The sequence below is a fragment of the Mycobacterium scrofulaceum genome, from assembly GCF_001667885.1.
GTDB lineage: Bacteria > Actinomycetota > Actinomycetes > Mycobacteriales > Mycobacteriaceae > Mycobacterium > Mycobacterium scrofulaceum_C.
Genome location: NZ_LZJW01000129.1, coordinates 1 through 57,044 on the forward strand (window position 1 = coordinate 1; position 57,044 = coordinate 57,044).

Annotated in this window: 52 protein-coding genes, 1 tRNA gene and 1 other RNA gene (1 of these 54 running past the window's edge); 24 read left to right on the plus strand and 30 right to left on the minus strand. The window is 67.8% G+C overall.

The features are described 5' to 3' along the window. Positions 1–187: 187 nt before the first annotated feature. Complete coding sequence (locus tag A5681_RS18515; RefSeq protein WP_067278175.1) at positions 188–1,069, minus strand: PfkB family carbohydrate kinase; 882 nt, start codon at positions 1,067–1,069, stop codon at positions 188–190. A gap of 133 nt (positions 1,070–1,202) precedes the next feature. Here A5681_RS18515 and A5681_RS18520 point away from each other — a divergent pair, with 133 nt between their 5' ends. The 3 genes from A5681_RS18520 (at position 1,203) to A5681_RS18530 (ending at position 3,466) form a co-directional block, all read left to right on the plus strand. After that, a complete protein-coding gene (locus A5681_RS18520) occupies positions 1,203–2,123 on the plus strand; it encodes a quinone oxidoreductase family protein (protein WP_067278178.1) in 921 nt (306 codons plus the stop codon). Between the two features lie 26 nt (positions 2,124–2,149). Continuing rightward, positions 2,150–2,380, plus strand: coding sequence for an aldehyde dehydrogenase family protein (locus tag A5681_RS18525; protein WP_067278181.1), 231 nt, complete (start codon positions 2,150–2,152; stop codon positions 2,378–2,380). Positions 2,381–2,479: 99 nt separating this feature from the next. After that, positions 2,480–3,466 carry a D-2-hydroxyacid dehydrogenase family protein gene (locus A5681_RS18530; RefSeq protein WP_067278185.1) on the plus strand — a complete coding sequence of 329 codons (987 nt, stop codon included), beginning with the start codon at positions 2,480–2,482 and terminating at the stop codon, positions 3,464–3,466. Here A5681_RS18530 and A5681_RS18535 read toward each other — a convergent pair whose 3' ends face one another. The 4 genes from A5681_RS18535 to A5681_RS18550 are packed head-to-tail and all read right to left on the minus strand — an operon-like array spanning position 3,467 to position 6,412. Beyond that, entirely contained in the window at positions 3,467–4,069 is a 603-nt protein-coding gene (locus tag A5681_RS18535) for a TetR/AcrR family transcriptional regulator (protein WP_067278188.1), read from the minus strand. Next, entirely contained in the window at positions 4,066–4,839 is a 774-nt protein-coding gene (locus A5681_RS18540; RefSeq protein WP_067278191.1) for an SDR family NAD(P)-dependent oxidoreductase, read from the minus strand. The genes A5681_RS18535 and A5681_RS18540 overlap by 4 nt, the downstream gene beginning before the upstream one ends. Then, a complete protein-coding gene (locus A5681_RS18545; protein ID WP_067278196.1) occupies positions 4,836–5,336 on the minus strand; it encodes a VOC family protein in 501 nt (166 codons plus the stop codon). Before A5681_RS18545 ends, A5681_RS18540 begins: the two co-directional genes overlap by 4 nt. Then, complete coding sequence (locus A5681_RS18550) at positions 5,333–6,412, minus strand: dihydrodipicolinate reductase (RefSeq protein WP_067278199.1); 1,080 nt, start codon at positions 6,410–6,412, stop codon at positions 5,333–5,335. The genes A5681_RS18545 and A5681_RS18550 overlap by 4 nt, the downstream gene beginning before the upstream one ends. Before the next feature lie 99 nt (positions 6,413–6,511). Between A5681_RS18550 and A5681_RS18555 the strand changes: the two genes are divergently transcribed. The 6 genes from A5681_RS18555 (at position 6,512) to A5681_RS18580 (ending at position 12,119) form a co-directional block, all read left to right on the plus strand. Continuing rightward, positions 6,512–7,369: an SDR family NAD(P)-dependent oxidoreductase gene (locus A5681_RS18555; RefSeq protein WP_067278203.1), complete on the plus strand. Its 858-nt coding sequence runs from the start codon at positions 6,512–6,514 to the stop codon at positions 7,367–7,369. 8 nt (positions 7,370–7,377) lie between these two features. Beyond that, positions 7,378–7,764, plus strand: a complete 387-nt coding sequence (locus A5681_RS18560; RefSeq protein ID WP_067278206.1) for a DUF1330 domain-containing protein — start codon at positions 7,378–7,380, stop codon at positions 7,762–7,764. Between the two features lie 43 nt (positions 7,765–7,807). Continuing rightward, the gene (locus tag A5681_RS18565; protein WP_067278210.1) at positions 7,808–9,157 is read left to right on the plus strand and encodes a WS/DGAT/MGAT family O-acyltransferase; all 1,350 of its coding nucleotides are present in this window, start codon (positions 7,808–7,810) and stop codon (positions 9,155–9,157) included. A 7-nt stretch (positions 9,158–9,164) separates the two neighbouring features. Continuing rightward, entirely contained in the window at positions 9,165–9,650 is a 486-nt protein-coding gene (locus tag A5681_RS18570) for an NUDIX domain-containing protein (RefSeq protein ID WP_067278214.1), read from the plus strand. A gap of 46 nt (positions 9,651–9,696) precedes the next feature. Beyond that, positions 9,697–10,932 (plus strand): cytochrome P450, encoded by a 1,236-nt coding sequence (locus A5681_RS18575; protein WP_067278218.1) that lies wholly within the window; start codon positions 9,697–9,699, stop codon positions 10,930–10,932. A 134-nt stretch (positions 10,933–11,066) separates the two neighbouring features. Further along, positions 11,067–12,119: a hypothetical protein gene (locus tag A5681_RS18580; RefSeq protein WP_067278222.1), complete on the plus strand. Its 1,053-nt coding sequence runs from the start codon at positions 11,067–11,069 to the stop codon at positions 12,117–12,119. A 121-nt stretch (positions 12,120–12,240) separates the two neighbouring features. Here the strand turns inward: A5681_RS18580 and A5681_RS18585 are convergent, their stop codons facing one another. Continuing rightward, entirely contained in the window at positions 12,241–12,609 is a 369-nt protein-coding gene (locus A5681_RS18585; RefSeq protein ID WP_067278226.1) for a hypothetical protein, read from the minus strand. Positions 12,610–12,753: 144 nt separating this feature from the next. Between A5681_RS18585 and A5681_RS18590 the strand changes: the two genes are divergently transcribed. Further along, on the plus strand, positions 12,754–13,044 hold the full coding sequence (locus A5681_RS18590) for a CDGP domain-containing protein (RefSeq protein WP_067278229.1): 291 nt from the start codon (positions 12,754–12,756) through the stop codon (positions 13,042–13,044). Between the two features lie 61 nt (positions 13,045–13,105). Here A5681_RS18590 and A5681_RS18595 read toward each other — a convergent pair whose 3' ends face one another. Next, a complete protein-coding gene (locus tag A5681_RS18595) occupies positions 13,106–14,185 on the minus strand; it encodes an ATP-dependent DNA ligase (protein WP_067278232.1) in 1,080 nt (359 codons plus the stop codon). 26 nt (positions 14,186–14,211) lie between these two features. Here A5681_RS18595 and ligD point away from each other — a divergent pair, with 26 nt between their 5' ends. Then, positions 14,212–15,249, plus strand: a complete 1,038-nt coding sequence (gene ligD / locus A5681_RS18600) for a non-homologous end-joining DNA ligase (RefSeq protein WP_067278236.1) — start codon at positions 14,212–14,214, stop codon at positions 15,247–15,249. 217 nt (positions 15,250–15,466) lie between these two features. Here ligD and A5681_RS27985 read toward each other — a convergent pair whose 3' ends face one another. After that, on the minus strand, positions 15,467–15,595 hold the full coding sequence (locus A5681_RS27985; protein WP_269454966.1) for a hypothetical protein: 129 nt from the start codon (positions 15,593–15,595) through the stop codon (positions 15,467–15,469). A gap of 1,181 nt (positions 15,596–16,776) precedes the next feature. Here A5681_RS27985 and A5681_RS18605 point away from each other — a divergent pair. Then, positions 16,777–18,798: a glycoside hydrolase family 172 protein gene (locus A5681_RS18605; RefSeq protein WP_082968426.1), complete on the plus strand. Its 2,022-nt coding sequence runs from the start codon at positions 16,777–16,779 to the stop codon at positions 18,796–18,798. Positions 18,799–18,801: 3 nt separating this feature from the next. Here the strand turns inward: A5681_RS18605 and A5681_RS18610 are convergent, their stop codons facing one another. The 4 genes from A5681_RS18610 to A5681_RS18625 form a co-directional block, all read right to left on the minus strand. Then, on the minus strand, positions 18,802–19,560 hold the full coding sequence (locus A5681_RS18610) for a rhomboid-like protein (RefSeq protein ID WP_067278240.1): 759 nt from the start codon (positions 19,558–19,560) through the stop codon (positions 18,802–18,804). Then, entirely contained in the window at positions 19,557–20,873 is a 1,317-nt protein-coding gene (locus A5681_RS18615) for a diaminopimelate decarboxylase family protein (RefSeq protein ID WP_067278243.1), read from the minus strand. Before A5681_RS18615 ends, A5681_RS18610 begins: the two co-directional genes overlap by 4 nt. 146 nt (positions 20,874–21,019) lie before the next feature. Further along, complete coding sequence (locus tag A5681_RS18620; protein ID WP_067278246.1) at positions 21,020–21,784, minus strand: SDR family oxidoreductase; 765 nt, start codon at positions 21,782–21,784, stop codon at positions 21,020–21,022. A gap of 61 nt (positions 21,785–21,845) precedes the next feature. Next, positions 21,846–22,385 carry a PaaI family thioesterase gene (locus A5681_RS18625; RefSeq protein WP_067278248.1) on the minus strand — a complete coding sequence of 180 codons (540 nt, stop codon included), beginning with the start codon at positions 22,383–22,385 and terminating at the stop codon, positions 21,846–21,848. A gap of 88 nt (positions 22,386–22,473) precedes the next feature. Here A5681_RS18625 and A5681_RS18630 point away from each other — a divergent pair, with 88 nt between their 5' ends. Both A5681_RS18630 and A5681_RS18635 read left to right on the plus strand, forming a co-directional pair. Next, positions 22,474–23,055, plus strand: a complete 582-nt coding sequence (locus tag A5681_RS18630) for a TetR/AcrR family transcriptional regulator (protein ID WP_067278250.1) — start codon at positions 22,474–22,476, stop codon at positions 23,053–23,055. A gap of 99 nt (positions 23,056–23,154) precedes the next feature. Then, entirely contained in the window at positions 23,155–24,357 is a 1,203-nt protein-coding gene (locus A5681_RS18635) for a cytochrome P450 (RefSeq protein ID WP_067278252.1), read from the plus strand. A gap of 6 nt (positions 24,358–24,363) precedes the next feature. Here A5681_RS18635 and A5681_RS18640 read toward each other — a convergent pair whose 3' ends face one another. Further along, the gene (locus A5681_RS18640; protein WP_067278254.1) at positions 24,364–24,948 is read right to left on the minus strand and encodes a TetR/AcrR family transcriptional regulator; all 585 of its coding nucleotides are present in this window, start codon (positions 24,946–24,948) and stop codon (positions 24,364–24,366) included. 142 nt (positions 24,949–25,090) lie between these two features. On the opposite strand from A5681_RS18640, the gene A5681_RS18645 reads away from it, so the two are divergent. Then, the gene (locus A5681_RS18645) at positions 25,091–25,477 is read left to right on the plus strand and encodes a PPOX class F420-dependent oxidoreductase (RefSeq protein ID WP_067278258.1); all 387 of its coding nucleotides are present in this window, start codon (positions 25,091–25,093) and stop codon (positions 25,475–25,477) included. Here the strand turns inward: A5681_RS18645 and A5681_RS18650 are convergent. The 4 genes from A5681_RS18650 to A5681_RS18665 form a co-directional block, all read right to left on the minus strand. After that, positions 25,461–26,624 carry a zinc-binding dehydrogenase gene (locus A5681_RS18650; RefSeq protein ID WP_067278261.1) on the minus strand — a complete coding sequence of 388 codons (1,164 nt, stop codon included), beginning with the start codon at positions 26,622–26,624 and terminating at the stop codon, positions 25,461–25,463. The two genes, A5681_RS18645 and A5681_RS18650, sit on opposite strands and share 17 nt — an antisense overlap. A gap of 99 nt (positions 26,625–26,723) precedes the next feature. Next, positions 26,724–27,710 carry an NAD-dependent epimerase/dehydratase family protein gene (locus tag A5681_RS18655; protein ID WP_067278265.1) on the minus strand — a complete coding sequence of 329 codons (987 nt, stop codon included), beginning with the start codon at positions 27,708–27,710 and terminating at the stop codon, positions 26,724–26,726. A 27-nt stretch (positions 27,711–27,737) separates the two neighbouring features. Further along, positions 27,738–28,430 (minus strand): cutinase family protein, encoded by a 693-nt coding sequence (locus A5681_RS18660; protein ID WP_156738053.1) that lies wholly within the window; start codon positions 28,428–28,430, stop codon positions 27,738–27,740. Between the two features lie 14 nt (positions 28,431–28,444). Next, the gene (locus A5681_RS18665) at positions 28,445–28,618 is read right to left on the minus strand and encodes a CsbD family protein (RefSeq protein ID WP_055403166.1); all 174 of its coding nucleotides are present in this window, start codon (positions 28,616–28,618) and stop codon (positions 28,445–28,447) included. Between the two features lie 59 nt (positions 28,619–28,677). Here A5681_RS18665 and A5681_RS27510 point away from each other — a divergent pair, with 59 nt between their 5' ends. Together A5681_RS27510 and A5681_RS18670 are read left to right on the plus strand one after the other, a co-directional pair. Next, on the plus strand, positions 28,678–28,830 hold the full coding sequence (locus A5681_RS27510) for a hypothetical protein (RefSeq protein ID WP_197498646.1): 153 nt from the start codon (positions 28,678–28,680) through the stop codon (positions 28,828–28,830). Positions 28,831–28,900: 70 nt separating this feature from the next. Further along, complete coding sequence (locus A5681_RS18670; RefSeq protein ID WP_067278312.1) at positions 28,901–30,175, plus strand: serine hydrolase domain-containing protein; 1,275 nt, start codon at positions 28,901–28,903, stop codon at positions 30,173–30,175. Here the strand turns inward: A5681_RS18670 and A5681_RS18675 are convergent. From A5681_RS18675 to A5681_RS18690, 4 genes are read right to left on the minus strand one after another with little or no spacing between them, the layout of a single operon-like run. After that, a complete protein-coding gene (locus A5681_RS18675; protein WP_082968427.1) occupies positions 30,170–30,799 on the minus strand; it encodes a cutinase family protein in 630 nt (209 codons plus the stop codon). The genes A5681_RS18670 and A5681_RS18675 overlap by 6 nt on opposite strands. Next, positions 30,796–31,863, minus strand: a complete 1,068-nt coding sequence (locus tag A5681_RS18680; protein ID WP_067278271.1) for a dihydrodipicolinate reductase — start codon at positions 31,861–31,863, stop codon at positions 30,796–30,798. Before A5681_RS18680 ends, A5681_RS18675 begins: the two co-directional genes overlap by 4 nt. A 29-nt stretch (positions 31,864–31,892) precedes the next feature. Further along, the gene (locus tag A5681_RS18685) at positions 31,893–33,023 is read right to left on the minus strand and encodes a hypothetical protein (protein ID WP_067278275.1); all 1,131 of its coding nucleotides are present in this window, start codon (positions 33,021–33,023) and stop codon (positions 31,893–31,895) included. Next, positions 33,020–34,345 (minus strand): hypothetical protein, encoded by a 1,326-nt coding sequence (locus A5681_RS18690; RefSeq protein ID WP_067278319.1) that lies wholly within the window; start codon positions 34,343–34,345, stop codon positions 33,020–33,022. The genes A5681_RS18685 and A5681_RS18690 overlap by 4 nt, the downstream gene beginning before the upstream one ends. A 44-nt stretch (positions 34,346–34,389) precedes the next feature. Between A5681_RS18690 and A5681_RS18695 the strand changes: the two genes are divergently transcribed. Further along, a complete protein-coding gene (locus A5681_RS18695; protein WP_067278278.1) occupies positions 34,390–34,728 on the plus strand; it encodes a hypothetical protein in 339 nt (112 codons plus the stop codon). A gap of 3 nt (positions 34,729–34,731) precedes the next feature. On the opposite strand, the gene A5681_RS18700 is transcribed toward A5681_RS18695, so the two are convergent. The 3 genes from A5681_RS18700 to A5681_RS18710 form a co-directional block, all read right to left on the minus strand. Continuing rightward, positions 34,732–36,078 (minus strand): CHAT domain-containing protein, encoded by a 1,347-nt coding sequence (locus A5681_RS18700; RefSeq protein WP_067278321.1) that lies wholly within the window; start codon positions 36,076–36,078, stop codon positions 34,732–34,734. Further along, on the minus strand, positions 36,075–37,775 hold the full coding sequence (locus A5681_RS18705; protein ID WP_067278281.1) for a hypothetical protein: 1,701 nt from the start codon (positions 37,773–37,775) through the stop codon (positions 36,075–36,077). The genes A5681_RS18700 and A5681_RS18705 overlap by 4 nt, the downstream gene beginning before the upstream one ends. A gap of 94 nt (positions 37,776–37,869) precedes the next feature. Beyond that, positions 37,870–38,349: a lipoprotein LpqH gene (locus A5681_RS18710; RefSeq protein WP_067278323.1), complete on the minus strand. Its 480-nt coding sequence runs from the start codon at positions 38,347–38,349 to the stop codon at positions 37,870–37,872. 144 nt (positions 38,350–38,493) lie between these two features. Between A5681_RS18710 and A5681_RS18715 the strand changes: the two genes are divergently transcribed. Both A5681_RS18715 and A5681_RS18720 read left to right on the plus strand, forming a co-directional pair. Next, complete coding sequence (locus A5681_RS18715; RefSeq protein WP_067278284.1) at positions 38,494–38,874, plus strand: hypothetical protein; 381 nt, start codon at positions 38,494–38,496, stop codon at positions 38,872–38,874. Between the two features lie 14 nt (positions 38,875–38,888). After that, positions 38,889–39,632 (plus strand): enoyl-CoA hydratase/isomerase family protein, encoded by a 744-nt coding sequence (locus A5681_RS18720; RefSeq protein WP_156738052.1) that lies wholly within the window; start codon positions 38,889–38,891, stop codon positions 39,630–39,632. A gap of 9 nt (positions 39,633–39,641) precedes the next feature. On the opposite strand, the gene A5681_RS18725 is transcribed toward A5681_RS18720, so the two are convergent. Together A5681_RS18725 and A5681_RS18730 are read right to left on the minus strand one after the other, a co-directional pair. Beyond that, the gene (locus A5681_RS18725) at positions 39,642–40,451 is read right to left on the minus strand and encodes a hypothetical protein (protein WP_067278291.1); all 810 of its coding nucleotides are present in this window, start codon (positions 40,449–40,451) and stop codon (positions 39,642–39,644) included. Between the two features lie 90 nt (positions 40,452–40,541). Continuing rightward, positions 40,542–40,627, minus strand: a tRNA-Ser gene (locus A5681_RS18730). Between the two features lie 65 nt (positions 40,628–40,692). Here A5681_RS18730 and ffs point away from each other — a divergent pair. From ffs to A5681_RS18745, 3 genes are all read left to right on the plus strand, one after another. Then, an RNA gene (gene ffs, locus A5681_RS18735) (signal recognition particle sRNA small type) lies at positions 40,693–40,787 on the plus strand. A 167-nt stretch (positions 40,788–40,954) separates the two neighbouring features. Then, on the plus strand, positions 40,955–42,247 hold the full coding sequence (locus A5681_RS18740) for an aminotransferase class I/II-fold pyridoxal phosphate-dependent enzyme (protein WP_067278296.1): 1,293 nt from the start codon (positions 40,955–40,957) through the stop codon (positions 42,245–42,247). A 108-nt stretch (positions 42,248–42,355) separates the two neighbouring features. Then, entirely contained in the window at positions 42,356–44,251 is a 1,896-nt protein-coding gene (locus A5681_RS18745) for a DNA polymerase III subunits gamma/tau (protein WP_067278300.1), read from the plus strand. 9 nt (positions 44,252–44,260) lie between these two features. Here A5681_RS18745 and A5681_RS18750 read toward each other — a convergent pair whose 3' ends face one another. Together A5681_RS18750 and A5681_RS18755 are read right to left on the minus strand one after the other, a co-directional pair. Further along, positions 44,261–45,568, minus strand: coding sequence for a class I SAM-dependent methyltransferase (locus A5681_RS18750; protein ID WP_197498647.1), 1,308 nt, complete (start codon positions 45,566–45,568; stop codon positions 44,261–44,263). Then, complete coding sequence (locus tag A5681_RS18755; RefSeq protein ID WP_197498648.1) at positions 45,565–46,956, minus strand: FAD-binding oxidoreductase; 1,392 nt, start codon at positions 46,954–46,956, stop codon at positions 45,565–45,567. The genes A5681_RS18750 and A5681_RS18755 overlap by 4 nt, the downstream gene beginning before the upstream one ends. Positions 46,957–47,023: 67 nt before the next feature. Between A5681_RS18755 and A5681_RS18760 the strand changes: the two genes are divergently transcribed. Next, positions 47,024–47,461, plus strand: a complete 438-nt coding sequence (locus tag A5681_RS18760) for an SRPBCC family protein (protein ID WP_067278306.1) — start codon at positions 47,024–47,026, stop codon at positions 47,459–47,461. Here the strand turns inward: A5681_RS18760 and A5681_RS18765 are convergent. Beyond that, positions 47,458–48,180: a class I SAM-dependent methyltransferase gene (locus A5681_RS18765; RefSeq protein ID WP_067278326.1), complete on the minus strand. Its 723-nt coding sequence runs from the start codon at positions 48,178–48,180 to the stop codon at positions 47,458–47,460. The genes A5681_RS18760 and A5681_RS18765 overlap by 4 nt on opposite strands. Before the next feature lie 38 nt (positions 48,181–48,218). After that, positions 48,219–57,044 carry part of the coding region annotated (locus tag A5681_RS18770) for an amino acid adenylation domain-containing protein (protein ID WP_419866337.1) on the minus strand (this coding region is incomplete at its 5' end). Its footprint extends 4,047 nt past the window's final position, so 8,826 of the 12,873 annotated nt are shown.

A 57,044-nucleotide genomic window follows, 5' to 3' on the forward strand; every position in this document is an offset into this window, starting at 1 on the left:
GGTTGACGTGGGGAGGCTAGGCGCGGCGGGCGCACCGCTCGCGGGCAGTCCCGCGCCGCACTGACCGGGTTGGTCGGCTGCGGCGCCTCCGCCGCCGACCAGCACCCAGCGCGCCCCCGACAGCGGTTGCATATCGGGCACCAACTGTTAGACGTAGACGGTGGAGGAGACGCTGGGCGCCCCGCGGTCACGCCCTGAGCCCGCTGAGGTCCGGCCGCCCACCGAGGCGCTGGACCGTGGCGCTTGCGGCCGCCGATGCGCGCCTGCCCGCCTGCCGGGGTTCGGCGCCGTCGCGCAGCGCGGCGATCAGCCCCGCCACGAAGGCGTCGCCGGCGCCGGTCGGATCCACCACATCCACATCGCCGAATTCGAACAGCTCGCTCCCGCCCTTCCACGCCAGCAGGTCACCGACGTCAGGCACCGCGAGGGCAACCAATTCGGGACCGGCGCCGAGCAGGTTGTCGGCCAACGCGAAAGCCTTTTCGACGGTGGCGATCTCCTCGCCCGCGATCAGCGCGGCCTCGGTGGCATCGGCGCGTAGTACGTCCACCGACGCGAGCAGGTCGGCCCGAATCCGGGGGGCCGGCACGCCATCCGCCACCACCCGCAGTCCGCGATCCCGCGCACGCTGCGCCGCCTCCAGAGCCGTCGCCGGCGGTTGCTGCAGTTGGATGGACACGGTGTCGGCGGTGTCCCACGCGGCCGCATAGTCCAGATCGGACACCCGGACGAGCGAGCTCTGCGGTACGTCCTCCAGCAGCATCCGCTCGGGCGGTCGCCCCACGACATCGATCAAAAGCGCTGTCACGCCGCGGCGCACGACGCCGCCGATGTCGATGCCGTCCCGTTGGGCCTGCTGCGCGACCACCGCCCCTGCGTGGTCGTCACCCACCACGCCAATGAGCGCGACCGGCACGCCGAGCTGCGCGAGACCGACCGCCTGATTGGCACCCTTGCCACCCAGCAACTCCCTGCGCTGCAGTATCTCGGTGGATTTTCCGGCGGTCGGCGGCCCGTCGGTGCACAGCACCAAGTCGCGCGCGATCTGGCCGATCACCACAACACCCATGGGTACAAGGTGCCCGTTTTTCGTCCGATGTCACATCGGGCGATCGGTCTGCGATCCGCCGTTTCGAGCGGCCTTCGGCGGCAATCCTGCCTGAGCGCACATCGAGCGCTTTGAACGAAACGGGAGGCGATACATGCGTGCGGCAGTCCTAGAAGCGGCGGGGGATATTCCGAAGGTTCGCGATTTCGATGAGCCCCAGGGCTATCCCCACAGCGAAATCGCGGAAGTGGTGCTGGCCGGCTGCAATCCCGTGGACATCCTGCTGGCTTCGGGAAAAATGGGTCAACCGACGACGCCGTCGGTAGTCGGCCGAGAGGGCATCGGCACGCTCGACGGCAAGCGGATCTACTTCAACGCCCCGCCGGATCCGTTCGGGTCGTGGGCGCAGCGCTGTCCCGTCAATCCCGCCAAGACATTTCCCGTTCCCGACGAACTCGACGACGACGTCGCCGTGGCATGCGGCATAGCCGGATTGGCCGCGTGGTTGCCACTGACGCGGCATGCCGACGTGTCGCACGGCGAGACGGTGCTGGTCCTTGGTGCCACCGGAGTGGTGGGACGCATCGCCGTGCAGGTGGCCAAACTCCTGGGCGCGGGCCGAGTAATCGGTGCGGGCCGCAACCCCGAGGCGCTGGAGCAGACTCGCGACTTGGGTGCCGATGCCACGGTGCAATTGGGTGGCGACGACGACGCCGCAGCGTTGCGAAAAGAGTCCGGTGACGGCTACGACGTCGTGATCGACCTCGTCTACGGCAAGCCCTTTCTCGCCGCGTTGGACGCCACCGCCAACGGTGCGACGCTGATCACCGTCGGCGAGGGAGCCGGACCGACGGCCGAGGTGCCGTTCCGCTCGTTGACCGGCCGCACCCACGTCGGCCATCTCAACGACGCCATGGCGCCCGACGTGCTGCGGGCCGGCTATGCGGAGATCACCAAATATGCTGCCGAAGGTCGGATTCACGTAGACAGCCGCCGCTACTCGCTGGAGGAAGCCGCACAGGCTTGGCGCGAGCAACAGTCGGGGCCGCACGTCAAGATCGCCGTGGCGCCGTGACCGGCCGCTAGGCGCCGTTCAACACCATGCCGATCGGCACCCGATGGCGCGCCGGCCCGGCGGGCGAGAGCCGGGCCGACACCGACCCCTGGAGCGGGGACGTCAACGACACGCCGGTCAACGACGACGCCAACACGGCCTTCGGTGGTGAAAAGGCCTCGGGAGTGGGCCGGTTCGGCGGTCAATGGGCCATCGACGAGTTCACCACCGAGCGCTGGGCGTCCGTGCAGCACCGGCCGCGTGAGTACGCGATCTAGCCGCGAGCCGCGCCACCGATCGACCATAGCGTCGCGAGCACTACGAGAGCGAGCCGACGCAACACCAGCGGGGCATGCGGTCGGTGCTTCAATGGTGGGATGGGTGACCCCAGGCCCCAAGTGGCGATTCTGGACGACTACGCGGGCGCGGCGCTGCGGCTCGCCGACTGGTCGCCGGTGCAAACCCGTTCCCGCGTGACCGTTTTCGACCGGCACCTCGACGAGGACGAAGCCGTCAAGGCGCTGCGGCCGTTCGACGTGATCTGCACCATGCGTGAGCGGATGGCGCTGCCGCGGACGCTGCTCGAACGGCTGCCGAACCTGAAGCTGATCACCATCGTCGGTAGGAGCCTGCCCAACCTGGACCTGGCCGCGGCCACCGAGCGGGGGATCCTCGTCGCCCACTCCGACTTCGCCCATCCACGCTTTCGCTCCGTGCACGACGCCACCCCCGAATTCGCCTGGGGATTGTTGATCGCCACGGTGCGCAACCTGGCTGAGGAACACCGCCGCATGCGAGACGGCGGCTGGCAGACCACGACCGGCCTCACGCTGTCGGGCAAGACACTCGGGCTACTGGGCCTGGGGCGGGTGGGCAAGCGGATGGCCGAATACGGGCGGGTGTTCGGCATGGAAGTCGTTGCGTGGAGCCAAAATCTCACCGCGGACGCCGCCGCGGCCGCTGGGGCGCGCCGGGTCGAGAAGGCGGCGCTGTTCGAGGAGTCCGACGTGGTCTCCATTCACGTCGTGCTGTCGGAACGCACGCGAGGGCTGGTAGGCCAGTCCGAACTTGCCCTGATGAAACCGCACGCCTACCTGATCAACACGTCGCGGGGACCGATCGTCGACGAGGCCGCGCTGATCGCGGCGTTGAATGCGGGACACCTCGCCGGTGCCGGGCTCGACGTCTACGACGTCGAACCGCTGCCGCCCGAGCATCCGCTGCGGCGGCTCCCGAACGTCACCCTGTCGCCGCACCTGGGGTACGTCACCCGCGAAATGCTCAGCGCCTTTTACGCCGACACCGTGGAGGCGGTGGTCGCCTGGCTGGATGGGACCCCGGTTCGGATCGCCAACCCCGGTTGATCAGCCGCGCTTGCGCCTCCAGTGCGGACTCTTGACCGCTTCGAGAGCCTCGGTGACATAACGGTCCAGCGACCAGGGGCGCCCGGACTGTCGCACCCACCGCTGAAAGCCGAAATCTGCTGCGGCAAAGGCTAAATGGACCAGCAGGCCGGGGCGGATGTCGATGTCGGGGTTTACGCCCATGCGCTCGGCGATCAGCTTTGCCGCCCGCTCCTTGTCGGCGGGCGTGTGCACCGTGACCTTGCGAAGCAGGTCGGGGGCCACCAGCAGCGCCTCTCGCCATTCGTCGGTGTCGGCCTGCTCGAAGGACCGGGTGCGCGTGACGATGGCGTTGATCAACGCGATGTCCGGGGACTCGTTGGCGGGCCGTTGTTCGAGGAGGTTCACGATCGCGGCGCCACCATGGCGGACCGGGGCGAGCAACAGCTCTTCCTTCGTCGGTACGTGCCGGAAGAAGGTTCGCTGGGAAACGCCGGCGGCGGCGGCGATTTCCTCCGTGGTCACGGCGTCGTACCCGCGTTCGACGAACAACCGGAACGCCGCGCGCCTGATGTCGGCCCGGATCTGTGCCCGCTGCCGATCGCGCAGCGACTGCCCGCTCACCGGAAGCAGCCGATTCCACCGTCGACGTGGATGGTCTGCCCGGTGATGAACGTCGCGTCGGTGCCGAGTAAGAAAGCCACCAGCGCGCCGACGTCGGTGCGGACATCGCCGATGCGCTTCATCGGCACGCGTCCTACCGCCTTTTCGTACTCCTTGGGCGCGAACGACTTCCAGAACTTGACGCCGTCCGATTCGGCGAAGGGGCAGATGACGTTGACCCGGATGTTGTCACGGCCCCACTCCAGCGCGGCGACCTTCGACAGGCCCCGAATGGCCTCCTTGGCGGCGGCGTAGCCACCCCATTTGGGTTCACCGCCGGTACCCGTCCCCGAGCCCAGGTTGACGATCGACCCGCCCCCCGCCGCGACCATCACCGGATGCACGGCCTGCATGAGCAGGAAGGTCGCCCGCGGCCCGACGTCGTGACCAAGCGCGAAATCCTCCATGGTGATGTCGACGAACGCCTTCGGTTCGTTGGTGGCGATCGCGTTGTTGACCAGGCCATGAACGGCGCCGAAGGCGTCGACCGCTGCCGCCACGATGCGTTGGGCGCTGTCCGGGTCGCGCAGGTCGGCCGTCACCTTCTCGACGCGTCCCAACGACGACAGCTCTGCGGTCGTCTTGCCCAGCAACTCGTCCTGAATGTCGACCAGCAGCACCGAGGCGCCGCGTTCCAGCAGCGCGGCGGCGACACCCCTACCGACGCCCTGCGCGGCGCCGGTCACCACCGCGACGTGGCCCTGCATCGACGAGGGGTGCGAGTAGGTCATTCGACCGGTCCCAGCCGTAGCGGCACCCCGCGGTGCATCTCGTAGGTGCTGCGGGCACCGTCGGGCAGTTCGATGAACTCGACCGCGGTCCCGTCGGGATCTTTGACGAAAAACATTCGCACCCCGCCGATTTCGAAGGGCACCTGGTCGGGTGTGTACCCGGCCGCGGTGACCCGCCGGTGGGCCTCATCGAGATCGGTCACCGACAAGGACACGTTGTGGATACCGGTGGTGCTGCGACGGGCCGGCTCATGATCCGGCGCACCGGCACCCAGCGACAGCAACTCGACCATCACCCCACCCAGCAGTCCGCCCACCACCCGACCCTCCTGCTTCCGGGTGGCGTGCAGCGCCGCATCGAAAGGCTCACCGGAGATGAGGGTTTCGAACACGACCTCCATCCCGAGCAGGTCACGGTAGAAGCCCAAGGCGCGATCCATGTCCGTCACACCGACCACGAAATGACAGAACGAGACCTCACCGAGGACGCCGGTCATGACGCGGCGAGACCGGGAGCCGGGCGCCCGGCGAACAGGGGCAGATCGAGATAGGTCTTGATCCCGGGCTCGGCGGCGCAGACGTCGGGGATGGCATTGACGCAATGGTTGGCCGTAGCCACCACGCCCGGATTCTTCACCAGGCCCTCGGCAATCGTTTCGGGCTGAAGGCCCTTGAAGGTGAGGCTCACGGTCGGGTCACCGGTGATCTCGACCTCGAAGCGCTCGCCGCGCCCGCCGAAATCCCAGCCGGGATCCAGGTTTTCCTCACCCATCAACCAGTTGACCGCCGCCGTGATAACCGGTTCACCGTCCACGAGCGCCTGCCAGCGGAAGCGGCGCGCGGCCACCATTCCGGTGGTGATCGGGAACGGCGCGTAATCGATGTCGGCGGTCGCCACGGCGACGTCCTGGATAGTCCGGATGTTCGGATCAATGCGGAATCCCATGTGATCGGCGATCATTCGCACCGACTGCTTGAAGCCCGCCTCGAGCAGGCTGGCCATGGGGCCCTGCATGGCCTCCTCGGGGGTGCCGCCAAACCCCATGATGTGGCGCACGACGTCCGGGGCGTTGTAGGTGCGGATGTCGGAGAATTCCTCCGCCCGGATGTGGGTGACGGCCGAGGAAAGCGAAGAGAGCATCAGCGGGAATCGTTCGGTGATGCCCCCGGGGTGGATCCCCGAGCCGTGCAGGGTCACTCCGGCAGCGGCCGCCGCTTCCGCGACGGCCTGGTGCCGCGAGTTGTTCGGGTCCGGGTATACCCAGCCGACGGGGGTGACCACGTTCTTGCCGGACCGCAGGATCGCGATGACTTCGTCGTCGTTCGGCACCAGCGGGCTGTACACGACACAGTCGGCATCGAGCGCAAGGATCTCCTCGACGCTGGACGTGGCGGTGACGCCGAGGTCGTCAGTGCCCAGGATCCGGCCGACGTCGACACCGTTCTTCTCGGCGCTGTGTACCCAGCAGCCGGCCAACTCCAGCTGGGGATGGTTCAGGACGCAACCGATGGCCGCCTTGCCGACGCCTCCGGTCGCCCACTGGATGACGCGAAGCTTGGACGGACTGCTCATCTCCTGACCTCCGATGCTTTACACGCCAACGACCGAAATGGCACAGTATGACCCGCTGACAGTGACTGTCAACAACGGCTTCGGGTAGGAAGGCCTGTCATGAGCGTCCTGGACGGCAAGGTTGCGGTCGTCACCGGAACCAGCCGCGGAGTGGGCGTCGGGATCGCCCACGAATTGCTTCGCGCAGGTGCCACCGTCATCGGATGTTCGCGCTCGCCCCTTGACGCCATTCCCGGTGTCGAGCCCGACTGGGCGGCCAGGGCCTCCCAAAAGGTCTGCGACCAAGGGGACCACCGCGCGATCGACTCGTTCGTGTCCGATGTCGTCGCGGAGCATGGCCGGATCGACATCCTGGTGAACAACGCCGGCGGCACGGTGCCGGCGCCGCACGTCGAGAGCATTCCCGAACTGGTGCAACGCATTCAGGGCGCACCCGGCAGCGACGACGAATACGAGCGCACGGCGTTATTTCACGCCTTCGCGGTCCAGATGAACCTGATCAGCCCGCTGTGGTTCGCGATCCGCGCCTACCGGCAGATGCGCACCCAGGACGGCGTCGGCTGCATCATCAACATCTCCAGCGGTGCCGGGCATCCGGCGGGATCCCCGACGTTGGTTTCCTACGGCGCCGCCAAGAGCGGGCTCAACCACCTCACCCGCTCCCTGGCCGAGGAGTGGGGCCCCAAGGTGCGGGTCAACTGCATCGCGCTGGGACCGACCATGACCGAGAACTTCCGTTCCTTCGTTCTGCCCAAGGACGACCCAACGGGTGCAAAGTATTTCGCTGCTGTCCCGCTGCGCCGTGCGGGTGAGCCCGCGGAGGTGGGTAGGGTGTGCGTGTTTCTGGCCGGTGGGGACGCCGACTTCGTCAACGGCACCACCATCGAGCACGACGGCGGGATGCTGCCCGGTGTGCTGTACGACGCCGGCCTCAAAACCATCACGGATCTGCTCTAATCGTGGCCATGCGCAATCCCCTGGAGCCGACCGCCGAGCAGTTCGCCGCCCTGGCCGCGCGCCCGGCGAATGAGCCGGTGGTGATGGTCAACCTGCTGAAGTTCAAGACCCCCGGCGGGGTGGAGGCCTACCAGCGCTACGGCGTGGCGGTGATTCCCCACCTGGAACACGCGGGCGCGGTCGTCCGCTATGCCGGGACGGCACCGACCGTCGTGATCGGCGATGGCGAACGGCCTTGGTGGGACGCGATTCTCATCGTCGAGTATCCGTCGCCGCAGGCGTTCATCGACATGGTGAGCGACCCGGAGTATGCGAAGGCCCACGAGCATCGCATCGAGGCGCTGGAGCGCGGCGACCTGATAGCGACCTCGACGTGGTCGTTGAGTTTCGATTGAGCAGGTCCTAGCGGGTTTCACCCCCGTCGCGTCTAATTGGTGGATGGAACTGATGATGCCCACCGACGCGATTTTTCTGCTGGGAGAGTCGCGGGAACATCCCATGCACGTCGGCGGCTTGCAGTTGTACGAGCTGCCCAGCGACGCCGGCCGCGGTTTCGTCCGCGGGCTCTACGACCGTTTGGTCGCCCAGCAGGATTTTCAGCCCACGTTCCGCAAGCACCCGTTCGTCGGCGGCATCGCCAACCTGGGCTGGTCCTATGACAAAGACGTCGACGTCGATTACCACGTCCGGCGCTCCGCGGTCCCGTCACCGGGGCGGATCCGTGAACTGCTCGAGCTGACTTCGCGTTGGCACAGCAGCCTGCTGGATCGCCACCGCCCACTGTGGGAGACGCACATCGTCGAGGGCCTCAAGGACGGCCGGTTCGCGGTCTACACCAAAATCCACCACGCGCTCATCGACGGCGTCTCCGCACAAAAACTCATGCAGCGCGCGTTGTCGCTGGACCCCAATGACCGCGAGATCCGCGCGCCCTGGAGCCTGCCCAAATCCAAGCGCAAGAGCGGCCCGGGGAACCCGTTGGCCTCGGTGCTACATGCCGCCGGATCGGTTGCGGCACTTGCCCCGTCGACGCTGTCATTGGCGCGCGCGGCCCTGTTCGAGCAGCAACTGACATTGCCCTTCGGCGCCCCCCGCACGATGCTGAACGTCAAGATCGGAGGCGCGCGCCGCTGCGCCGCGCAGTCATGGTCGTTGGACCGCATCAAAAGCGTCAAGAAGGCCGCCGGCGTGACCGTCAACGATGTCGTCCTCGCGATGTGTTCAGGCGCCCTGCGTTACTACCTACTGGAGCAGAACGCGTTGCCCGACACCCCGCTGATCGCGATGGTCCCGGTCAGCCTTCGCACCGAAGACGAGGCGGACGCCGGGGGCAACCTCGTCGGCGCCATTCTGTGCAATCTCGCCACCGACAGCGACGATCCCGCGCAGCGGCTGCAGACCATCAGCGAGTCGATGCGCAGCAACAAGAAGGTGTTTTCACAATTGCCGCGCTTTCAGGCGCTCGCGCTGTCCGCGGTCAACACGTCAGCGCTGGCCCTGGCGGCCGTCCCCGGCTGGGTGTCGTCGACGTCACCGCCGTTCAACATCATCATTTCCAACGTGCCCGGGCCTACCCAGCCGATCTACTACGGGGGCGCCCGGCTCGACGGCAACTACCCCCTGTCCATCGCGCTGGACGGCCAGGCGCTGAACATCACCCTGTCCAACAACGCCGGCAACCTGGACTTCGGCCTGGTGGGATGCCGGCGCAGCGTGCCCCACCTGCAGCGCCTGCTTGCGCATTTGGAGTCCTCGCTCAAAGACCTGGAATGCGCCGTCGGGGCCTGATCAGCCAATGCCGAAGCTCAGTGCGGGTGTGCTGTTGTACCGGACCCGCGGCGGCGTCGTCGAGGTCCTGATCGCGCATCCGGGCGGCCCGTTCTGGGCGCGAAAGGACAATGGGGCCTGGTCGATTCCCAAAGGGGAGTACACCGCTGGCGAGGATCCCTGGGTCGCCGCGCAACGCGAGTTCGCCGAGGAACTGGGGCTTTCCGTGCCGCTTGGGGCCCGGCTGGAGCTGGGCCAGCTGAAACAGTCCGGCGGGAAGGTGGTCACGGCGTTCGCCGTCCACAGCGACCTGGACGTGACCGGCGCGCGCAGTAACACCTTCGAATTGGAGTGGCCCAAGGGATCGGGCAGGCTGCGGGAATTCCCGGAAGTCGATCGGGTGGACTGGTTTTCGGTGGCGCAGGCGCGCGTCAAACTGCTGAAGGGGCAGGTCGCTTTTCTGGACCGGCTGATGGCGGACCCGGGCCTGGCGGGATCACACGAAGGCGCGTGACGTGCGTAGACGTCGGTCGGGTCGGGCCGACGGGCAGAATGGCCGCATGACGACCGCGCCGACCGAGCGAGCCGAATCCCAGGCGCTGCTGCTGCAGCTGCTGGACCCGGCCAACCGGCCCGACCCGTATCGGCTCTGTGCGAAGTTTCGCGACGGCGGGGCGCTGCGGCTGCCGGATGCCAACCTGGCCGTCTTCTCGAGCTATCGCGACTGCGACGAAGTGTTGCGGCACCCTTCGTCGAGCAGCGACAACGTCAATTCGACGGTCGCCAAGCGGCAGGCCGAGGCCGGCACCGCGCCACAGCGGCAGGGTCCGCCGGGCTTCTTGTTTCTCGATCCGCCCGACCACACGCGGCTGCGCAGGCTGGTCAGCAAGGCGTTCGCGCCGAAGGTCGTGAGTGCGCTGGAGCCCGATATCCGGTCCCTGGTCGACGGTTTGCTCGGTCGGGTCGCCGAACAGGGTCGCTTCGACGTCGTCGCGGATTTCGCTTACCCGCTGCCGGTGGCGGTGATCTGCCGGCTGCTCGGCGTGCCGCTCGACGACGAGCCGCAATTCAGCCGCGCGTCTGCGTTGCTGGCTCAGGCGCTGGACCCGTTTTCGACGATCACCGGTGTGCCGCCGGCCCTGGCCAACGAGCGACAGCAGGCCGCTGCGTGGCTGCGCGCATACTTCCACGGCCTGATCGAGCGCCGCCGTTCGCAACCCGGCGACGACCTGCTGTCGGGGCTTATCGCAGTGGAGGAGTCCGGAGATCAGCTGACCGAGGACGAGATTGTCGCGACCTGCAATCTGCTCTTGATCGCCGGACATGAGACCACGGTGAACCTGATCGGAAACGCCGTGTTGGCGTTGCTGCGGCATCCCGGGGAGTGGACCGCTCTGGGCGCCGACGCGGGTCGAGCATCGGCGATCGTGGAAGAGACCCTGCGTTACGACCCGCCGGTACAACTGGTGGGCCGAATCGCTCTCGCCGACATGACGATTGGCGAGACCGAGGTGCCCGCCGGCGACGTCATGATGTTGCTCCTCGCCGCGGCCCACCGCGACCCCGCGGAGTTCGATCGGCCCGACACCTTCGATCCCCGGCGGACACCGTTGCGGCACTTAGGTTTTGGACGGGGAGCCCACTACTGCCTGGGCGCACCCCTCGCGCGGCTGGAGGCGGCCGCCGCCCTGTCGGCCATCGCGGCGCGCTTCCCCGACGCCAGGCTGGACGGCGAGTCGGAGTACAAGGCCAACGTCACGCTGCGGGGGTTATCGCGGCTCATGGTTGAGGTCTGACCGCCGCCGGGGGCCGTCGTTAAAGCAACGCCGCAGCGGGAGTTTCAACGCAATTAGGGCACGCCGACGCACGGACAGTCTTAAAATCCCGCGTAGTCAGCCATAGCACGAGGTAGTCCACAAGCAGGACGGACATGACCAAGGACAGCGAAAAGAACCCGCGTACTCCCGACGCAGGAAACGAGGGCGGAAAGATGCCGTCACAACCAGCCGGCCCGCGTCTCGTTCCGATTACGCTCGCCGTCTACCGCGACCTGCGCGTCGGGATGGTGGTCATCATGGTGATGCTCGCCGCTGCCGTGCTCATCGAAAGGCTGACAGCAACTTGTTGGCAATTGGCAATCAGCGCTTACTATTACACCTCCGCGCACAGCATCGTCATCGCCGCATTGCTGGCGCTCGGCGCCCTGTTCATCATGTACAAGGGGAGCAGTGACACCGAGGACGCGTTGTTGACTTTGGCCGGGGTATCCGCGTTGATCGCCGCGATGGTGCCGCAAGGTCGGCCTTCGTCACTGTGCGGGCGGGCTGACCTGCCGCCCGAATACGATGTCGATGCCGTCACTCGGCCCAACGTCTGGGCGGTGGTCATCAGTCTGCTTCTGGGTTGGGGATTTGTTTTGTGGCAAGCCCCGCGCAATCGTACCGAGCAGTCGAGAAGCCCGGGCGGCATACTGGCGTTAGGTTTGTTCTGGCTGATCATGGCGGTCGGCCTGTTTACCTTCGTCTTCGACCACAGGTTCTTCCTGGAGCAGGCGCACGGCGCAGCCGGGTTCCTGCTCATCTCGGCATTCATTGCCACGGTGTTCTGCACCGGATACCTCGTCAAGCGAGAGGATGGGTCGAAACTATCTCATCACCGTGCTTATCGCCGGTTCTACAGGGCGATGGCCATCGTGATGCTGGTGACGTTAATCGCAATTGTCACAGCGCATCTCGTGCACCAAGGATGGGAGTTATGGGTATTGGTCATGGAGTCGCTGCTGATCCTGGAGTTCGCCGTGTACTGGGTGGTGCAAACCATCGAACTGTGGGACAAGCCCGACCGAATGGAACGTCTCCCCGACGATGCCCAGCGGCGGATCGCTGAAGCGAGGAAAAAGGGTGGCGGCTTCGATGGATTCAAGGCCGAGCTGGCCAATGTGACGAAGCCGAATTCGGTCGATCGGCTGCTCCCCTTCCTGTGACGGGCCGGCCAACTACCCGCAAGCCGTTACTTTGCTGTCGAGCTGAAACGCCCGGCAGACATCGGATTTGCCGAGCCCGGCGCTGCCTCCGGTGCAATGCCGGCTGGGCGAGGAGCCGGTTTCACCCGCGCTCCCACGGCGGGCTCTCGCCCATCTTCTTGTAGTACTTGGCCAGGTGGCTCTTCACCCGGTCGACATCCGCCTTCGGCAGGTCGATGCCGCCGCGCGCTCCGTCCATGATGGCGCCGGCCGCCATCACCCCCCGTGGCACCGCCTTCAGATCGCCACCCACGACATCGGCGATCAGCAATTTGTATGCCGTGAAGTTGTCCTTCTTGCCGTTGTCGTACCAAACGTGGGCGTCGCGATACTTCTGGTTCGGCGCGTCTTCGGCCCCGGCCCACTTCCGCACGCGCTTGTCGGCCGCGTCGCCATCCCACTTGCGGTCGCGGTCGGCCAACGGCAGATCCTGAAACGCTGTCACTGACATGTCGGTCCGCGTGCCCGCCCGCGGTGATCATTAAACGTCCCGCTTTGATTGGGCCGCCGTGCCGGCGGACAAGCGGTAGCGTCGTTGGTGCTGGCTGTGCCGGTCGCGGCGACAGACCAGCGGCGATGTGAACGGGAGACAACCATGAAGCACTGCATCGTCTCGGGACTGGCCGCCGTGCTGGCCGCCGGAGGGTTGATCGCCTTGGCGCCACCGGCCACCGCAGGCTGCCAGTACGGCGGATCCTTTCTCAGCAAATGCGATGGCCCCGTCCAGCCCGACGGCACCTGGCAACGTTGCGTGGGATTCACCCACTTGATCTGGAACGGCGCCAGCTCCTACCTGGTGCCGGATAAGCGCTGCGACCTGATGGGCCCTGACCAGCACCCGGGCGATATGGCCTTCGCCGACCCGCCGACTCATATCGACGGCTGAACCTCCAGCTCGCCGATTTCCCTGGGACCGGGACTGGCACCGTGATTCGCGAACACCACCGCTAGCCCGAGCCCAGGCCTGGCACGATGTCGCCGAGGCTGAAGGTGAGCGGCTGTTCGAGTTGTTCGTAGGTGCACGAGCGGGGTTCGCGATCCGGGCGCCACCGGTTGAATTGCGCGGTGTGCCGGAAGCGCCGGCCTTCCATGTGGTCGTAGCGGACCTCGACCACGCGCTCCGGCCGCAGTGGGACGAACGAAAGGTCTTTGCCAGCGTTCCAGCGGGAGAACTCGTTCTTGCGCGGCGTTCGCTCGCCGGCCTCATGGGCGGCCCAGTTCCACGGGTGGTCGTCGAAATCGGTGACCAGCGGCTGCAACTCGGTGAATAGGCGCCGCCGCTCGGCCATGGGGAAGGCGCCGATCACGCCGACGGAGGCGAGCTGACCATCGTCCTGGTAGAGCCCGAGCAGCAGCGAGCCGATCGCTTGAACGTCTGGGCCGCCGGACTTGTGCACGCGATAGCCGGCCACAACGCAGTCGGCGGTGCGCTCGTGCTTGATCTTGAACATGACGCGCTTGTCGGGCTGATAGGTCACGGTCAGTGGCTTGGCCACGACACCGTCGAGGCCGGCCCCCTCGAATTCGTCGAACCAACGCTGCGCGAGGTCGATGTCGGTGGTGGCCGGCGTGACATGGATCGACGGGCCGGAACCTGCCAACGCGTCGACGAGGGCGGCGCGCCGCTCGGTGAACGGTCGGCGCGTGTAATCGACGTCCCCGAGTGCGAGTAAGTCGAACGCGATGAACGATGCGGGTGTCGCCTCGGCGAGCATCCGCACCCGCGAATCAGCGGGGTGGATCCGTTGTTGTAGCGCCTCGAAATCCAGGCCGTGGTCGGTGGCGATGACGATCTCCCCGTCGATCACGCAGCGCTGGGGCAGTTCGGCCCGCGCCGCGGCAACCAGCTCGGGAAAATACCGTGTCATCGGGCGCTCGTTGCGACTGCCCAGCTCCACGTCGTCGCGGTCGCGAAAACAGATGGACCTGAATCCGTCCCACTTGGGTTCGTATGACGCTTCGGGCGGGATCGATCGCACCGACTTGGCCAGCATTGGCGACACCGGGGGCATGACAGGTAAGTCCATAGGCCGATTGTGCTGGAATCGTTGGTATGGCTGCTGCAGAAGAGCTCGACGTCGACGGTGTTGCGGTGCGCCTGACCAATCCGGACAAGGTCTATTTCCCCAAGTTGGGCGCCAAAGGCACCAAACGGCGGCTCGTGGAGTACTACCGCGCCGTGGCGGGCGGTCCGATGCTCGACGCGCTGCGCGACCGGCCCACCCATCTGCAGCGGTTTCCGGACGGCATCGACGGCGAGGAGATTTACCAGAAGCGGATTCCGCAGCACCATCCCGACTATCTGGAGACGTGCCGGGTGACGTTCCCCTCGGGGCGCACCGCCGATGCGCTTAAGGTGACGCACCCCTCGGCGATCGTATGGGCGGCGCAGATGGGCACCATCACGTTGCATCCGTGGCAGGTGCGCTGCCCGGACACCGACCATCCCGACGAGTTGCGCATCGATCTGGATCCTCAACCAGGCGTCGCTTTCGAGCAGGCGCGGGCGGTCGCGGTCGATGTGTTGCGACCGTTGCTCGATGAACTCGGTCTGGTCGGGTACCCGAAGACGTCCGGCGGGCGCGGCATTCACGTCTTTCTGCGGATCGCCACGGACTGGGATTTCGTCGAGGTGCGCCGCGCGGGCATCGCGCTCGCCCGCGAGGTGGAGCGCCGCGCGCCCGATGCTGTCACCACATCGTGGTGGAAGGAGGAGCGCGGCGAGCGCATCTTCATCGATTTCAACCAGAACGCCCGGGACCGAACCATGGCGTCGGCGTATTCGGTGCGGCGCACCCCGATCGCCACGGTGTCGACGCCGCTGACGTGGGACGAGCTGGCCACTGCGGAACCCGACGACTACACCATGGCTACTGTGCCCAACTTCGTGAAGGGCCGCCAGGACCCTTGGGGCGCAATGGATGACGTGGCGCAATCGATCGCGCCCTTGTTGGAGATGGCCGACGCCGACGAAGAGCGCGGCCTCGGCGACATGCCGTACCCGCCGAACTATCCCAAGATGCCCGGGGAGCCCAAACGTGTTCAGCCCAGCCGGGATACGGACTTGAAGAAGGACAACAACTCGAAGTGAGCCGACCTTCCCCGGAGGGCGCCGGGGTTAAGGAGTTGTGCTACAAGCAGGTATCGCCCAATTGTCACAGTGACGGGAGGTGCCGAATATCAAACGCCGAGGCAGATCGGGACCGACACTTGAGGCGCTTCCTCCCAAACCGCCCTGCTATCAGCCGCTTTCGGTACGCGCTGACTGGCACGCCCAGCGCAGTGTGCCAGTCAGCGCGACGACCGCCCTACGGTGTGCAGGTGACCCCGGTGATACCACCGGTGCACGAGAACGTCGGGATCGTGCATCCGGAACTCGTTAATGCGGTGGCGGCCAGGACCAGGCCCAGAACAACCTTGTACTTCAAACGAGACATGACCACTCCGTTCGTTGAGGAGAAATGTTTCGCCCGAGGATCGTTATAGTACGTGAGCCCAATACGGAATGCTATGGGATTCAGCGGTTTTGCGGCATATAAGCCATAAATCGATGCTTGGATGGCAAACCGTGACGAAGCGACCGCGAAACGGCTGCAGTCCAATGCTGTTGTCCCGCAGATCTAAACGTTCCCGTCGCGCCGACACCGCGACGGTCCGCTGGGGAAGACAGCGGAACCCGTTGGGGCTATCGCTTTCGCAGGTCTAAACGTCGAAACGCCGAAGTTTCAAGGTGGAAAAGGACTTCCGTCCCGCCATGCGGTCAAAGGAGCGCTTGCAAGCGATTTGACACCACGCATGTTGCATCCAGTCGGGGCGCTGACTGGCACGCCCATGCCATCAAACTGTGCCCTCAATAGGCCGAATGGTCGGCCGTACCGAGTAAGACGTGCCAGTAGCGCAATCCCCGACGGCCGCCGGTCAGCTTCCTACGGCGTGCAGGTCAGACCAGGACCGCAATCGATGGTCACCGGTACCGTGCAACCAGAGGCTGCAGCAGCGGTAAACGCCAGGATGAGGCCGAGAGCAACCTTGTACTTCAAACGAGACATGAACCTACTCCATCCCCTGAGGAGAAATGTTACGCCCGAGGAGCGTTATATTACGTGAGTGGAATGCGGAATGCCATGGCATTCAGTAAATTTCCGACAATCTACGTCAACTGATTGAGCCAGGTGGTGGGCCGCCCCGGATTCGCATCTCGCGGGGATGGGTGCATCGTTGGTGTCCGTTTTGCATTCATTTCTTGAAACGCTCCGGAAGCCCGGGCGAGGCGATAATATGGAGCGGCGCACGATCCGACCTACATTTTCAACAATGCAGGGCGATGTGGAACGCGTTCGGGGGAACCGACATACGGGTTTGGCCGGTAGATTCCGGCCTTGGTTCGAGTCTCCCGATATCAGCATGCCCATTGCGGTTATGCCGGTGTGCTCGGTAAGCTGGGCCCACGACCATCATTGACCGCGCCGGCGGATCCGCTCGTGCCCATTCCGGTCCTCGCTCTCGAACTGTGAAGAGTTTGAATGCATTTCGCGCGAAGGCACGTTCGCGCCGCCCGGGTCTAAGATTCCAAATCCGGTCAACCCGGCCGGGAAAAGTAAGCTTGCCCGCTCTCCTGATGACTCGTTCGCGGTGCGTGGCGTTGGTCTTCGCGTTGGTTGCCCTGACCGGCGTCACCGTCGCAACCGGTGCGCGCGCCGAGCCGGTCGGCGGAGCCGGCGACCGCCTGGTCGGATGGGACACCTACCGCCGGCTGGACCGGTTGCCCTATCTGCGCACCGACACGCAGGCTTTGCAGCTGTCCAGCTTCGACCGCAGCGGTGGTGATTTCGACCTCTCCACCGGAAACCGCAACGGTACCGGCGGATGTTTGACGTCGGGCGGCGCCGGGTGCGTCGTCGCGGAGGATCGCGGCGCCGGCGAGGTGGATTCGATTTGGTTCACCCGCGACGGCGGCAAGGTGACCCGGATCGGAAACATCCGCGTGGAACTCGATGGCCGAACAGTGTTGGACGCTCCCTTGCAATCGGTGGTCGATGGTGCGCTGGGGGCGCCGTTCGAATGGCCGCTGGTGGCCAACGCGGCGCAGTCGCCGGGCGGCGTGTATATCAAGGTGCCGATGCCCTACCGCGAGTCGATGCGCATCAGCGTCACATCGCATCTCGAGTACTACCACGTCGACTATCGACAGTTCTCGACCGGCGAAGGCGTCACCACCTTCTCACCCTCCGACCGCGCTCTCGACGTGCTCGCCACGCTGCGCGCAGCGGGCACCGCCGACCCCAAACCGTCGGCAGCCACGGCGGTCCACGACGACCGGATCGTCGACCTTCCCGCCGGCGGCGCGGCGACGATCGCGGAATCGAAGGGCCCGGGCAGTATCGCGGCGTTGACACTGCAACTGCCCGACCCGACAGATCAACTCTTGAGCGGCTTGCGGCTGCAGATGGAGTTCGACGGGCGGACCATGGTCGACTCCCCGCTCGGGGAGTTCTTCGGTGCTGGATTGGGCGTCACGACGGTGCGGTCGCTGATGTTCGCCGCCATCCCGCAACCCGGGGGTTCGCTGTCGCTGTCCGCATGGTGGCCGATGCCGTTCGCCCGCTCGGCTCGCCTCACGCTCCTGAACACCACCGGTGCGCCCCTGACCGGCATCGGCACCGACGTGGCGACCGCCCCGGACCCTCAATGGGAGTCGGCGCTGGCGGACGGACGCGCCGGCTATTTCACTGCCCGGTCGCATGCCGCACCGGCCACCGTCGGCCAGGACTGGGTGTTCGCTGACGAACCGGGCCATGGCAAGTTCGTGGGCGTCAGCCACACGATCCGCGGTTCCCGCATTAAAACCGCGTTCAGTGACGCCGCCCCGTACTTCCTCGAAGGGGCGGAGCGCGTGTACACGGACGGCGCCTCTTCACCTCAGTGGTATGGCACCGGCACCGAGGACCTCTACGAGGGCGGCTGGTATTTCAAAGACGGCACCCGCTTCAGCGACCCGCTCACGGGTCAGCCCGACCAACGCACGGCGGCCGGTGGTTGCGCGGACTACTGCGTCGCCGTCTACCGGCTCATGCTCGCCGACGCCGTCGACTACCACTCCGCGATCCGCTTCGGCATCGAACACGGCAAGCGGAACATGGTCCAACCCGACTACAGCTCAACCGCATTCCTCTACACCCAACCCAACGACATGCTTACCGCCGGTGACGATGTCCAGCCCAGCGATCCGGTCAGCCGCCTGCTCCACGACTACACCGACGCCGATGCCACCGATCAACTACTGGTCAGCGAATACGAAGGCAGCGAAGACACCCGCCCGGTCATCGGGTCGGTGCGCGCCGCCACCGGCGCGATCACATTCCACGTCGAAACCGACCCGAATAACCGCGGCATCCTGTTGCGCCGCACGTCGGATCAAGCCAACGGATTCCAGAGTGTTGGTGTCGCGGTCGACGGCGTTCCCGGCGGAACCTGGTTGCAGCCGCGGAACAACGCCATTCATCGCTGGCTCGACGACACCTATCTCTTGCCGCCACCGCTGACCGCCGGTAAGGCGCAACTCACGATCACCCTCACGCCCGCGCCCGACTCCCCACCCTGGACGGCGAGCCGCTACCAGCTCGAAACAGTGACCGGTTGACCCTCAGGCAGTAGATCGCATCACGCGACCGGCCAGGAGCGAGGCGACCGCCACGCCCGTCAACCCGGCCACGGGAGCCACCGACGTCGACCACCCCGACAACACGAAGTAGCCGAAGGCGGCGCCGACGACCAGCAGGGCAGCGTGCACGGGCGTCCAGTGCTCGATCGACGGCAACCAGAACGCCAAACCCATGCCGAGGAGCAGCGCCAGAACGTGACCGAACGCGGTGAAGTCCGCGTCGAGCGTCGCCACCAACGCGATGCCGAGCCACCAGCCGATCCAGGCCGGTCGCCAGCGCGCCGGTATCGATGCGGTCAGTGCGCCCAGCACGCACACCGCGCCGTAGCTGATCCCGACGTCGGTGGCGCGCGCCACCGAGAAGGGCTGCCATCCCGTCTCCACCGCGGCCACCAGCCCGACGGCGACGATCACCGTGGCGCCGATGTGGCCGACGGCGAAGGTGATCAGTAAACCCCGGCCACGCCAAATGAGTTCGCCGAGCGCCAGCAGGCACACCAGCCCGGGCAGCCAGAGATAGACATCGCCGCCGTCGCTGACGAACGCGCTACCGACCAAGCTGCCCAGGTTGCCGTGCGCCAGGTTGTGCAGGTTGGTGCTCATCTCCCTGACCACCGCGGCGCGGGTGTGCCCACCCAGCGCCGACAGGGTGACCGAGACGGCGAGCAGCAACACGGCGTAGGCCGCCGTGACGCGCAGGCGGTCGGGGCGCGCGCGAAGCTCGGTGCGGGACAACGTCATTGACCGTTCCAACCCCGGTCGCGGGCGAGCAGGTCGGCGACGGTTTCTCTGCGCACCAGTTCACGAGGCTTGCCGCCGGAGACCGCGACCAGCGGCGGGCGGCCCACCATGCTGTGCCTCGGCACCATCGAGTGCTGATAGGCGCCGGTGCAGGCGACGGCCAGCAGGTCCCCGGGGCGGATGTCCACGGGCAGCTCGACGTCGCGGGCGAGTTCGCGACCGTCGCCGTGCCGACCGACGACGGTGACAGGCGCGGTCGCGGTCGGACGGTGCCGGTTGGCCAGCGCCACGGTGTAGTTCACGTCGGGGCGCTCAGCGCCGGGTACGTCACTCGAGCCGCCGTCCACGGCGACGAAGGTGCGCCCTCCTGGTTGGCGTTTCACGGCGATCACCCGGCAAAGCATCATTCCGGCCCGCGCTGCGATGGCGCGGCCCGGCTCGATCACGATTCGGGGGCGAGGGAATTCGTGCTCGGCACAAGCCGATTGCAGCGCGCCGTCGATGCTGGTTCCCAGCGCACGTACGTTGAGTTCGGGATCGCCGGAAAGGTACGGGACTGCATGCCCACCGCCGAGATTGAGCTCGGTGACCACGACCTGGTGGCGGTCGCGGACCTCGGCCATCACGCCGATCATCTGGCGGATCGCCTCACCGTAGACCGAGGCGTCGGTGAGCTGTGACCCGAGTCGGCAGTGCAACCCGACGAGATCCAGCCACGGCTGGTCCAGGACACGCCTCAGCGCGCCGGCCGCCTGCCCGCCTGCCAGCGCGAAGCCGAATTTCTGGTCGACCGCCCCTACGTCGGGGATGACTCCCACCAGCACGCGCTGACGCTGTCGCACGCGACACGCCAGGAGGGAGACCTCGCTCGGCGTATCGACGACGATCCGTCCGACGCCGGCCGCGACCGCGTCGCAGAGTTCGGCCGCTGTGATCACCCCGTCCAAAATGATCTGTGACGGCGGGACGTCGGCGGCCAGCGCGGTCGCCAGCTCGCCGGCCGAGGCGACATTGATGCCGGCCCCTTCGTCGGCAGCCCAGCGGGCCACGTCGACGCTCAACAGCGCCTTGCCGGCGTAGATCAGCTCGGCGTCGGGCAGCGTCGCGCGATAACAGCGGATGCGGGCCCGAAAATCCTCCTCGTCGACCACGTACGTGGGCGTGCCGAACTCGGCGGCGAGGTCGACGGCCGCCACGTCGCCCACGCACAGCCGGCCCAGGTCGTCGACGTAGGCGCTCAGCGGCCAAATCGCCCGATCGAGGTGCGGGTTCAGCCCGTGCCTCAGCGACGGAAGCAGCTCGAAGAGCGTCATGCCTCCACGGTGCCGGTCCGGCCGGGCGCGTGCCGCGTTCTTAACGAAGCCTTCACACCCGCGCGGCAAATCTTCACAGATTTGGAACACAGGCCGCGATCGCGGCGATCACCTCGTTCGCGGACAGTATCGCGGTCGCGCGCTCATCATCTCCGGCCCAGCGACGGGACGAAGGGGATGTCGTCGGATGCGGCACGCCGGGCGGCCAGCAGCGTCCGCGCGGCGTCGCCGATCGGAACACGAAGCGGCAGTTGCGGCTTCTCGGCGGCGTCGGCAACTTCGTCGGCGACCTGTTCGGGGGTGATCATCCCGGCCCGCGGCCCACCGCCCGCGAGAATTGCGGCGTAGGGGTCCTCGGGCAGGGCATAAGTGGTCACATCGTCAAGCGCGCCGGAGCTCACCGCGCCGGGCTCCAGCAGGCAGGCTTGGACGCCCAGCGGCGCGACCTCAATGGCTAGCGCCTCGACGAGGGCTTCGAGCGCCCACTTGGTCGCGGCATAGGCTGCGCCGGGTGGCAATACGATGCGCCCGACGACGCTGGACATGAACATAAGCTTCCCGTCGCCCCGTTCGCGCATCTGTGGGAGCACCGCCTGAGCCACCCGGAGCGCGCCGACCGTGTTGACGTCGAGAACCCGCCGCAGTTCCGGCAGCGGAATCGCTTCGACCGCCGCATAGAAGATCACCCCGGCGTTGGAGATGACGACGTCGAGATCACCGGCGGCGGCGACAGCCGCGGTGACGCTCGAGTCGTCGGTAACGTCAAGGGCCAGCCGTCGGTCGACGTCGAGACCGGCGAGCGTCTGCGGGTCGCGGGCCGTGGCGACTACGCGATGACCGCGGCCCGCGAACTCGTTGGCGATGGCGCGGCCGATGCCGCGGCTTGCCCCTGTGATCAAGACGGACAACATGGTGTGCGCTCCTTTGTTAGGGGTAGGTCGTCACAGACGACCACCATCACCATCGGCGGTGTCATCGCCGCGACTCGAAGATCAGCAGGGTGCTGCTCGCCGTGGCGACGAGGTTTCCCGACGAGTCGGTGACCTTGCCTTCAGCGAAGCCGATCCGCGAGCCGGCCTTGACGACGGTGCCGACGGCCAGCAGCGGCCCGCTGGCGACGGTTACCGCTTTGAGATAGTTCACCTTGATCTCGACCGACGTGTACCCGACGCCCTGGGGCAAGGTCGTATGCAACGCGCAACCGGTCACTGTGTCGAGCAGTGTGCACACGGCCCCTCCGTGAACGATTCCGAGCGGGTTGTACGTCGACGTGTCCGGGCTGCAAACGAACGTGATGGCGCCCTTGTCGACCTGGACGACGCGCATCGGAATCAGCTCCCCGATGGGTGGCGGCGGCAAGCTCCCGTCGGCCACCGCACGCCAGTACGCCAACCCCGACATCGACGCGACGTTGGTCTGCGTGGTGATGGGGTCCCGCCACGTGACCACCCGCGACTGCTCCTCGCCCCAACGTGCGGTGGGCGCGGGATGGGCTTGTTCGGAAGTCGTCATCGTTCCTCAGAAACTGATCGGTTTACTTGTGCAGCCAACGTATCGCGACTTCGGCCTTTTGTAAACCGATCGGTGTATATTGGTCGACATGGTCGACTCTGCGACGCGCACCCCGGGCGGTCGCGGGGCGCGCGATCGTATCGAGCGCGCCGCAGCGAAGCTCTTCTACCGCAACGGAATTCACGCGACCGGTGTCGAGCTGATCGCCCAAGAGGCTAATGTGTCCAAGCGCACGCTCTACCAACACTTCTCGAGCAAGAACGAGCTGGTGGACAACTACCTGCGGGGTGTGGACGCCCGCGGCGGCTCGCCCAACGAGCGGCGCCTACAGGATGAGGCGCTGCCCGCACGCGAGAGGCTGTTGGCCATCTTCGAGATGACACGCCGCGACGTCGTGCGGGGCTGCCCGTTCCACAATGCCGCCGTGGAGTCGGCGGGATCGCTCGCCAGCACGGACGAGATCGTGCGGGCCCACAAGCTGGATTTCACTGGGCGTCTCGTGGCCGTCGCCCGCGAGGCCGGCGCCACCGATCCGGAGCTGCTCGGCCGACAACTGGCCGTGCTGTTCGAGGGCGCCACCGCGATGGCCACCTCCCTGAACGACACCGCGCCCGTCGTGCATGCGCGCGCGGCCGCCGCCACGCTCATCGACGCCGCGCTGAAGTCTTGACTGCGGAGTCTTCAGGCTGTTAGACAAGGCGTACGCCACAATTTGGGCGATCGCCCAAAAGGCCGTGGACGCCGGCAGCCGCCTGAAATAGAGGAACGAATGACCGTCACCAGCGACACCGACGTCTACTACGACCCCTACGACGTCAACATCAATGCCAACCCGTATCCGACCTATGCGCGGCTGCGTGAAGAGGCGCCCATCTATCACAACGAGCGCTACGACTTCTGGGCGCTCTCAAGGCATTCCGACGTCGAGCGGGCGCTTGCCAACTGGGAGACATTCTCCAACAGGCGCAGCGACATCCTCGAGCTCATCCAGTCGAAATTCGAGATGCCCGGCGGCGTCATGATGTTTCAGGATCCGCCCGAACACACGCGGCTGCGCGGCCTGATGTCGCGGGTGTTCACGCCCCGCCGGATGGCCGAGCTCGAAGACCAGATCCGGCAATACTGCGTGCGGTGTCTGGACCCGCTGGTCGGGTCGGGGAGCTTCGACATCATCGCGGAGCTGGCCTCGATGATGCCGATGCGGGTGATCGGGATGCTGCTGGGAATCCCGGAGTCCGAACAGGTCTCGGTGCGCGACGCGAACGACGCCAACCTGCGAACCAAGCCGGGCGCCCCGTTGAAGGTCGCCGACGCCGACTCCATCGCCGACGGCCGGATCTACGCCGACTATGTCGAATGGCGCTCCAAGCATCCCTCGGATGACCTGATGACGACGCTACTCAACGTCGAGTTCGACGACGAGCACGGCGTGCACCGCAAGCTGACGCGCAAGGAGGTGCTGCATTACACCCAGGTGGTCGCCGGTGCGGGCAACGAGACCACCGGTCGGCTGATCGGCTGGCTGGCCAAGGTGCTCGCCGAGCATCCCGACCAGCGGCGCGCGGTCTACGAGGACAGGTCGCTGTTGACTCGCACCGTCGACGAGACGCTGCGATTCGAACCGACGGGCCCGCACGTCGCGCGGTGGATGGCCAGGGATTTCGAGTGTTACGGCACGACGGTTCCGGCCGGTAGCGCCATGCTGCTGCTGTTCGGCGCGGCCAATCGCGATCACCGTCGCTACACCGATCCCGACACCTACGACATCCGCCGGGACAACATCTCGCACATCACGTTCGGGAAGGGCGTGCACTACTGCCTTGGCGCCAACCTGGCCCGCCTCGAGGGCCGCGTGGCGCTCGACGAGATCCTCAACCGCTGGCCCGAATGGGGCATCGACTACGACACCGCGCAATTGGCATCGACGTCGACCGTGCGTGGCTGGGAGCGGTTACGAGTCGTGTTGCCCTGAAACGAGTTAACCTGGCATCTCGAATCTGTCGATGATCCGGTTCACCAGTGCGACGGCTTCGGAATGGCCGGTCGTGGCGCCCAGTGCCTGCTCCAGGATCAGCATGCGACCGACCGCCGCGATGATGACCGCGATGCCAGCGGGCGGGAAATCGCGGGTGTCCAGCTCGTGTTCGCAGACGATGAAATTCAGCGCCGTGGTCTGCATTTCGCGCCAGCGGTCCGACCAGGCCGCGATCTCGGCCCGGATCTCCTTGCGGTGGTTGGCCAGTCCCATGAACTCCAGCAGCAGGCGGGTGTCCTTCGGCTCGATGAGCGTGTCCCAGAAGGCGTGCAGGGGGCGGTCGGAGGCGAGCGCCCGCTGTTGGCGCTCCAGGTAGGCGGCCGCGCCGCGCCGGAAGACATTCAGGTAGAGCTCGTCCATGGTGGGGAAGTAGTAGTGCACCAGGGCCGGTTTGACGCCGGCTTCGGCCGCCACCCGGCGCGAGGTGGCCGCGGCGTAGCCCTCGTCGACCATGATCCGGATGGTGGCGTCGATCAGCATGTCGCGTGTCGTGGAATCCCGCGCCTTCGGTCGTTCGGAAGCGGTCATGGTGTGGTGTTCCTGTCGACGGACCGGAGGGGGCAGGCGCTTGGGCGATCGCCCAAAAGTCTAGCCTGACGGTCACGCAGGATTAGGAAGTGGCGTGGTCGGGGAACTTGGTTGCCAACATTCATGAAACGGAAGGAAGGCCGTGCCTCCCACTTTCGCCGACGTCATCCAATCGAAGTACCTGCTGCTGACGACGTTCACCAAGGACGGCCGCCCCAAGCCCACACCGATCTGGGGTGTCCCAGACGGTGACAAATTGTTGGTGATCACGGACGACGGGTCGTGGAAAACCAAGCGGATCAACAACACGCCCCGGGTGACCATCGCCAAGAGCGCCGCACTGGGCAAACCCAAGAGTGAAGAGGTCGAGGGAATCGCCCGGGTGCTGCCGAAGTCCGAGACGCGGCGCGTCTACAACGCCGTGCTGAGGCGGTATTGGTATCACGCCTGGTGGTTCTATGCCCATTCGATCGTGCGGGGCGGCATCGACAAGGTGCATGTCGGCCTGGAAATCAGACCGGCCGCGTAGCGTCGCTCTTCGGATTGATCAGGATCTTCGCGTGCGCCTCGGGATCGCCGAGGGCATCGAATGCGGCTTCGACGCCGGCCAGCCCGACCGAGCCGGTGATCAGCGGTGCGACGTCGACCTTGCCGTCGGCGAGCATATGCAGGGTGTCGCGGAATTCGAGCGGCGTGTAGCCGAGCACGAACCGCAGGTCGATCTCTTTGTTGATCGCCATCGCCGGACGGATGTGGTCGGCACCCATGCAGACGCCGACAACGACGACGCGGGAGAACAGCGGCGCGCCGGCGATGATGCTATCGATGATGCCGGGCACGCCGACGCATTCGAAGATGACGGGATGCTTGGGCGTCGTGGCGCCGGCGGCCTCGGCGGCGCGCCAGAAATGCCACCACGGCAGCCGCAACCGGTGAAGCTTTTCGATCGTCCCGACCGCGAGGTCGAACGCCTCCAGGATTCCGTGCAGGTGTTTGCGTCCCGCGTCGGTCTCATAGGGCGAGTCCTGCGCGGGGTCGACGACGATATCTGCCCCGCAGGCCGTGGCCAGGGCCCGTCGGCCGGGGGAGAAGTCGCTCGCGATCACGGTGCGCACCCCGTGTGCCTTCAGCATGCATATCACCGCGAGACCGATTGGCCCGCAACCGATGACGATCGCGACGTCGCCCTTGCCCACCTCACCGCGCCGAACGGCGTGCCACCCGACGGCCATCGGCTCGGTGAGCGCGGCGACGTCGGGGGACAACCCATTGGGGACGGCGAACGTCAACGACTGCTCGACGAGCAACTGTTCGGCGTAGGCGCCGGGCGCCATCGTCGAGAGTCCGATCCCGTGCACCTCCTTGCCGCGCCGCAGCAGCGGCAGGGCGACGACCCGGGTGCCCGGTCGTGGTGCCTTGCGGGTGCCGGGGCCGTAATCGAGGACCTCGCCGCAGAATTCATGGCCGAACACGACTTGCTGATCCGAGCGCATGAACGCGTCGTACCCGGATTCGGCCATCACGTCGGCGAGCTCGTCGCAGTGGCGGCGGGCGTGCAGATCGGATCCGCAGATGCCACACCTGAGCACCTCGAGCAATAACTGCCCCTTGGCGGGGGTCGGCGTCGGGGTGTCGATGACTTCGAGGTTCGCGTTGGTGCACGACACGCTCTTCATCTGTCGATCCTCCTACACGGTCGCCGGCCCGCCGCAAGCATCGCGCGACGCAGCGTTGTCGACGTCGTTACGGCAGTCGTTGGTCCCTCGGCTCTGAGCTCAGCCACCGGCGGCGCGGTACGCCTCCAGCGTGTCCGCCACCGTCTCCTGCGGATCGCGATATTTGATGCCGAGCTCGCGTTCGCTGGGCGAATCGTCGGACGCCGGCATCTGCGTGTAGTACTGCATGCCGGCCCACGTGAACGGCGTTTCGAACGGCAGAAATCGATTGGCCCGATCGAGCACCGCCCCGGCCACGCGCAGCGCGCTGTCGGGGATCGGCACGGAGACCATGGGTGTGCCGGCCACCTCGCCGAGCAGGGTCGCCAGCTCGGCAGCCGGCACCCGGTGGCCACCGGCGGTGTAGCGGCGCGGCCCGCGCCCGGGCTCCATCAGCGCCGCGTGCAACGCGGCCAGATCGCGGACGTCGACGATCAGCCACGCGGCGCTTCGCCCCGGGATCGCGTGCATCTGCACGGCCGCTCTCACGCCCTCGCCCGCCTCACCGAACTGATCGCCGACCGGGGGGCCGAGCACCATGCCGGGGTAGGTGATGTTCACCGGCGCACCGGCGTCCTGCAGACCGCGGGCATAAATCTCGACCTGCGCCTTGGACGTCCCGTATCCGTCGGCTCCGCCGACCACGGGCAGGTCCGCGGTCAACGTCTCCAGGCTCGGATGGAACAACGCAGTGAAGCTCGACACGTGGACGATGGGGTCCAGGCCCAGCTCGACCGACTGGCCGAGCACGTTTTGGGCGCCCTGCATATTGGTGGCGAGCATCTGCGCCGTCTGGCGGGGGTCGGTGGCGACCAGGGCCGCGCTGTGCACGACGGCTTCGCAGCCGTCCAGCGCCTTGCGCACCGCCATGCGATCCGTGATGTCGGCGACGGCAAAATCCGACACGTCGACGCCCAGCTTCGCCACCGACGTCTCGAGCTTGGCGGGGTTGCGCACCAGGAACCGGATGTCGTGGCCCGCGTCGGCGATCGCCTTGGCCGTCCAGCCGCCGACGAATCCCGTACCACCTGTGATCAGAACGCGCATGCTGGAATCTTTGCAGGGCCGGGTGGCCTACAGATGACTGGAGGCGAAGTTGGCGGCTTGACTCGTCATGCCGTTCATCCCGTAGGAGGTGTGCGCTGCGAAGCCGTCGCCGCCGGCGCTGCCGCAGATCGGGTCGCCCTGGGCGCAGAGCTCGAGCGTCTTCGGCTGATAAAGCGGGCCGATGGCGAGCGGCGGGGCGTGGTACTTCTGCAGGAAGTCGCCGGACGGCGTCCCGAACAGGGTGACCGCCGCGACGTGGTTGGCGACGTCTGCCGGCATGGGCGGCGGCACCGCGGACGCGGGCACGCCCGCCGGGATGGCCGCCGACGTGACGTAACCGGCCAGGGCGGCGCCTTGCGAGTATCCACCGAGGACCTCGCGTGTGTTGGGGCAGTTCTTGGCCGTGGCCTCGACGTGCGAGCTGGCGTCACGGATGCCGTCGACGACCGTCTGCGGGAAGTTCGGATTCGAAAAGTCGGTGCTGGCGGGGTAGTTGACCGCGTATACGCCCAGCGATCGGGAGCCGATCTGCGACCGCAGCGCGTCCACGAACGAGCCACCGATGCCGCCGACGCCGGGCGGCTCACCCGACCCGCGGGCGAAGACCACCTCCACGTCGGGACACGACGGGTCCGCGGACGCCAGCGGAGTGGGCGCGCTGGAAACCAGGGCGCCGGCCGCCAATGTCGCCAGTCCGACGAGCACCGACAGCCGGCGCAGCCCGGAGCGCCTGCTCACTTCTTGAACGCGTCTTTCACCTTTTCACCGGCGTCCTTCAAGCTGGACTTCGCCTGGTCCGCCCTGCCCTCATCCCGGGTTTCATGGTCGCCGGTCGCCTTGCCGATGGCCTCCTTGGCGCGGCCGCCCAGGTCCTCGATCTTGTTCTTCAACTTGTCCTCGTTACTCATGCCGCTGTGGCTACCCCGCATTGGCACACGTTGAAACCCCGCCCTGCCATCATGGAGTGGTGAGCGCCGCAATCGTGGTGGCAGTAGTCGTGGGGTTGATGCTCCTCGGCATCGGCATGGTGGTCAACCAGCTGCTCCGGTTGCGGCGGTATTTGCGGGATTCGCCGGGGCCGCCCCCACGCGGCCCCGAGCCGCCGGACGGGATTAGCTAGCGCAAAGGTCGACCGTCGCCCTCGGGTGACTGATAGCTTCGTCCTCGTGGTAGCGGGGCGGCGCGGCACCGTGAAACCGTCAGTGCTTCTGGTCACCGACGACGGCCTGCCGCGCGGTGTGTCCGGCGCGGCCGATCCCCATTTCGCCAATGTCGTGAGATTGTTCGCCCAGCTGTTCCCCGGCCGCCGGTTCGGTGGCGGTGCGCTGAGCGTCTACATCGACGGTGTGCCCGTCGTGGACGTCTGGACCGGGTGGTCGGACCGGGCCGGCACGCAGCGCTGGACCGCCGACACCGGCGCGATGGTGTTCTCGGCGACCAAGGGTGTCGCGTCGACGGTGATCCACCGGCTGGCCGACCGCGGCCTGCTGTCCTACGACGAGCCCGTCGCGCGATATTGGCCCGAGTTCGCCGCCAACGGCAAGGCCGAGATCACGGTGCGGGACGTGTTGCGGCACCGTTCCGGGTTGTCGCATCTGCGCGGGGTCACCAAGGCCCAGTTGATGGACCACGCCCTGATGGAGGAGCGCCTCGCCGCCGCGCCCGTCGACCACCTGCGAGGCGTGCAGGCCTATCACGCCTTGACGTACGGCTGGCTGCTGTCCGGCCTCGCCAGGTCGGTGACCGGCAAGGGCATGCGGGAGCTGATCCGCCAGGAGGTCGCGCGCCCCCTCAACACCGACGGCTTGCACCTCGGCCGGCCCCCGGAAGGCTCGCCGACCAAGGCCGCCGAGATCTTGATCCCGCAGGGCAGGCTGCGCGCCCCGGTGTTCAACTTCATCGCCCCCAAAATGGCCGGCCTCCCCTTCTCCGGCGCCCTGGGCGCGATGTACTTCCCGGGCGTCGTGTCCCTCATCAAAGGCGACACCCCCTTCCTCGACGGTGAGGTGCCCGGCGCCAACGGCGTGGTGACCGGCCGTGGGCTGGCGAAGATGTATGCCGTGCTGGCGAACGACGGCCGCATCGACGGCAAGAAATATCTGTCCGAGGAGCTGGCGCGCGGCCTGGCGGGGCAGGCCCGGCGGAAGTGGCCCGACGCGAACATGGTGGTGCCCATGCCATTTCACCTCGGCTACCACGAAACGCCGGTGCCGGGGCTGCTGCGGGGCTTCGGCCATGTCGGGCTCGGGGGAACGCTCGGCTGGGCCGACCCGGAGGCGGGCAGCTCGTTCGGCTTCGTCCACAACCGATTGCTCACGCCGCTGCTGTTCGACATGGGATCCTTTGCGGGACTTGCCCGCCCGTTACGCAATGCCATCCTGGCCGCCCGCGACCAGGGTCCGCTGCCGGTGCCGCAGCTGGGTGCCACCTACGCCAAGCCGGCCCGGCGCAAGGCGGCCCTATAGCCGGGCGGCGACGAAGTTCGCGGCTTGCGCCGTCATGCCCGACTGGACATACGAGCCGTGCGCCAGCACGTTGCCACCGCCCGAACACGCCGGGTCACCGTCGGCGCACTCGTCGATGGTCTTGGCGCTGTACGGCGGTCCGATCGGCGGGAAGACGGTGCCGGCGAGGGTCCCGGCCAGCGGGGAGGTCGGATTGCCGAACACGGCGATCGCGGCAACGTGGTCGGCCGCCTGCGGCGGCAGGGCCTTGGTGGCCAGGTCCATGACACCCGCGCCCTGAGAAAACCCGCCGAGCACCAACCGCGTGTTGGGGCACCGGGTGATCATGTCCTGCACGTGCGCGACGGTGTCGTCGGCACCGGCTTGGGCGCTCGTCGCGAAAGCCGTTGTCGCCGGGTAGTTCACCGCGTAGACGCCCATCGAGCGCCCGGCGAGCTGCGCACCCAGGGAGTCGATGAACGCCTGGCCCACCTGGCCGACACCGGCGGACTGACCGGTGCCGCGGGCGAACACCACCTCCACGGCCGGGCACGGATCGGCCTCGGCGGGCGGCAGGTTCGGCTCCCCCAAGGCCGCCGAACTCACCAGCGCCACAACGCCAACGACGACGCGCCTCGCGATCACCGCTCCATGCTGACATAGGCGTTGCCGCGCGGCAGTGTCAGCGGAAGGTCGGCGTAGGTGACGATGCCGGGCGCCGCGGCAACGACGGCCGGGATCGCGTTGATCGCGGGCATCGCGGTCATGATGTGGCCGAGGTCCATGAATTCCTCGAGCGTCGTGGCCGCAAAGTAGGGCGGCGGCAGGAAGCCCACCTTGGTGGTCACCGTCGGCTGTCCGTCGATCTGGATGACCCAGCCGTCCTGTTCGATCTTCCAGTCGGGTTCGAGCGTCTGCCCCTTGCGCCACCGCACGTTGAGGTCGATCAACGTGGTGTCGCCGACGATGCCCTGCCAGCTGATGTAGACGCCCGCAACGCATCCCGCGGGGATCGTCCACGATGCCATCTCGAGGTCCGCGGTGGTCTGGGCGAACTCGGCCACGCATTTCACCTCGTCGAGTTCGACGCCGAGCGCGTCGCCCACCAACCGGACGGCCTCGCCGAAGATGGCCGTCCCCTTCGCCGCCATCGCCTGCAGCTCCGGATGGTCGATCGGCTGGCCGAAGCCCACCGGCTTCTCGGTCTCCGGTGAGTCGTAGAAGGTGGTGTCGGCGGCCTCGTTGACCGTGACCTTGTCGATCCGGTTGCACACCATGGCCGACACGATGGCCAACAGCTCGGCGAAACCGGGGCTGACTCCGGACCCGAAGATGGTCGAGCCGCCCTTCTCGCAGGCCGCCGAGATCTTCTCGCGGCCATTGCCGAGGTTGTGCCCGGTGATGAACGACGCCGTCGTCACCACGTTGACGCCGGCCGACAGGATGCGAACCAGCTCGTCGACATCGATCCACATCGGGTTGTAGACGACGCAGTCTGGTTTGAGCGCGAGCAGCTCTTCGACGTCATTGGTGGCGGCGACGCCCACCGGAGGGATGCCGACGAGGTCACCGGCATCGCGGCCGACCTTCTCGGCCGACCAGGCGTAGCAGCCCACCAGCTCCAGGAGGGGATTGGTGACTATCGACTTCAGCGAGCTCTTGCCGACATTGCCGGTGTTCCACTGAACCACGCGATAGGTGTTTGGCACTCGCTCAGCATAGGGAATCGCGGGCCGCCTTAGTAGGCGGATTCGGCCGCCAATATCTCGGCGAGAAAGGCGTCGTCCGCCGGGCGGTCCAGCCGCGCCCGCGCCCACCGGCGCACCCGCTCGCGGGTGTCGGCCGACTCCGTGGTCTCGACGCCGATGACGACTGACGCCGCCAACCAATCGTGATCCCAGGCCGCAGATTCCGAAAGTGGCCGTTGCCCGGCGTCGGTCAGGGCGAGGGTCGCGCGGCCGTCGGCGTCCAGGGCGCCGGTGCCGGAAATGGTTCCGGAGCGCAGTCGCACCCCGATCCCGGTGGGCGCCTCGGGCCCGATGACGGCCACCCGGACGAGCGCAACAACCGCGGTCCCGGTCGCTTCGATCGTCCAGTCGACGGTGTTCTCGCCCGCATCGAAGATCCCGGGCGGCACCGCACCCCAGTGGACGGACGCGACACCGCGGGCGATCGGCGTAGCTGAGCGCGGGCCCGCGTCCGCGCCGGCCGCCAGCGCGTAGTCGTCGCGGCGACCACTCGGGAAGGCCAAAACCGCAGCCGAATCCTCAACGGCGGCAAACAGTTCGGGCCAACCTTGGCCATCCACACCCAATTCGTCCGCCAGTTCGGCGCCCGTTCGCACCAGATCCAGGGCGCGCGGGTCACCGTCGGCGACGTGCGCGGCCAGGGCGGCGGCGTGCGGCGCCAGCAAGCCGGCGACGTCGGAATCCAGGGTGTCGTCGGCGAAGAAGCCCTGCGCGCCGGCGGTCAACACCGCGACCTCGAGGTCCAGCAGCGCGCGATCGAGGCCGGCGATGCCGTCCTGTCGGCTCGCGGGCCACCAGCGCCGCAGCCAGTGGCCCACGGCCAACCGGCGCAGCGGCCCGACCGACCCGGGCAGGATGTCCACGCCGGCAAGGTCGATGCTGCGTGGCTCGTCCGCCGAACCCACCGCGGAAGCCAGTGCGACATGCCCGGATTCACCGAGGACCCGCCAAAGCCAATCGGCGCGGCCCAAATCGGTGAAGGTGATGTGGGCCGCGGCTTCGTTCGGGTCGTCCAGGGTCCACGACAGCACCGCGCCGCTGACCTCGAGCACCGCGGCCAGCGGAGTCGCCTCGCTGGTGGGACCGGTGCTCCACAGCCCGGAGTCGGCGATCAATCTCATCCGGCCACCTGCAATTCCAGCATCGCCTTGATCCGCTGCCGGTGATCCAGGCTCACCGACCGCGCGACCCCTTCGAGCAATGACCGCACGTCATCGACGTCGTCGCACGGCTCCTGCCACACGTCGCGACCATGCAACCGCGCCCACAGCCGGCTCAGGTAGGGCTGCGCGTAGGCGGCGAGGTCGTCGACCACCTGCTGCTGGCGCGGATGGATGGGTCCGCCCTCGGCGAGATAGCGGCGGGCGTGCAGCACATAGGCTTCCTTGCGCAGCCGCGCCTGGATCTGCGCCGCCAGGGCGTAACGGCTGGCGACCGACGGGTCCAGCGGGGCCAACTCCACCGCGATCTCGATGCCCGCGACGATCGTGGCCTGTTTGTCCTCTGAGAGCAGTCCCCAGGGCGCGCAGGCCCGGTCCACTTCCTCCTCGCACAGCAGGGGGATGTCGGGCAGCGCGTCGCGGTCCAGGGCGCGGCGCAGGGTGGCGCGCACCCGGTCCACCACGCTGCGGTCCAGCGGCCGGTCGCTATCGGCATCGCCGGCCACGCGCGGGGGTCGTTGCGGCGCAACCGAACTCAGCCCCAACTCGACGATCGACCACGGCAGTTGTGCCGCCTCGACGCGGGCCAGGGCGCCCAGGTTGTACGGCGTGGCGTCGGCGATCATCGCCGACCAGACGCGCTGCCGGGCCGTCGCGGTGCGGTGGCTGTTGGCCGGGCCCAGGACGGTGGCGAGTTCGGCCATGAACGGGCCGGTTCCGGTCGCCGGCCCTGTTTGCGGCGCGCGCACGTCGCGCCAGCTGCGGTCGAGTTGATCGGCCAGCTTGGCCAGCGCGTCGGGATCGGCCACGTACTGATGCAGCACCTCGATCGCGGTGCGGTCCCGGCCCTGGTGGACGTCTTCCAGCACCGCGGCCGCCGTCTGTTGATCCTCCGCTGACGGTTGGCCTTTCGTGACCGCGAGCTCGAAGCAGACCGGGAAGTACAGTTCCTGCGCGTTTCCAGTGCGGATGCGCTGCCGGCGCCGCTCCATCTTGAGCACCTCGAACCACGCTGCGGCCGCACGCAATTCGGGCGCGCTCCCGACGATCAGCTCACGCATCACGGCGGCCGTCTCCGGGGTGACCACGGGTGCCGAATACTGCGGGTTGGACCGCAACCGGAGCACCAACGGGTCGATGATGCGTTTGACGGTGCGGCTCAGCGGGCCGCCGTCGTCGCTGCTGAGCACCTCCACACCGGGGCCGATCGCCCGCCACGCCGCGTCGATCACCGACCGGCGGGGGTGGCCGACCGCGACGGCCAGCTGTGAATCCGCGCTCATCTGCACAGAATAGGGGCATCGCGCCAAACGCGGCAGCCGAAAACTTGGGTTCGGTAGCCGGCCTACGACCGCACGCTGGTGGCATGAACAAGCTGTCAGTGCTGATTGACCGGGTCCGGTCCGCCCGGCGCCGCGGCGGAGGGGACCGCGCCGTCGGGGTCGGCACCGTGCGCGCGGTCGAGCGCCAGGTTTTCATCGAGGTGGTCGCCGTCTCCGGGGAGACGTTCATCGGCAAGTTGGCCCGGTGCGGCGACGATCTCGACATCTCGATGCTGCGGCCCGGCCTGGTGGTTCTGGTGGCGTTCGATCCCGCTGCGCGGGAGAGCCTTTCGCTGCCCGACGACGTGCTCGCCGTGCACGCGGCGTGGGTGGCTTCGCTGTGAGCGTTACCGGGCGCCGTCGACCGCGAAGCTGACGACGGCGCCCCAATACAGCGGGCTGGCCGTGGTATCACCGTCGCGCCAGCGCCGCATCTGTTCTCGCTGCCACCGGTTCACCGCGCACCCCGCGTCACCGTCAGCGCCGTGGGCGCGATCCACGGCGACCACGACCTCGGCCATCGGATCGGCGGTGGCCGAGGTGAACTGGCGATACGCCGCGGTGGTGGGCAGCGACCACAGGGTGGCCGTCACCAACTGCGCGCCGCCCAGGATCGTCGCCGCCACCAGCCCGGTCGCCTCGTCGAACTGGTAGTCCCCACCCGAGCCGCAGGCGAGCAGGGCCACCCGCGGCGGCATCGGCAGTTGCAGGGCCATCAGGTCCGAGGCGGTCAGCGGGCGGTGATCACCGATCGCCTCGGCGTCGCCGGGAATCTCGGCGGTGTCGGCCAGGTGCAGCGCGGCGCGATCGGCTCGGCCGTCGGCCGAACTGGCGTGCCCCACATACAGCAGCCTGCTCGGGGCAAGGGTCAGCAGCTTGGCCAGCCAGGTGCGGTCGGCGTCTTGGCGGCGGAACAATTCGACCGCGGCGTCGACGGACGGCAACACCGGCCGACGTTCCAGCACGTCGGTGAAGTACCGTGCCAACGGCGTTGCGGGCGAAGGCCTGCCGAGCACCGAGCCCAGCGCCGAGTCCGGGCGCTGACCCGGGACCCTGGGGTCGAGAACCAGCAGCGGCGGACCGTCCTTCCTGGCGGCCCACCCGGTCATCAGTCGCGATGAGTGCACGATGTTCGGCGGAACCGCCAGCAACACGTCGACCAGTTCCATCAGCCGGTGACCGTCGGTGTGTTTTCCGATGTCGGCATGCTGCCAGGGGATTCGGGCCGCGGCCCGGCCGCTGGCGGTGATGGCCTCCTGACGCGCACGCACCAGTTCTTCCTTGCTGGGCCCCGATTTCGGCAGCGCCAGCAGTCCCCAGGGGACCCGTGCCAGCCGCGCGCTGGGGGAGACGAACAACACCGCCCGCGGCTGGGCGACGCACTCGGTCAACAGCTGCCAGCCGGGGGAGCCGATCAGCAACACCCCGAGAATGTAGGCGAGCGTCAGCTCGCTGTCCGGCGTCGCGAAGGGCCCGGTGGTCAGCGCCCGCTCGATAGCGTCGCGCCGGCCCTCGGAGCCGTGCGGCTCCGGCAGGGCGCCCACCAGCTCTTCCAACGCGGCCAGCAGCAGCGGCTCTTCGATGACCCAGTTGACGGTTCGCGACGGCTCGCCGACGACCCGCAAGCTGGCGTAGGTGGCGATCCCGACGTCGGCGTACCTCAGGATCAGGGTGGTTCGGTCGGTTTCGGTCATGGCCACGTGGACCAGGCGGCCTCGGCCGCGGTGACGGCACGGCCGTAGCGCTGGAGAGCCAACTCGCGATAGTGGCTCAGGATCGGCTCCGCGTCCGGCTGCATCCGCAGCGGCGGCAACGGCCCGAGCCGGGTCAGCGATGCCCCACCGCGAGCGGGCGAGCCGGCCGCTGCCAGGGCGGGCGCCGGCTCCAGCTCGGGGTCGACGGGGACCGCGGGGGTGGCCGTCGAAGCCCATTCGCCGGTGCGGGGCCGTTGGTCACCTGCGTCGAAAGTCCCTCGCGCGCTGTGATATTCGACCAGTTCACTGATCAGCTGGGTGTTCTCCCACTCCCAGGCGACAGCGAAGGCGCCGGCCAGGACAGGGCCAGAAACGCTGGTGGCCCAGCGGGACCTCGCGTCGGCGTCGGCGATCGAATACCGCACCGAGTCGACGGCCAGCGCCGCCGGCACCTTGAGCTCGGCGGCTTGTTGAAGCTTGGTCATGCCGCGTCGGTATTTTTCGGTGCCGACCTCCCCGTGCAGGATGCCGAGCCCTTCGGCCTGCCGCGCCTCGGTCTCCTGCAGTGTCTCGTCGGGATCGCCCGAGCTGTCGAAGCCGAGGTCCGCCAACGCGTCCGCACGCCACACCGTGCCGAGATGATTGTCGAGCAGCGCGTACTGCAGCCAGCTGCTGCGCGGCGACGAGTCGAGCAGTTCGCGGGCTTGGGCGATCAGCTCGACAGCTTCGGCGAAGCGGCTCCAGAAGATCGCTATCCAGCTGCGCTGCAACAGGATACGGTGCAGATACAGCGGCTTTCCCAACTCCCGCCAGTGCCGCTCGGCGTGTCCCCAGCATTCGTCGGCGGCTTCCAGCGCGCCGGACCCCAACCGAGTGAGTCCCATGTACAGCCAGCAGCGGGCGACGTCGTGCGCCCTGTCGTGGCGGGCGATGACGGGGTAGGCCTCGGAAACCAGTTGTTCGGTGCCGGCGTGGTTGTTGGCCGCCCAGCACGCCGCCGCCCGCTCCAATTGCGCTTGCGCCGTGGCGAGTTCCCAGCCGTTGGCCCGGGCCCGGGCTTCCGCCCGGCGCAGCCAGGGATCGGCCTCCGACAGCCGGCCGGTTTCAACGCAGAACCTGCCGTAACCGGTGCCGGCGACGACCCGGACGTGGTCCGCGGCCGCGCCCCTTTCGGCGTAGTCTTCCATAGCGCCAACGACGTTCTCCCACAACGGAACCGACCGGACGTGCAGGTCGTCGTCGCACAACGCGGTCGCGCACAGGACCCGTGCTTGGAGTCGCAGGCGCGCGTGTTCGTCGGCCAGGCTGGGAAGATCCGCATCCGAGCCGTCGTCGTCCAGCATGGCCAGCGCCGCGGCCGCCCCCTCGTGATCGCCGATCGCCGCGGCCAAGCCGGCCCGCAAAAAGTGAGCCCGCCGTGAGTACCGACGGATCATGCGCGTTGTGTCGGCATCGGCGGGCATGCTCGCGTAAATCGATACGCAGTCTTCAATGCGCCGGATGGATTCGCGCACGCCGTCATTCGCGCCTCGGTCGAGGTAGATCTCGCCGAGCTGGGCGAGGACTTCCAGCATCAGATCGTCCCGGTCTTCCCGCTCGATGCGCGGTATCAAGGACAGCAACAGATCACGAGCCCCGGCTTCGTCGGCCGCGAACGCCAGGCGGCGCGCGCTGTCCAAGTCATCGGGGATCGACACGGCTGCATCATAAGTCCGCGGGTGTGGTCGGGGCGGGGAAAGCGGCGAGCGGCGGACGTGTGAGTGAGCACGTCCGCCGCCCGGTCGCGACCGATCAGCCGCAGGTCACCTTGATGTTGAAGTCCTTGGTGATCATTCCGGCCATCGGATTCTTCAGGTCGGCGCCCTGCGCCTGGCCCGTGATGGTGTAGGTCTTGCCGTCCACCGCCACGTCGGCCGACCCGACCTTCGCACCCATGTTGTTGCTGACCGACAGCGCGTTGCCGTCGACAACCATTGCCAGCGACTCGACCTTCGGGGTGGCCTCGTCGCTCATCACGACGGCGAGCGCCTGCCGTCCGCCGCTGGAGCCACTGCCGATGTTGATTTTGCCGCCGGTCTTGACGCAGGTCACCGACGCGGGGTCCAGGCCCGCCAGGTCGGCGCCGCCCACCTTGACCTGCGCCCCGCCGCCGTGGGCGACGCTGGGCGCCGTGCTCGATGCCGGGCTGGCCGTGTGGCCGCCACTGGAACACCCCACGAGCACCGATGCGGCGCCCAGCGTCCCGATCGCAGCCGCGAGAAGTCGCTTCACTTTGTGATTCCTTCCTCCATGCGCCGCCCCGATGGCGTCGTCATGGCGCAAGTACAGCTCCCTGGTTTCGCTACCGATCCCAAATTTCGCCGCGACGAGCCGGTAGGCTGCGTCGAGGTCGGCGCTGACGAAGGGAGGCACGCGATGCTGAGCGTGAAGTGGCTGGAAAAGCCTGAGGCCCATGACTTTCCAGCGGCGGCGGACTACCTCACCATGCTCGCGGACCCGGCGACGGTGAAAAAGGTGATCAAGAAGTTGAAGGCCGGCACCGTTACGCACCGGAAGGCCAAGGACATCCTGCGTGCGGCGCGGCTGGGTCTACTGCCCGTCGACAATCCGCATGTCGCGGCGGACCTGACCAAAATCGAGAAGGGGCAACCGCTGTCGCCCATCCTGTTGGTGCGCGGCGACTTCCCGACCGGAGCCCCGTTGCAGATCGCCGACGGCTATCACCGCGTGTGCGCGAGCTACCACACCGACGAGAACACCGACATTCCGGTCGTCATCGCGGCCGTGAGCCGCTGACCGAGGAGGTGACCATGATCGACATCAAGACGGTGGAAGACGTGCAGGTGCTGACGCTTTCGTCGGGTCCGGTCAACGCCCAGGACGTCGAGCTGCTCGAGGGGCTGGCCTCGGCGGTTGTCGACCTGGGGCGTTCGGGCGCCGGCGCGCTGGTCGTCACGGGCGCCGGCCGGGCGTTCAGCGCCGGGGTCGACCTCAACCGCGTGGTGGACGGGGGTGCCGCCTACACCGATCGGCTGGTGCCGGCGCTGTCGGCGGCGTTCGAGGCGATGTTCTCCTATCCGGGACCGACCGTCGCGGCGATCAACGGCGCCGCCATCGCGGGCGGGTGCGTGCTCGCGTGCGCCTGCGACCGCCGCCTCATCGCGCCTGAGGCACCAATCGGGGCGGCCGAGGTGCGCGTCGGGGTGCCGTTTCCGGTCGCGGCGCTGGAGGTGATGCGCTACGCGTGCGGGGACCACGCCGAGGAAGTGCTGCTGGTTGGCCGAAATTATCGGGGGCCCGAGGCCGTCGCTCGCGGACTCGCCCATCGCGTGGTTGCCGAAAATCTCCTCGAGGAGGCCGTGGCGGAGGCCTCGGATTTGGGCGGCATCCCCGCCACTGCCTATCGCCAGACCAAGACCCAGCTGCGGGCCCCGACGATGGCGCGGATTCGCGAGGGGGCCTCCATCGACGACGAGGTCCGGCAGATGTGGGGCGCGGACGAAACCCAACAACGCATCGCGGCCTACGTCGAGCGCCTGCGGCGGCGCGACTGATCGGGCCGGCTACTCCTCGTCGAGGGCGACCCCGCCCCTGGTACGACGGCGCCGCATGCGATGCGACCCCTTCCCCGTCGGACGACGGTTGCGCAACCTGGCCTCGCCTTCCCCGGCCTCCTCGGCGGGTTCTTCCGTTGCAGCTTCGGGCTCCGCGGCAGCTGCGGGCGTGGTGGCCTCGGAGGTCTGGGCCGTGACCGTCTCGGCCTCTTCCGGCTCGACGGCCTCGGTCTCTTCGGCCTCTTCAGGCTCGGCCTCGTCCTCGGCTGTCTCGGTCTCTTCGTCCGCGGCCTCGGTCTCGTCGTCCGTTTCGGCCGTTTCGGCCTCGTCGCCCTTCTTGCGGCGCAGCCGGCGTTTCTTGGGTTCCTTCGCCTTGATCGGCTTCGGCGGTGGCGGCGGCAACTCGGCGACAAACGACAGGTAGAACGCGAAGAACCCGAGCAGCGCGATCGCCGCGGCCGCCCCATAAATGGCGAACAGGTACTGGCCGGCGGTGTCCAGGCTCAGCCAGATCTCGCTGATCGCCGCGCCGATGATCAACACGCCCGCCAGCACATGGCACACGATCGAGGCGACCCGCAGCGTCAGGGCAAGCCGCGGCGTCCCCAGCTCCGGTTTGCGCACGCGCAACAGGTTGAACACCACCGGCAGTGCAGCCAGGGCGAACAGCGCACCCGTCGTGATACGCAGCGCCGTCCCCAACGAATGCGTGGTGTCACCCATCAGCTCCGGCCAACGGGGCAACACGAAAAAGAAATAGAGGACGCCGGCAGCGATCGAGAAAGACGCGTGCCACGGGATGGCGACCTTGCGCCCCATAAGCCTCCTCATGCTGGTTGGCTCAAGCCAGCCTAAAGGCGACCAACCCGATTCCAAACCATCGTGCCCGTCCGCATGGCGGACCAATTGCGGAGGATGCGGGATTTGAACCCGCGAGGGCTGTTAACCCAACCCGCGTTCCAGGCGAGCGCCATAGGCCACTAGGCGAATCCTCCGTGGCCATGGTAACCGAGGCCGCCATAGCGGCCACCACTCGCTCCGCGCCAGGTATTACACTCGCGGTGGACCCCGCGCGGCGTCTATCCTGTGAACTCCCCCAGGGCCGGAAGGCAGCAAGGGTCAATGGGCTCTGTCGGGTGCGCGGGGTCCCCTATATCCACTGAGTGGCGACCCGCTTCGCCCGGCTCCGCCGCGCTTGCGATCGCCGCTAGGTTGATAAACGGCGACCCGCTTCGCCCGGCTCCGCCGCGCTTGCGATCGCCTAGGACAGGGGCAACACATCACCCCGAAGCCACCGCCGTCGACAGCGAAAGGGTCCCACCGTGTCGCTGGATTCCCTCAGCCCTGAAGAGCTTGCCGCCGCCCACGCGCGCAACCAGCAGGATTATGCGGATCTGCAAGCCAAGAAGTTGGCCCTCGACCTGACTCGCGGCAAACCGGCGCCGGAGCAACTCGACCTGTCCAACCAGCTGCTGAGCCTGCCCGGCGACGACTACCGCGACGGCGAGGGCACCGACACGCGCAACTATGGTGGCCTCCACGGGCTGCCGGAGCTGCGGGCCATCTTCGGCGAGCTGCTCGGCATTCCGGTGCAAAACCTGATCGCCGGCAACAACTCCAGCCTGGAGCTGATGCACGACCTGGTCGCCTTCTCGATGCTGTACGGCGGAGTCGACTCGCAGCGGCCGTGGAAGGACGAACCGAGCGTCAAGTTCCTGTGCCCCGTCCCGGGCTATGACCGGCACTTCGCCATCACCGAGACGATGGGCATCGAGATGATCCCCGTCCCGATGCTGGCCGACGGTCCCGACGTCGACCTGATCGAGGAGCTGGTCGCCGCCGATCCCGCCATCAAGGGCATGTGGACGGTGCCGGTGTTCGGCAACCCCACCGGGGTCACCTATTCATGGGAAACGGTGCGGCGGCTGGTCCAGATGCGGACGGCGGCCCCCGACTTCCGGCTGTTCTGGGACAACGCCTACGCGGTGCACACCCTGACGCACGAATTCATCCGGCAGGTCGACGTGCTCGGGCTGGCGGCCAAGGCCGGCAACCCCAACCGCCCCTACGTGTTCGCGTCCACCTCCAAGATCACCTTCGCCGGCGCCGGCGTGAGCTTCCTGGGCGGGTCGCTGGGCAACATCGCGTGGTACCTGCAGTACGCGGGGAAGAAGTCGATCGGCCCGGACAAGGTCAATCAGCTGCGGCACCTGCGCTTCTTCCGCGACGCCGACGGCGTGCGCCTGCACATGCTGCGCCACCAGCAGATATTGGCGCCGAAATTCGAGCTGGCGCTGGACATCCTGGACAAGCGGCTGGGTGACTCCAAGATCGCCACATGGACCGAACCCCAGGGCGGCTACTTCATCAGCCTCGACGTCTTGCCCGGGACGGCGCGCCGGACCGTGGCCCTGGCGAAGGATGCGGGGATCGCGGTGACCGAGGCGGGGGCGTCGTTCCCGTACCGAAAAGATCCGGAGGACAAGAACATCCGGATCGCGCCCACCTTCCCGTCACTGCCCGATCTACGAAACGCGGTCGACGGGCTGGCCACCTGCGCGCTGCTGGCGGCCTCGGAGTCGTTGCTCGTCTCCGCCGCATCGAGTGTGAGCTGAGGGCGACGACACGCCGCGCTTGTCCGCCGTAGGTTCACGCTCGAAGCCACTGCCGCACACCCAAAGCCCGCCGCGCTCCAGTCAGCCTGCGCCGGTAGCCTGCTGACCGTGGCCCTCTACCGCAAGTACCGACCGGCAACCTTCGCCGAGGTGGTGGGGCAGGAGCATGTCACCGAGCCGCTGTCGATCGCCCTGGAGGCCGGCCGGATCAACCACGCCTACCTGTTCTCCGGCCCCCGGGGCTGCGGGAAGACGTCGTCAGCGCGCATCCTGGCCCGGTCGCTGAACTGCGCGCAGGGCCCGACGGCCAACCCGTGCGGGGTCTGCGAGTCCTGCACGGCGCTGGCCCCGAACGCGCCCGGCAGCATCGACGTGGTGGAGCTGGACGCCGCCAGCCATGGCGGCGTGGACGACACCCGCGAGCTGCGGGACCGGGCGTTCTACGCGCCGGCGCAGTCGCGCTATCGGGTGTTCATCATCGACGAGGCGCACATGGTGACCACCGCGGGTTTCAACGCCTTGCTCAAGATCGTGGAGGAACCGCCCGAACACCTGATCTTCATCTTCGCCACCACCGAGCCGGAGAAGGTGTTGCCGACGATCCGGTCGCGCACCCACCACTACCCGTTCCGGCTGCTGCCGCCCAAGACCATGCGGGCGTTGATCGGGCGGATCTGCGAGCAGGAAGGCGTCGTCGTCGACGACGCGGTGTACCCGCTGGTGATCCGCGCCGGGGGTGGCTCGCCGCGCGACACGCTCTCGGTGCTCGATCAGCTGGTCGCGGGCGCCGAGGGTGCCCACGTCACCTACCAACGGGCGCTCGGGTTGCTGGGGGCCACCGACGTCGCGCTGATCGACGACGCGGTGGACGCCCTGGCCGCGTCGGACGCCGAGGCGCTGTTCGGTGCGGTGGAATCGGTGATCGATGCGGGCCACGACCCGCGGCGCTTCGCTACCGACCTGCTGGAGCGGTTCCGCGACCTCCTCGTGCTGCAGGCCGTTCCGGACGCCGTCAGCCGCGGGGTGGTGGACGCCCCCGAGGACGTGCTCGACCGGATGCGGGACCAGGCGACCCGCCTCGGGGCGGCCACCCTGACCCGCTACGCCGAGGTCGTGCAGGCCGGGTTGGGCGAGATGCGGGGTGCGACGGCCCCACGGCTGCTGCTCGAGGTCGTCTGCGCGCGGCTGCTGCTGCCCTCGGCCAGCGACACCGAGTCGGCGCTGTTGCAGCGCGTCGAGCGGATCGAGACCCGGCTGGACATGTCCATTCCCGCCTCCGAGGCCGCGGCCGCGCACCCGCCGCCGCCGGTTGTCGCCGCGCCCGTGCGGCCCCGCAGGGAGGCCACCCCGCCCCGGGAGTCCACCCCGCCACCGGAGGCCACCCCGGCCCGGCCGTCTGCTTTCGTCCGGCCGTCCGCTTCCGTCAGGGAGGCCGCTCCGGTCAAGGAGGCCGCTCCCGCCGAGGAGGCCGCGCCGCCCAGCGAGGCAGCCCCACCCGTCGCCAAGCCCGAGCCGGTCCCGGCGCCGGCACCCGAACCGGTGGGCGCGCCCGGTGAACTCAACGCCGCCGCGGTGCGAACCATGTGGCCGACGGTGCGCGACAAGGTGCGCCAGCGCAGCCGCACCACCGAGGTGATGCTGGCGGGCGCCACCGTCCGGGCAATCGAGGAAAACACCTTGGTGCTGACCCATTCCTCGGCCCCGCTGGCCAAACGGCTGTGCGAACAGCGCAACGCCGACGTCATCGCCGAAGCGCTTAAGGACGCGCTCGGCGTCAACTGGCGGGTGCGCTGCGAGGTGGGCACCGCGGCGCCGGTCGAGTCGGCCCCGGCGGCGCCGAGGGCCGCCGAGCCCGCTCCTGACGTGGCCGAGCGGGACGAAGAGGAACACATGCTCGCCGAGGCCGGCCGCGCCGAGCCGTCGGAGCCGCGCCGCGACCCCGAGGAGGTCGCGCTCGAGCTGCTGCAGAACGAGCTCGGCGCCCGCCGGATCGATAACGCCTGAGCGTGTGCCCTAGGGCGTCCACCAGGGCCGCAGCGGCAGGTCGTCGTCTCCGCGCGTGTCGACGTTGGCCGCCAGCACGTGGTGCAGCTGCAGATTGTTCTGTTCGAAGGCCACCCGCGAGGCTGCCATGTACAGGCCCCACACCTTCGCGGTGGCCATGCCGACCTCGTCGACGGCCTCGTCCCAGTGCGCGACCAGGTTGCGGCACCAGTCCCGCAGGGTCATCGCGTAGTGGTGCCGGAAGTTCTCCTCGTGCAGCACCTCGAAGCCGACGTCCTGGACGTCGGTGATGATCCGGCCCGACCCGGTGAGCTCGCCGTCCGGGAAGACGTACCGGTCGGTGAAGCCGCCCGCGAAGGACGTCGACTTGTTGTCGTGGCGGGTGATGCAGTGGTTGAGCAGCAGGCCGCCGGTGCGCAGCTTCGACTTCAGGAACCCGAAGTAGGCCGGGTAGTTCTTGACGCCGATGTGCTCGGTCAGCCCGATCGAGGACACGGCGTCGAATCCGCCCTCGGCGATGTCGCGGTAATCGGAATGGCGGACTTCGGCGAGGTCTGCGAGTCCCTCCTCCTCGATCGCCCGCTGCGCCCATTTCGCCTGCTCACCGGACAGGGTCGCGCCGATCACCCGGACGCCGCGACGCGCGGCGAAGCGGACCATGCCGCCCCACCCGCAACCGACGTCGAGCAGCCGGTCGCCCGGCTGCAGCCGCAGTTTCTCGAAGACCAGCCGGTATTTGTTGTCCTGGGCCTCTTCCAGCGTCGCGTCGGCGTCGGGGTAGACCGCGCACGTGTACGTCATCGACGGGCCGAGCACCCACTCGTAGAAGGTGTTGGAGACGTCGTAGTGGTGGTGGATGGCCTCGGCGTCGCGGGTCTTGGTGTGCATCAGCCCGTCGGCGATCCGCCGCCACCGGGGTGGCGTCTCCTGCGGCGGCGGGGCGACCGGCACCAGCCGCTCCAGCCCCATCGAGCGCACCACGTTGGCGAGCACGCGCGCCGGCGGCCGCTTGAATTGCACGCGGTCGGTCAGCGTCTTGAGCAGCTGATAGGGATCACCGGCGTGCACGCCGTACAGGTCCAGGTCGCCCGCGACATAGGCGCGGGCCAGGCCGAGTTCGCCGGGAGCGGTGGCCAGATAGGTGGCGCCGCGCGGGGTCCGCAGGTCCAGGCCCAGTTCGGCGTCCGCGCTGCCAGCGGTGCTGCCGTCGTAGGCGGTGAACTTCAGGGGATGGCGCCCGGTGGCGGCGAAGATCTCCAGGATCTCCGCCATGCTGAGCTTTCCGGTGGTGCGGTGGGGTTCTTTGATCGTCGTCATCGCCGTTGTACCGCCTTTGCGTAGAGGTCGAGGAGACGGGAATCGGGATCGTAGGTTTTCTTCACCGTGTTGTAGGCCTCGCCGCCGTACAACTCGTCGAATTCCTCGCGGGCGTAGTACGAATCGGAATATAGCGACTTGTGCCCGTCGAGTTCGCTCACCTTCGCCTCGATCGTCCGGTTGGTTCCACCTTCCGTGGTGCCCGCCGGCACCGACGACCAAAAGCCGACATTGACGTATGTGTGGTCGGGCCGCATCGGATACAGCGGCCAGCCCTCGTGGTCCCGCAACCGCAGCGGGCACAGCCAGATCGGGGTGATGGGCACGTTGCCCAGGAACCACTCCAAGAATTCGCAGGTCCGCTCGACCGGCACCTCCACGTCTTGGACCACCCGCTCCCGCGGGGGGCGGCCCTTGCGTTTCTCGATCCGGTCGGCGATACCGAAACGCTGGTCGATCGCGATCAGTTTCGAGTAGACGCTGCTGCGCCGGTAACGGCGCGGCCACCAGCGCCGCAACCGGGGGTTCTGCACTCCGAACGCCCGCGAACACCAGAACCAGTCGGTGTCCCAGCGCCAGAAATAATCGTGCATCGTCAGCCGGTCGTCCTTGGTGGCCTCTACCCCGGGGGACTCGTGCCGGATCGACTGGTAGTAGATGTTTTTCCCGGTGTAATCGCTGACCGGTCCGGGGGTGGTGGATCGCCGTCCGACACACAGGTAGCTCTCGTCCGCGCTGAACACCACGCCGTCGAGGTAGTCGACGGGTGTTCCCCCCTGGCCGCCGGTGTCGATGATGCGTTCCATGGCCGCGACCAGCGCGGGCAACGAGCGGAAGCGGATATGCCGCAACGCCACAAACGGTGCGACCGGCTCCAGCTCGATCCGTAACCGGGTCGAATACCCAAGCGTCCCATAGGAATTCGGGAAGGCGCGGAACAGGTCGGCGTGCTGGTTGCGAGATGCGGTCAGCAATTCGCCGGCGCCGGTGAGAATGTCCATCTCGAGCACCGACTCGTGCGGCAGGCCATTGCGAAACGATGCGGACTCGATGCCCAAGCCGCTGACCGCCCCGCCCAGCGTGATGGTCTTCAGCTGCGGGACGACCAGTGGCGAAAGACCAAAAGGCAAAGTCGCGGCGACCAGATCCTCATAGGTGCACATGCCGGCGACGTCGGCGGTGCGGGATTCGGGATCGACACTCAGCACACCGGTCAGCCCCGAGGTGTCCAAGCCGGGGGCGTCGCGTTTAGTCCGGGCGCGGAACAGATTTGACGTTGGCTTGGCGAGCCGGACGACGGACGTCGCCGGGATGGATCGATAACTCGCCATCAACCGGTCGACGCCCGACTTGTGCGCCGAGAGTGCAGATCCAGGGGCAGGCACCACATATACCCTAGTCTTCGACCACTGCCCGTGCACCCGAGCGCGGGCGGGCATAGCTTCAGGAGTTGTTTTGGGACAGGTGAGTGCTGCCAGCACGATTTTGGTCAATGTGGAGCCGGCCGCCACCTTGGCGGCCGTCGCGGATTACGAGACGGTGCGTCCGAAAATTCTTTCCCCGCAGTACAGCGAGTACCAGGTGTTGCAGGGCGGTCAGGGGGCGGGCACGGTCGCCAAATGGAAGTTGCAGGCCACCAAGTCACGCGTCCGCGACGTCCAGGTCAACGTCGACGTCGCCGGCCACTCGGTCATCGAGAAGGACGCGAACTCGTCGATGATCATCAACTGGACGGTTGCCCCCGCGGGACCCGGCTCGAGCGTCACCGTGAAGACCACCTGGACCGGCGCGGGCGGCGTCAAGGGATTCTTCGAAAAGACTTTTGCACCACTGGGATTGAAAAGAATTCAGGGCGAAGTTCTGGCCAACCTCAAGCGGGAACTGGAGAGCTAGCCGCGACTGGCGACCACCACCGTCGGGCCCAGCGCCCGGGTGCGGAACTCGACGTTGATCGCCGGATCCGCATGCTTGGCGAGCGCCGTCAAGGCCGACGGGCTATAGGCCCGTAACGAGCTGATGACGCCGTCGTGTGCCAACGGGATCAGCTTGGTGAACGGGAGCACCGCCGCCAACACCACCACGTGAAGCGGCGCCGGGGGCCTGCGGAGGTCGATGATCACCAGCTTCTTCGCTGCGCGGGTCCCCTCAGCGAACACCCGGGCGGCCTGCTCGGGGGGCAGGTGGTGCAGCGACAACGCGAACAGCGCCAGGTCGTAATGGCCGTCCGGGGCATCGATCGCGGTGGCGTCCATCTGCCGCACCGTGGCGCGCGGCTGGTCCCCCAGGTCACTGGCGGCCATCTCGGCGACGAATGCGGGATCGACGTCGGTGACCGTGACATGCGTCGTGGGGTGATTGGCCAGCAGCCTGCGCGACAGACCGCCGAACCCGGCCCCGAGTTCGAGGATCGTCGGGGCGGGCACGTCCGCCACCTCCGCCAGCGCCACCCGGGCTAAGCCCTCGTGCGCGCGGGACCGCCGCCGCTCGGCACGGTCGAGCGCGGAAATCACCCTGCGCTTGAGATCGTCGACGTCGTCGCGGTCGAGGTATTCGAGCCGGTCGGTCTGCAACCTCCGGTCCAGCCAGGAAGCCTCCGGCCCGCCGCGGGGCATGCTCGCAATGTCAACCGAATCGACCGCTTGCCGTTTCTTCACCGGGACCGCCTCACGTTCTCCAGAGCAAATTTGAGGTGCTCGCCGTAGATGTTGAGCGACGGGGTGGTCAACATGTCGTAGTGCGAGCAATCGATCGAGTATGCCGTGAAGGCGCCGGCTGTATGGGATTTCCATTTCTTCAGCCGGGACCGGGCCGCCAGTTGGGTTCCCAACTTATGCATTTGCGCCAATAGCGTTGGGTCGCTGCCGTTTCGGTGCCCGTTGCGGGCAGCGGAGAACACGACCATGTCACCGTCGAACTTCTCGGGCACGTGCTCGGCCAGGAACGAGTGGCTGGCGTTGGCGCTTTTGACCATGAACTCCAACAGCTCTTTCGGCGGCAGGATGGAGCTGCCCAGCTTCCGGCGAATCAACTCTTCGGCCTGCTGATAGGTAAGCGGACCCGTCCCGGGGTCGATGCCGTTGGCCCGCAGAATGCGCTCCAAAATCTGACCCTCGGCCGATGCGCGAATCCTGTTGGTACCAAACCTGGTTACGCCCTTGGCCGCTGAGTACGGGGCGTCCAGCAAGACCAGGCTTTGGACCACGCACCCGCGTCGCCGCAACTCGATGGCGAGTTCGTGGGCGACGACGCCGCCGAACGACCAGCCCAGCAGCTTGTAGGGCCCGTCGGGATACAGCGTTTGCAGGGTGTCCGCGTATCTGGCCGCCATGGCCCGGATTGATTCGGCTTCGCCTTCGCCGTTTTGTGGCACCCGGTTGATACCGATGATCGGGCCATCCAGGTATTCGCCGAGCGCTCGATAGGGCCAGCTGAGTCCGAATCCGTCGTGGATACACCACAGCGGGACGCCGTTGCCTTCCTTGAGGGTCTCGACCGGCACCAACTCCTCGGCGCTGGCGGGCGTGCCCAGCTGATGACTCAGGCGCCGGACGGATGGCGCGTGGAACAAGGTGCGCACAGCAAGGCCCGCATCCAGGGCCGCGTTGATCGCGGCGGTCGCCCGCATCGCCGAAATGCTGTCCCCGCCGAGGTCGAAGAACGAATCGTCGACCCCGACGCGCTCCACACCCAGCACCTGCGCGTAGATGTCGGCCAGGGTCTTCTCAACCGAATTCGCCGGTGCGCGGTACCGGTCACCGTCGGCGTACCGGGGGGCCGGCAGCGCGCGGACGTTCAGCTTGCCGTTGACGGTCAGGGGCATCGCCTGGAGCGCCACCACCGAGGACGGCACCATGTGGGCGGGTAGCCGTTCGGCCAGCGCCGCGCGTACGGCGACCGGGTCGGCGGTGCCGGTGATGTAACCGACCAGGCGCTTGTCGCCGGGGCGGTCCTCGCGGGCGATCACCGCAGCATGTTCGACGCCCTCGAGTTCGGTTAGGGCGCTCTGGATTTCGCCCAGCTCGACCCGGTAGCCGCGGATCTTGACCTGATCATCGGTGCGCCCGAGATACTCGAGTTGCCCGTCGGCGCGCCAGCGCACCCGATCCCCGGTGCGATACATCCGCGTTCCGGGCGGCCCGAACGGGCACGCCACAAACCGCGAAGCGGACAGCCCGGGGCGGCGCCAATAGCCGACTCCGACACCGTGTCCAGCGACGTAGAGTTCGCCGACGACACCTACCGACACCGGCCGCAACCAGCCGTCGAGCACGACGAGGGCGGCACCGGCTACCGGCGTACCGATCGGCACGCCATCGGAACCCGTTGTGAGCGGCGCGCTCAACGTCACCCACATCGTCGTCTCGGTCGGGCCGTATTCGTTGATCATCACCCGGCCGGGCGCCCAGCGGTCCACCACGTCGGGCGGGCAGGGCTCGCCGCCGACCAGCACCGCCACCGACTCCAGTCCTTCGGGCGCAAGCATGTTGACCGCGGTCGGCGTTTGGCACAGCACCGTGACCTCTTCGGCGATGATCAGGTCGTGGAAGTCGGCCGGGGACGCGGCCACCGGCTCCGGCACCACGACCAGTCGCGCGCCGTTGAGCAGGGCGCCGAAGATTTCCCAGCCCGAGATGTCGAAACTGTAGGAGTGCCACTGCGTCCATACCTGTTGCGGCGACGCCAGGTTGGGATCGAGGGACCGGACGAGTTGGGTCACGTTGTGGTGGGTGATCGACACGCCCTTGGGGACGCCGGTGGTTCCTGAGGTGTAGATGATGTAGGCCAGGTCATCGGGGTCCGGCGGCGGCAACGCCGTTGCCGGGTAGGTCTTGACGCGGGGGTCGTCGACGTCGATGACGGGCAGTGCGGACCCGTCCAACCGGTCGGCCAGCCCCCCGGTCGCTATCGCGGCGATCGGCGCGGCATCGGCGATCATGAACTCGATGCGGTCCCGCGGCAGCGCCGGGTCGATCGGCAGATAGGCTGCACCGGCCTTCAGTACCGCGAGGATGCCGATGATCGCGTCAGCTGTGCGGGCGGACAGCAGCGCCACGCACCGTCCGGGCCCCGCGCCCTGTTCGCTCAACAGGTGCGCCAAGCGGTTCGCGGACGCGTCGATTTCGCGGTAGGTCATCGAGCGACCGGCACAGGTGACCGCCACGGCGTCGGGGGTCCGCGCGACCTGAGCGGCGAAGGACGCCGGAATCGAGACGGGTGTGGCCGGCCGGTCCAACGATGCCAGGTTGCCCCAGGCCGCGAGGCGGGCACGTTCGGGCTCGCCGAGTAGATCGAGGGCGGACAACCGGGCGGTGGGGTCGGCGGTCATGGCCTTCAGCACGCGCTCCAACTGCGTGATGAGTGTGTCGATGGCGCCGGTGTCGAAGATGCCGGTGTCGTATTCGACGCGCACGCCGAGTTGTTCGCCCGTGCGGGCTTCCAGTGTCAGCGGATAGTGGGTGGATTCGTGAGTGGTCATGTCGGTGACCGCGAACTCATGGGCACCCGCCATCGCAGTCGTGTCGACGGGATAGTTCTCGTAGACGAAAAGGGTGTCGAACAACTGGTCGTGACCGGTGATGTGGTGGATTGCCGTGAGCGCCAGGTGCTGGTGGTCCAGCGTTCGGTTGTGGGCCTGTTGGAGTTGGTTCAGCAGCTCGGTGGTGTTGGTGGCCGCTCCGATGGTGGCGCGCACCGGCACCGTGTTGATCAGCAGTCCCACAAGCGATTCCGCGCCGGGCAGGTCGGTGGGACGTCCGGAGACCGCGGCCCCGAAGACGACGTCGTGCTGGCCGGTCAGCCACATCAGCAGTTGCGCCCAGCCGGCCTGCAAAACCGTGTTGATGGTGGTGTGATGCGAGCGCGCCAGTTCGGTCAGCGCGCGAGTCGTCCGCTCGGAGAACCGATACGAGGCCTCGCCTCGGCGCCCGGGACCCGCCCGGTTCGCGGAACCGACAAGGGTGGGGGTGTCGAACCCGGCGAGCACCTCGCGCCACGCGGTGTGGGCGGCCTCCAGGTCGCGATCGGCCAGCCAGGTGACGAATCGGCGGTACGAGGTGGACGCCGGGAGCCGCTGGCCGTAGTACGCGGCGAACATTTCCTGCAGCAGGATCGACGTCGACCAGCCGTCGAGGACGATGTGGTGGTTGGTGACCACGATCCGGTGCCGGTCCGGTGCCGTGCGGACGAGGGCCACCCGGAAAGCCGGCGGATTCGCGAGGTCGCAGACGGCGACGCGTTCGGCCGCGCAGAGTTGCCGGATCCGTGCGTCGGCGTCCTCGGTGTCGCCCAGTTCGACGTACTGCCATGCCGGGGCGGGATCGACGGGGATGAGCTGGACCGGTTCGTCTTGGGCGCAGAATCGGGCCGCGAGGTTGGGGTGGCGGTCGACCACCGTTTGCACCGCTGCACGCATCCGGTCTGGGTCCAGCGGCCCGTCCACGCTGAAATCCAGTTGAACGGAATAGAGTTCGGCCAGGTCGTCGAAACCCTGCGTGGTGCTGGCATGGAACAGCAGGCCCTGCTGCAGCGGGGTGAGCGGCAGAATGTCGGCGATCGAATATTGCCGTTGCAGGGTGTCGATCTGCTGTTGAGTGAGCCGCGCGGGTGCGATGTCGGAGGGGGTCAGCCCGCCGCCGCCCCGCGCAACGTGGGCGCCGATGCCGGCCAGGGCCTCGAACCACAACCGGTTGAGTCGGCTGACGCCGGCGTGGTCCAGCGCCGAGGGCGCCCAGGTCCAGGTGGCGTTCAGCTGAGGGCCGGAGTCGGTTTCGACGGCGACGGCGCTGAGCTCCACGGTGTGCATCAACGGCATGCTCACCGCGGACGCGGCCGCGGTGAACGCCGAGCCGTCCGCACTGACCAGCCAAAGATCGTTGGACGCTTCGGGGTCGGCGCCGTGCGCGCCGCCAAGGCGTCCGAGGTAATTGAATCCGATCGTGGGTTCGGGCCCCGTGAGCGTGGTGTTGAGGTAGCGCAGCAGTCCGTAGGTCAGCGGATCGGGAAGCGCGCGAACTTGTTCCTTGGCGCGCTTGATGATTGGGCCGAGGCCGGCATCACCGCCCGTCACGAGCGGCCACGCCAGCGCACCTGTGCTCAGCGCCACGGGGTATTTGGTGGTGAACCATCCCACGGTGCGGGACAGGTCGACGTCGGCGGCCAGTTCTTCGTCGCGGCCGTGGCCTTCGACGTCGAGAGCGATAGTCGCGTCCCCGGCGCCCAGGAATTCGGCGCAGGCCAACGCGAACGCGATCAGCAGGATGTCCTGGACTCCCGCGTGGAACGCCGCGGGCGCGTCGTTCATCAGCAACCGGGCGGTCTCACCGTCGAGCGAGGCGGTCAGGTGCTCGGCGGTGGCATAGGTGTCTGGCGTCTCCGGTAGTGCCGGCGGCGTCGCCAATATCTGTTGCCAGGCCTCGCTCTGCGCCGATACCGCTGGGTCGCCGGCATGTTGGGCGAGGAGTGCGGCCCACCGTTGGAATGACGTCCCGCCCGGGGGCAGAGATATGGGGTGCCCGCTGTGGTGCTGGGCCCAAGCGATGTTGAGGTCTTCGAGCAGGATCCGCCATGACACCGCGTCGACGGCCAGATGGTGGATGATCAATGCGAGCTGTCCGCCGGTGCTCGCCCAGACGGCGCTGAGCATGACCCCGGCGGCCGGATCGAGCCGCGACCGGGCGGCGACGATCGTCTCGTCGGTGAGGGCGTCGACGGTGTGCAGTAGTGCCGCGGCACGCGTCGATTCCGGTTCGGGCACAGTCAGTTTCCAGCCGTCGGGGCCGTCCTCGACGCGCAGCCGCAGCATGGCGTGCCGGTCCAGCAGCGCCTGAAGCACGACCGTGACGTCGGCCAGGTCCACCCCCTCGGGGGCCTGCAGCACCATGGTCTGGTTGAACTGGTCGACGGGGCCGTCGACGTTGCTCAGCCAGCGGATGATCGGGGTCACCGCCACGTCACCGATGCCCTCGTCGACGGGTCCTATTGCGGCCACCCCGACGACCCGGGCCAGCCCGGCCACCGTCTGCTCGACGAAAATGTCGCGGGGCCGGCAGCTGAGGCCGGCCGCGCGGGCTCGCGACACCACCTGCATCGACAAGATGCTGTCCCCGCCCAGGTCGAAGAACGACTCGTCGACTCCAACCCGGTCCAGCCCGAGTACTTGGGCGTAGATCCCGGCCAGGGTTTCTTCGGTCGGGGTCTGCGGGGCGCGGAAGGGCGTGTCGGCAAAGACCGGCGCCGGCAGCGCCTTTCGGTCGATTTTGCCGGACGAGGTCATCGGGAACTCGTCGAGCACCATGATCTGCGTCGGCAACATGTAGTCGGGCAACCGGGCGCTCAGCCGGCGACGTACCGCGCTGATCCGGGTGTTGTTGCGGGGGTCGTTCGCCGTGTCGTGTCGGCCGTCCGGTTCCGCCAGGTACACGTCGCCGACCAGCGAAATACCGTCCGCGTCACTGGCATTCGTGAAGATGGCATCGAGCGTGCCCGGTTGAGCGCCCCACGTGACCGCGACGCGATAACCGATGGCCTCGCCGAGGCGGTGCAATTCCTCGGGTGTCGCGCCGCCGGTCGACTCCGCGCCGGAAGCCCGGGCGAGCGCGTCCGCCGCGGAGAGCCCCGCGGCCAGGGCCTGTTCGATTTGGACGTCGGTGACCAATCCCGGTCGCGGGATGTCCGATATCCGGATGTCGGCGGGACGTTGCGAGGCCAATCGATCGTGCAGCCCGTCCAAGCCCGCGCAATCCGTCCATGTCCAGGCGGGGGCGGCGCCCAGTGAGCGCACCGATGTAGGCGCCTTGTGCACGACGACGTCGTAGCGATACCGGGTGAGTTCGTTGTCGGCCGTTCCGCGCTTGACTTGGATGTCGAGTCCCGACACCGACGGACGGTCGGCCGCCCACGCGGTGAAAAACTCCGGGGAGAGCAGAAGTTCGGCTTCACCGACCACGGCGCGCTGGATACGGTGACGAAGTTCGGCGGTGTCGGCGGTGTCGCTGCGCGCGAGCGTGACCGCGGTCTGGAACGCGCCCTGCAAGCTGTGGTTGCGGACATCGCCGATGAACAGCGATCCGCCCGGGCAAAGCAGCTCCATGACGCTGTCGATGAGGTCGGCCAGGTATCCCGCGTTGGGGAAGTACTGAACGACCGAGTTGAGGATGACCGTGTCGAAAAATCCCAGCGGCAAGCCCTCGGTCACGTGGGCGGGCCGGGTCAGCAGCTGGACACGATCACGCCACGGGAGCTCCAGCCGTTCCATCGAGCGGGCGAGGTAATCGGTTGCCGCCGCGGACATGTCGGTGGCGACGTACCGTTCGCACTGCGGGGCGACGTGTGCGAGGACCAGGCCCAGACCCACGCCGATCTCCAGCACCCGCCGTGGCTGTAAGGCCATGATCCGGTCCACCGTGGCCGAACGCCACTCCTCCATCTCCGCGAGCGGGATCGGCTCGCCCGTGAAGCTGCTGTTCCATCCCCGGAAGTCGGTGCCGAGCCCGGAGGTGCCGGCCTCGGCGGCGTACAGGTCGTCGTAGACGTGCTGCCACTGCGCGACGATCTCGTCGTCGTCGTTGTCGGCGGTGGTGGCGTGCTCGAGGGTCACGTAGGCGACGAGGTTGGCGCCGTTGCCGTTGTTGTGCACCGCGGCGGCGGCCATGGTGACGTGCGGGCAGGCCAGCAAACTGTTCTCGATTTCGCCCAGCTCGATTCGCTGTCCGCGCAGTTTGATCTGGCTGTCGGCGCGGCCCAGGTAGTCCAGTGTTCCGGCTGCGGTCCAGCGGACCAGGTCACCCGTGCGGTACAGGCGTGACCCCGGATCCCCAAATGGGTTGGCGATGAACCGTTCTGCGGTGAGCGCCGCTCGGCCGACATAGCCGTGCGCGACGGCACGTCCGCCCAGGTACAGTTCGCCGACGACGCCGATGGGCGCGGGGTTGAGCCTGGTGTCCAGCACGAGGGCGCACACGCCCGGGACGGGGTTGCCGATTCCGACCGGTTGCCCCGGCGACAGGGGCGCGCCGCAGGTGGCCCAGATGGTCGCCTCGGTGGGGCCGTACGCGTTGAACATTCGCCTGCCCGGCGCCCAGCCGGCCGCCAACTCGCTGGGGCAGGCTTCGCCGGTGGTGATGAGTGTTTCGACCGCGTCGAGCCGTGCGGGGTCGAGTGAGGACAGCACCGATGGGGTCAAGACCGCAGCGTTGACGCGATGGTGGTGCAGCAACGCCGTCAACGCCTCGCCCGCAACGGCTTCCGGCGGCACGACCACCAGCGCCGCCCTCGACCCAACCGCCAGCAACAATTCGCCGATCGATACGTCGAAGGTCGCCGCGGCCAGCATCAACAGCCGCGTGCCCGCGTCCAGCCCGAATCGCTCGCCCAGGGCGGCAATTTCCAGCAGGCCGCCGTGGCTGACCGCGACTCCCTTTGGGGTGCCGGTGGATCCGGATGTGAAGACCACATGGGCGGTGCTGTTCGCCGTCAGCGGAGCTAGGCGGTCGGCGTCGGTGATCGGGTCGGCGCTGCGCGCGGTGAGGTCCACCCGGTCGACGCGCAGCACGCGGCGGTCGCCGGCCCCGGCAACGGTGTCGGCGTCGCGGGTCACCACGCATATCGCGTTGACGGTGTCCAGCACGGTGGTGATGCGCTCGACGGGGTGCGTCGGGTCGACGGGAACGTAGGTTCCGCCGGCCTTGACGACGGCCCACCAGGTGACCACCAGTTCCAAGCACCGGTCCATCGCGACGGCCACCGCGCCCTCCGCGCCGACGCCGGCCTCTATCAGGACGCGCGCCAAGCGTGTCGACGCGACGTCAAGCTCGCGGTACGACATCGAGCGGGTGCCGTCGACCACCGCCATCGCGTCCGGGCCGGCCGCCACCGCCGCGGCGAGCAACTGCGGCGCCACTCCCACCCGGGCGTCGACCCCGGTACCGGCCCACGCCGATTGCACCAGTTCGGCTTCGCCGCAATCCATCAGCGAGATTTCACCCACGACCACCGACGGATCCGTGACCGCCGCGTCCAGCACCCTTCCGAACCGATCGACCAGGCGCTCGATGGTGGCGCGATCGAACAGATCGGTCGCGTATGTCACCGATCCGGCGGCCCGTGGCGCGGCCGGGTCGTCTGTGGGCACCTCCACCAGTTCGAAGTCGAGGTCGAAGCGCGCCGCGCGGGTAGGCACCGCCCACTGTTCGACGGCGAGGCCGTCGATCGCGAAAGCGTCCGGCCGCGCGTTGTTCTGCAGCACCATCAGCACCTGGAACAACGGATGGTGCGCGGCGGAGCGTGCGGGGTTGAGCTGCTCGACCAACCGCTCGAACGGAACGTCCTGATTGCTGTACGCGTCCAAGGCCTTATCACGCACCCGCGCAAGGACATCGGTGAACCGGCACGTCGGATCCACTTGGACCCGCAGCACCCAGGTATTGACGAAGAAGCCGACCAGATCGCTGAGCGCCCGGTCCGAGCGTCCCGCGATCGG

Bases quoted from the DNA above. Each gene is read 5' to 3' on its own strand.
- A5681_RS18565 (WP_067278210.1), top strand. From the start codon at position 7,808: ATGGAACTGATGATGCCCACCGACGCGATTTTTCTGCTGGGAGAGTCG.
- A5681_RS18545 (WP_067278196.1), bottom strand. From the start codon at position 5,336: ATGACCGGCGTCCTCGGTGAGGTCTCGTTCTGTCATTTCGTGGTCGGT.
- A5681_RS18560 (WP_067278206.1), top strand. From the start codon at position 7,378: ATGCGCAATCCCCTGGAGCCGACCGCCGAGCAGTTCGCCGCCCTGGCC.
- A5681_RS18575 (WP_067278218.1), top strand. From the start codon at position 9,697: ATGACGACCGCGCCGACCGAGCGAGCCGAATCCCAGGCGCTGCTGCTG.
- A5681_RS18630 (WP_067278250.1), top strand. From the start codon at position 22,474: ATGGTCGACTCTGCGACGCGCACCCCGGGCGGTCGCGGGGCGCGCGAT.
- A5681_RS18585 (WP_067278226.1), bottom strand. From the start codon at position 12,609: ATGTCAGTGACAGCGTTTCAGGATCTGCCGTTGGCCGACCGCGACCGC.
- A5681_RS27985 (WP_269454966.1), bottom strand. From the start codon at position 15,595: ATGTCTCGTTTGAAGTACAAGGTTGTTCTGGGCCTGGTCCTGGCCGCC.
- A5681_RS18720 (WP_156738052.1), top strand. From the start codon at position 38,889: ATGATCGACATCAAGACGGTGGAAGACGTGCAGGTGCTGACGCTTTCG.
- A5681_RS18555 (WP_067278203.1), top strand. From the start codon at position 6,512: ATGAGCGTCCTGGACGGCAAGGTTGCGGTCGTCACCGGAACCAGCCGC.
- A5681_RS18620 (WP_067278246.1), bottom strand. From the start codon at position 21,784: ATGTTGTCCGTCTTGATCACAGGGGCAAGCCGCGGCATCGGCCGCGCC.
- ligD (WP_067278236.1), top strand. From the start codon at position 14,212: ATGGCTGCTGCAGAAGAGCTCGACGTCGACGGTGTTGCGGTGCGCCTG.
- A5681_RS18540 (WP_067278191.1), bottom strand. From the start codon at position 4,839: ATGACCTACTCGCACCCCTCGTCGATGCAGGGCCACGTCGCGGTGGTG.
- A5681_RS18685 (WP_067278275.1), bottom strand. From the start codon at position 33,023: ATGAGATTGATCGCCGACTCCGGGCTGTGGAGCACCGGTCCCACCAGC.
- A5681_RS18750 (WP_197498647.1), bottom strand. From the start codon at position 45,568: ATGACGACGATCAAAGAACCCCACCGCACCACCGGAAAGCTCAGCATG.
- A5681_RS18725 (WP_067278291.1), bottom strand. From the start codon at position 40,451: ATGGGGCGCAAGGTCGCCATCCCGTGGCACGCGTCTTTCTCGATCGCT.
- A5681_RS18550 (WP_067278199.1), bottom strand. From the start codon at position 6,412: ATGAGCAGTCCGTCCAAGCTTCGCGTCATCCAGTGGGCGACCGGAGGC.
- A5681_RS18610 (WP_067278240.1), bottom strand. From the start codon at position 19,560: ATGACGTTGTCCCGCACCGAGCTTCGCGCGCGCCCCGACCGCCTGCGC.
- A5681_RS18605 (WP_082968426.1), top strand. From the start codon at position 16,777: ATGACTCGTTCGCGGTGCGTGGCGTTGGTCTTCGCGTTGGTTGCCCTG.
- A5681_RS18615 (WP_067278243.1), bottom strand. From the start codon at position 20,873: ATGACGCTCTTCGAGCTGCTTCCGTCGCTGAGGCACGGGCTGAACCCG.
- A5681_RS18715 (WP_067278284.1), top strand. From the start codon at position 38,494: ATGCTGAGCGTGAAGTGGCTGGAAAAGCCTGAGGCCCATGACTTTCCA.
- A5681_RS18590 (WP_067278229.1), top strand. From the start codon at position 12,754: ATGAAGCACTGCATCGTCTCGGGACTGGCCGCCGTGCTGGCCGCCGGA.
- A5681_RS18635 (WP_067278252.1), top strand. From the start codon at position 23,155: ATGACCGTCACCAGCGACACCGACGTCTACTACGACCCCTACGACGTC.
- A5681_RS18765 (WP_067278326.1), bottom strand. From the start codon at position 48,180: ATGCCCCGCGGCGGGCCGGAGGCTTCCTGGCTGGACCGGAGGTTGCAG.
- A5681_RS18525 (WP_067278181.1), top strand. From the start codon at position 2,150: ATGCCGATCGGCACCCGATGGCGCGCCGGCCCGGCGGGCGAGAGCCGG.
- A5681_RS18665 (WP_055403166.1), bottom strand. From the start codon at position 28,618: ATGAGTAACGAGGACAAGTTGAAGAACAAGATCGAGGACCTGGGCGGC.
- A5681_RS18640 (WP_067278254.1), bottom strand. From the start codon at position 24,948: ATGACCGCTTCCGAACGACCGAAGGCGCGGGATTCCACGACACGCGAC.
- A5681_RS18650 (WP_067278261.1), bottom strand. From the start codon at position 26,624: ATGAAGAGCGTGTCGTGCACCAACGCGAACCTCGAAGTCATCGACACC.
- A5681_RS18520 (WP_067278178.1), top strand. From the start codon at position 1,203: ATGCGTGCGGCAGTCCTAGAAGCGGCGGGGGATATTCCGAAGGTTCGC.
- A5681_RS18625 (WP_067278248.1), bottom strand. From the start codon at position 22,385: ATGACGACTTCCGAACAAGCCCATCCCGCGCCCACCGCACGTTGGGGC.
- A5681_RS18655 (WP_067278265.1), bottom strand. From the start codon at position 27,710: ATGCGCGTTCTGATCACAGGTGGTACGGGATTCGTCGGCGGCTGGACG.
- A5681_RS18530 (WP_067278185.1), top strand. From the start codon at position 2,480: ATGGGTGACCCCAGGCCCCAAGTGGCGATTCTGGACGACTACGCGGGC.
- A5681_RS18595 (WP_067278232.1), bottom strand. From the start codon at position 14,185: ATGGACTTACCTGTCATGCCCCCGGTGTCGCCAATGCTGGCCAAGTCG.
- A5681_RS18570 (WP_067278214.1), top strand. From the start codon at position 9,165: ATGCCGAAGCTCAGTGCGGGTGTGCTGTTGTACCGGACCCGCGGCGGC.
- A5681_RS18690 (WP_067278319.1), bottom strand. From the start codon at position 34,345: ATGAGCGCGGATTCACAGCTGGCCGTCGCGGTCGGCCACCCCCGCCGG.
- A5681_RS18580 (WP_067278222.1), top strand. From the start codon at position 11,067: ATGACCAAGGACAGCGAAAAGAACCCGCGTACTCCCGACGCAGGAAAC.
- A5681_RS18700 (WP_067278321.1), bottom strand. From the start codon at position 36,078: ATGACCGAAACCGACCGAACCACCCTGATCCTGAGGTACGCCGACGTC.
- A5681_RS18515 (WP_067278175.1), bottom strand. From the start codon at position 1,069: ATGGGTGTTGTGGTGATCGGCCAGATCGCGCGCGACTTGGTGCTGTGC.